This is a genomic window from Bradyrhizobium algeriense, from assembly GCF_036924595.1.
GTDB classification, from domain to species: domain Bacteria; phylum Pseudomonadota; class Alphaproteobacteria; order Rhizobiales; family Xanthobacteraceae; genus Bradyrhizobium; species Bradyrhizobium algeriense.
This window is the reverse complement of sequence record NZ_JAZHRV010000001.1, coordinates 3,514,309-3,569,984: the sequence shown is the minus strand read 5'-3', so window position 1 is coordinate 3,569,984 and position 55,676 is coordinate 3,514,309. Positions and strand designations below refer to the sequence as shown.

Here is a 55,676-nt window from a genome sequence, read left to right as displayed (position 1 = left end):
CGATCGCATCCAGCGAGGGTCCAACAGGTAGCAAACGCGCGCAGCAGTCCATGGAGAAAGAAATGACGCGGCATAGCTATGTTGGCATGTGGGTGACCGACGGCGGCCACATTCGCCATGAGCTTCTTCCGAACGGTCGTTACGATGAAGCCCGCGGCACGCGCGAGAGCGCCTATCAAGGGCGATATGAGATCAAGGGCAATCACATCGACTATTGGGACGACACCGGCTTTACCGCTGACGGCAAATTCGTCGATGAGAATACCCTCCATCACGGCGGCATGATCTTCCGGCGCCAGACGGTGTTCTGACGCTTTCGCCAACCCGTTCAGCGACCTCGCAAAAAAGTGAGCTGGCGGCGGCTCGGCCTGTCTGTTCCAGCCCATCCTGTTCGTCTTCCACCTAGAGAGAGTTACGGGTGGAGATCAGGAATGGAAAATTCTCGCTATCGCTGGGTCATTGTCGCGGCCGGGGGCTTGCTCGGCTGCGTCGCAATTGGCGGCATGTTTTCGTTGCCGGTGTTTTTGCAGCCGATTGCGCGGGATACCGGCTGGTCGGTGACCGGCATATCCAGCGCCATGACCATCGGCTTTCTCGCCATGGCCTTCTCCAGCATGATCTGGGGCACCTTGTCCGACCGATTTGGGCCGCTGCCGGTGGTGTTGACCGGATCGGTCGTGCTGGCGGTCAGTCTCGGGCTGGCCAGCCTTGCGACATCGCTGGTTGTATTTCAATTCGTCTTCGGGCTGTTGGTCGGCTGCGCCATTGCTGCGATCTTCGCGCCGATGATGGCGTGCGTCACCGGCTGGTTCGATACCCATCGCAGCCTCGCGGTGTCGCTGGTCTCGGCCGGCATGGGCATGGCGCCGATGACGATGTCGCCGCTGGCGGCATGGCTGGTCTCGAACCACGACTGGCGGACCTCGATGCAGATCGTGGCCCTCGTCGTCGCCGCGATTATGATCCCGGTCTCGCTGCTGGTGCGCCGCGCGCCCGCGCTCGAGAGCGGGGCGTCCGCGCCATCCAGCGATCCGTCGCAACCGGACATGACGCTCGCGCAGGCGCTGCGCTCGCCGCAGTTCATCATCCTGCTGCTGACAAACTTCTTCTGCTGCGCCACGCATTCGGGCCCGATCATCCATACCGTGAGCTACGCGATCAGTTGCGGCATCCCGATGATCGCAGCCGTCACCATCTACAGCGTGGAAGGCCTCGCCGGGATGGGCGGCCGCATAGCCTTCGGCCTGCTCGGCGATCGCTTCGGCGCCAAGCGCATACTCGTGTTCGGCTTGCTGGCGCAGGCGTTCGGCGCGCTCGGTTATGTCTTCGTGCGCGAGCTCGCCGCGTTCTATACCGTCGCGGCGCTGTTCGGTTTCATCTATGCCGGCACCATGCCGCTCTACGCGGTTCTGGTGCGCGAAAACTTTCCGCTGCGGATGTTGGGCACCGTGATCGGCGGCACCGCGATGGCCGGCAGCCTTGGCATGGCGACGGGCCCGCTCGCCGGCGGTCTGATCTACGATACGTTTGCCAGCTACGCCTGGCTCTATATCGGCTCGTGGATCATGGGGCTCGGCGCGTTCCTGATTATCCTGACGTTCCGGCCGATGCCGGTGGCACGGGCCGCTGCGCCGGCGCCGGCGCCGGCGTGAGGGCGTCACACGATGCCACAGCCGTCATTGCCTGCGACAAACGCGAAGCGTTTGCGCAAGGGAGCGCAGCGACGAAGCAATCCATCTATCCCCGCGTTGAGGTATGGATTGCTTCGCTGCGCTCGCAATGACAGGTTCGGCTTCGGCCCATCCAACAAAAGCCCGAGGAAACCCTGATGCTCACGCTTCATCACCTCAACGACTCCCGCTCGCAGCGAATTCTGTGGCTGCTGGAAGAACTGGGCACGCCTCACGAGATCAAGCGCTATCAGCGCAACGCCGAGACGCGGCTGGCGCCACCCGAACTTGCAAAGATCCATCCGCTCGGCAAGTCGCCCGTCATCACCGACGGCGACACGACGATCGCCGAATCCGGCGCCATCGTCGATTACATCATCCGCCGCTACGGTAAGGGCGCGATGATGCCGGCGCCGGGAAGCGCCGACTACGAAGCCTATAACGAGTGGCTGCATTACTCCGAGGGTTCGGCGATGCTGCCGCTGATGCTGAACCTCTACGTGTCCCGGCTGAAGGAAGCTGGCGCGCCGCTGCATCCGCGCATCGACAGCGAACTTGCCAACCATCTCGGCTATGTCGACGGCGCGCTGAAGGGGCGGGAGTTCTTTGTCGGCCCGTCGCTGACCGGCGCCGACATCCAGATGAGCTTTGTCGGCGAGATGGCAAAAGTGTTCGGGAAATTGGAGCCATACCCGAACCTGGCGGCCTGGCTGGGACGGATGCACGCCCGGCCAGCGTTCCAGCGGAGCATCGAAAAGGGCGGCCCGTACCGGTTTGCGTGAGGGGGCAGTCATTCCGGGGCGCGAAGCGAACCCGGAATCTCGAGATTCTCAGGTGCGCAATTGCGCACCATAGTTCGATGCTTCGCATCGCCCCGGAATGACAGCGGATTGGGAGCAACCCCGGCGCAAGGGAGACGACGGGCTGGGTAGGGGCGGGACGACCAAGGGCCGGGAACAGGCCCCCTTCCTCCCCACCATATCTGGCATAAATATCGGCTCTGTACCGCAAGTGCTTGGCCAATTCCGGCCGATGTGGTATCTCGCAGGCACTTCTTTCGACCGCCACACATAGCCGACCGCCTTGCCCCTAAGGGCCTGCGGCGGTGGAGATATTTCGCCCAATGACCTCCTCATCCTCCAGCTCCAAAACCGCCTCCGCGCCCGACTCGTTCTTCACGGCCACGCTCGCCGAGGCCGATCCGGAAATCGCTGCCGCGATCAAGGGCGAACTCGGCCGCCAGCGGCACGAGATCGAGCTGATTGCGTCGGAAAACATCGTCAGCCGGGCGGTGCTGGAAGCGCAGGGTTCGGTGATGACGAACAAGTACGCGGAAGGGTATCCGGGTGCGCGTTACTATGGCGGCTGCGAATGGGTCGACGTCGCCGAGACGCTGGCGATCGAGCGCGCCAAGAAACTGTTCGGCGCGCAGTTTGCCAATGTGCAGCCGAACTCCGGCAGCCAGATGAACCAGGCGACGTTTCTGGCGCTGCTGCAGCCCGGCGACACTTTCATGGGCCTCGACCTCGCCGCCGGCGGCCATCTCACGCACGGCTCGCCCGTCAACATGTCCGGCAAGTGGTTCAAGGCCGCGCATTACACGGTACGGCGCGAGGACCAGATCATCGACATGGATGAGGTGGCAAAGCAGGCCGAGCAGGTGAAGCCGAAGCTGATCATCGCCGGCGGTTCGGCCTATTCGCGGGCCTGGGACTTCAAGCGCTTCCGCGAGATCGCGGACAGCGTCGGCGCCTATCTCCTGGTCGACATGGCGCATTTCGCCGGCCTCGTCGCGGGCGGCGTCCATGCCTCGCCGGTGCCGCATGCCCACGTCACCACCACCACCACGCATAAGTCGCTGCGCGGCCCGCGCGGCGGCCTGATCCTCTGCAACGACGAGGCGATCGCCAAGAAGCTCAATTCGGCGATCTTCCCGGGCCTGCAGGGCGGCCCGCTGATGCATGTGATTGCCGCCAAGGCGGTGGCGTTCGCCGAGGCACTGCGCCCGGACTTCAAGGTCTATGCCAAGAACGTGGTCGAAAATGCCAAGGCGCTGGCGGAAACGCTGCGCGGCCACGGTTTCGATATCGTCTCCGGCGGCACCGACAACCATCTGATGCTGGTCGACCTCCGGCCGAAGGGCCTGAAGGGCAACGTGTCCGAGAAGGCCTTGGTGCGCGCCGCGATCACCTGCAACAAGAACGGTATCCCCTTCGATCCCGAAAAGCCTTTCGTCACCTCCGGCCTGCGTCTCGGCACGCCGGCGGCGACCACGCGCGGCTTCGGCGTTGCCGAATTCCAGCAGGTCGGCGGCATGATCGCCGAAGTGCTCAACGCGCTGGCGCAGTCGGAGGACGGCAAGGCGCCGCTGGTCGAAGCCGCGATCAAGGAACGCGTCAAGGCGCTCACCGACCGCTTCCCGATTTATCAGTAAAGGCCTCGTTGGATGCGCTGTCCCAGCTGCAACAGTCTCGATACGCAGGTAAAGGACTCGCGTCCGACTGAGGATTCGGCCGTGATCCGGCGGCGGCGGGTGTGCATCGCCTGCAATTTCCGCTTCACGACCTTCGAGCGGGTGCAGTTGCGCGAACTCACCGTGATCAAGCGCAACGGCCGCCGGGTGCCGTTCGACCGCGACAAGCTGGTCCGCTCGCTGCAGATCTCCTTGCGCAAGCGGCCGGTCGATCCTGAGCGGGTCGAGAAGATGGTTTCCGCGATCGTGCGCGAGCTCGAAAGCGGCGGCGAGGCGGAAGTATCCTCGGAGGCTATCGGCGAGATCGTGATGGAGCATCTGCGCCAGCTCGACGACGTCGCCTATGTGCGCTTTGCCTCCGTCTATCGCAATTTCCGCGAAGCCAAGGATTTTGAGGCCGTGCTCGGCGAACTCTCCGCGGAAGACGACGCGCGGGTTGCCACGTTACGCAAATGATCTTCCGCATTCTGGAAGACCAATACGCGCAGAAATCCAGAGAGGCCAAGGCGGCGGACCAGCGCTTCATGCAGCTCGCGCTTTCGCTTGGCCGGCGGGGGCTGGGACGCACCTGGCCGAACCCGGCCGTCGGCGCAGTCGTGGTGAAAGACGGCGTCATCGTCGGCCGTGGCTGGACCCAACCCGGCGGCCGTCCCCATGCCGAGCCCGAGTCGCTGAGACGTGCCGGCGAGGCGGCGCGCGGCGCCACGCTCTATGTGACGCTGGAGCCCTGTTCGCATTTCGGCAAATCGCCGCCCTGCGTCGATGCGGTGATCGCGTCAGGCATTGCGCGCGTGGTGTCGGCGATCGAAGACCCCAACCCCGAAGTGGCCGGGCAGGGGCATGCCAAACTTCGCGCGGCCGGGATCACCGTTGATGTTGGCCTCGGCGCTGCGGAAGCTGAGCGCGATCACGCCGGCCATTTCCGCCGTATCCGCGAAAAACGCCCCCATGTGATCCTGAAGCTCGCCGTTTCCGCTGACGACAAGATCGGCGCCGCCGGCCACAAGCCGGTCGCGATCACGGGCGAGGCGGCGAAGACACGCGTGCATCTGTTGCGCGCGCAATGCGACGCCATCCTGATCGGCATCGGCACCGTGCTGGCGGACGATCCGGTTCTGACCTGCCGCCTGCCGGGAATGCAGGCGCGTTCGCCGGTGCGGGTGGTGCTGGATCGCGCGCTGCGGTTATCCGGCACCAGCAGACTGGTCCATTCCGCGCGGCAGACGCCGCTCTGGGTCATGACCTCGGATTTTGCCGAAGCCCCTGCGGCCATGAAACTCGGCGCGGCCGGCGCGCACGTGACGCGCGTTGCGGCGACCACGCAGCCGCCCGGGCTGGATCTGCCGGCGGTGCTGCGCGCGCTTTCCGACAAGGGCATCACGAGGCTGATGGTGGAAGGCGGCTCGCGGGTCGCCTCGTCCTTTGTCTCCAGCGGCCTGGTCGACGAAGTCTGGCTGCTGCACGGGCCCGAAACCATCGGGACTGGCGGCATTCCCGCGCTGGACGCATTGCCGCTGTCGGCTCTCACCGGGTCGCCTGCCTTCAAGACACGTGCTAGCGAAAGCCTCGGCAAAGACACCCTTACCGTTTACGAGCGCGCCTAATGTTTACCGGAATTGTCACCGACATCGGCGAGATCGCAGCCTTGACGCCAACGGCGCAGGGCCAGTTGCACCGCATGCGCATTGCCTGCCGTTACGACCAGACGACGATTGCTGATGGCGCATCGATCGCCTGCAATGGCATCTGCCTGACCGTGGTCGCGTCCGGCATCGAAGGCGGCAAGACCTGGTTCGACGTCGACGCCGCCGCCGAAACGCTCGGCATGACGACCGCCAGGCACTGGGTCGAAGGTACAAAACTCAACCTCGAGCGCGCGTTGAAGATCGGCGACGAACTCGGCGGCCATATTGTTGCGGGGCATGCCGACGGCATTGCGACCATCGTCAAGCGTGACGATCTGCCTGACATGGCACGGTTCGAATTGCGCACCACGCGGGAACTGGCGCGCTTCATCGCCACCAAGGGCTCGGTGACGCTGGATGGCGTGTCGCTGACGGTGAATACGGTCGAGGATGTCACGTTTTCGGTGCTGATCATTCCCCATACGCTCAACGTCACCACGCTGAGCGGCTGGCGCGCAGGCAGCGAGGTCAATATCGAGGTCGATCTGATGGCCCGCTATGCGGCGCGGCTGTCGGAAATGAAGTGACAGGCAGACATACGGCGCTTAAAACGCCGGCCAGCGAGTAAGACGGAAGGTAGTTGATGGCAGACGCGCGGCGCGCCCCTTTAAAAGACCAGACCGACATCACAGGCGCGCGTGCGCTGATCGTCGAGGCGCGATTCTATGACGACATCCAGGATGCGCTGCTGGAAGGCGCCGTCGCCGAACTCAAGGCGGCCGGGGTGACGCATGACGTCATCACGGTGCCCGGCGCGCTGGAGATTCCGGCGGCGATTGCGATCGCGCTCGATGCTGCCGAGAAAAACGGCAAGCCTTATGATGCGGCAATTGCGCTCGGCTGCGTGGTGCGTGGCGATACCATCCATTTCGAAATCGTCTCGATCGAATCTTCTCGCGCGCTGATGGATCTGGCGGTGGCGCGCAAGGTTCCGCTCGGCAACGGCATCATAACGGTCAATACCGACGCGCAGGCCTGGGCGAGGGCGCGCGCCAGCGAGTTGAACAAGGGCGGCGACGCCGCGCGTGCGGCACTCGCGATGCTGCGCATCAAGCGCCGGCTGACAAAGGTCTGACGATGGCAGACAGCAAGAAGCCAGCGAAAAGTCCCGACAAGAAGGCCAACCGCCGTGGCGCGGCGCGGCTCGCCGCCGTGCAGGCGCTCTACCAGATGGATATCGCCGGCGCCGGCATCAACGACATTTTTGCTGAGTTCGAAAGCCACTGGCTCGGCAACGAGGTTGAAGGCGACAAATATCTTCCGGCGGAAGCCGCGTTCTTCAAGGATGTGGTGGCCGGCGTGGTGCGCGACCAGGCCAAGCTCGATCCCTTGATCGACGATGCGCTCCAGAAAGGCTGGCCGTTGAAGCGGATCGACGCGATTTTGCGCGCGGTGCTGCGCGCAGGCTCCTACGAGCTGGAGCACCGCAAGGACGTGCCGGGCCGCGTCGTCGTGTCCGAATATGTCGACGTCGCGCACGCGTTCGTCGAGAAGGACGAGACCGGCATGGTCAACGCCGTGCTCGACCAGATCGCGCGCCAGTTCCGCGCAGACGAGTTCGCGCGTGGCTAGCGGGAAACCCGCGTCCGGTGAGGACTCGCTGATCGCGCGCTATTTCCGGCCGCTTGCGACCGACCCGGGCGCCCTCGGTCTCGACGACGACGCTGCGGCGTTGCAGCCTGACGGCTCGGACATCGTGGTGACGACGGACGCCATCATCGAGGGGGTCCATTTCCTGCCCGACGATCCCCCCGATACGGTCGCGCGCAAGGCGCTGCGGGTGAATCTTTCCGATCTCGCGGCGAAGGGCGCTGTGCCGGCCGGCTTCGTGCTGACGTTGGCGCTGCGCGGCGCCGACGAGGCCTGGCTAAAGCCGTTCGCGGCGGCGCTGGGCGAGGATGCCGCGCAGTTCGCCTGTCCGCTGCTGGGCGGGGACACCGTGTCGACGCCCGGACCGCTGATGGTTTCGGTCACCGCATTCGGCCGCGTGCCGCCGGGCAAGATGGTTCATCGCAGCGGGGCAAAGGCTGGCGAGCGCGTGATGGTGACGGGCACGATCGGCGACGCCGCGCTGGGGCTTGCCGTTCTCAAGGGCGGCAAGGTCCACGCTGCCGCAACCGATGTCGCTGCGCGCGACGCACTGGTCGGGCGCTATCGCGTGCCGCAGCCGCGGGTGGCCTTGGCGGAAATCGTTCGCGACTTTGCCAGCGCTTCGATGGATGTGTCCGATGGCCTTGCGGGCGATCTCACCAAGCTATGCGGTGTGTCCGGCGTATCCGCAGTGATCGACTTGCCGTCGATTCCGTTGTCGAGCGCCGCGCGCGATCTGGTCTTTCGGGGGGTTGTCGGACTGGAAGCGCTGATCGCCGGTGGCGACGATTACGAGATACTGTGCTCGATCGCCGAGGACCGCGTCGAAGCCTTCTCGCAGGCCGCGGAGCGCACCGGTGTCGCGGTGAGTTCCATCGGAACGGTGGTCGCGGGAAGCGCGTTTCCGAAGTTCATCGATGCAGAGGGCAGGGAAATCGCGCTGGAACGGCTGTCTTACAGCCATTTTTGAAGGTGGGGTCGTTAACGCCGTCGGCCTTTATTTCCCGCCAGCCATTGCTATTTCGACGGAAAACCTATACGTGTATTGCCATTCGATTACCGTCGTGCCTTTTCGAACGCGCTCCCTAAGGAGCTTCTTCCAGAGACATCGTCGTGAGATTGGATTTGAATCCGCGCGATCGCCGCGCGGAATGAAAGCCTATGTGCTTTGGAGAAGAGAAAATGGCTACGGGAACAGTGAAGTGGTTCAACGGTCAAAAGGGTTTCGGTTTCATTGAGCCGAGCGATGGCAGCAAGGATGTGTTCGTGCACATCTCGGCCGTCGAGCGCGCCGGCCTCGGCGGACTGGCCGAAGGTCAGAAGGTTCAGTTCGAACTCAAGACCGACAAGATGCGGGGCAAGGTGAGCGCGGAAAACCTGTCGCTCGTCTAAGGCCTCGAAACGGTCGTTTCACGGATGTACTGGAATGGCTAGTGAGCCCGCTCGATCCCGATGGGATTGGGCGGGCTCTTGTATTTTCGGGCCGAGGCAAGCCTCTGCCACCTCCCGGGTGATATTTCGCCCGGCGCGATTAGCGGTGATTCCTTTCAAAATTCGACCGTTTCTGGCCTCCGCGGCGTTGCGCCAGGGGGGCGATTTTGGCAAGGTCCCGCCGATTTGAGAGGCCGCCCTTCTGGGCAGGGAAGGCCTCCTTTTTATGCGTCCGCCGCGACCGCGGTGACGCGCGGGGTGGAACAAAAAATCTGAGGCAAATTCAATGACAGCATTATGGGTGATTGTGCTCTGCGGAGCGCTTTCGATCGTCTACGCCATCTGGGCGACGTCTTCCGTTCTCAAATCGGACGCGGGCAACCCGCGCATGCAGGAAATCGCGGCCGCCGTCGCCGAGGGCGCGCAGGCCTATCTCAAGCGCCAGTACATGACGATCGGCATGGTCGGCGTCGTGATTTTCGCCCTTCTGGCCTACTTCCTTGGCATGCTGGTTGCGATCGGCTTTCTCGTCGGCGCGATCTTGTCGGGCGCCGCGGGCTTTATCGGCATGAACGTCTCGGTTCGCGCCAACGTGCGCACCGCGCAGGCCGCGACCACCTCGCTGGCGGGCGGCCTCGAACTCGCCTTCAAGGCGGGTGCGATCACCGGTCTTCTCGTTGCCGGTCTCGCGCTGCTCGGCGTCACCATCTATTTCGCCGTTCTCACCCACGGCATGGGGCTGAAAGCCAACGACCGCGTCGTCGTCGATGCTCTGGTAGCGCTCGGCTTCGGCGCCTCGCTGATCTCGATCTTCGCCCGTCTCGGCGGCGGCATCTTCACCAAAGGCGCTGACGTCGGCGGCGACCTCGTCGGCAAGGTCGAAGCCGGCATTCCCGAGGACGATCCGCGCAACCCCGCGACCATCGCCGACAATGTCGGCGACAACGTTGGTGACTGCGCCGGCATGGCGGCCGACCTGTTCGAGACCTATGCGGTGACCGCGGTCGCCACCATGGTGCTCGCCGCGATCTTCTTCGCGACTTCGCCGCTGCTGGTGCCGATGATGACCCTGCCGCTCGCCATCGGCGGCGTCTGCATCATCACCTCGATCATCGGCACCTTCTTCGTCAAGCTCGGTGCCAGCCAGTCCATCATGGGCGCGCTGTACAAGGGCCTGATCGCGACGGGCGTGCTATCGCTGCTCGGCGTTGCCGGCGTCATCAATTGGCTGATCGGCTTCGGCCCGCTGGCGGGCGTGAAGTACACCGGCCTGGCGCTGTTCGAATGCGGCGTCGTCGGCCTCGTCGTCACCGGCCTGATCATCTGGATCACCGAATACTACACCGGTACTGAATATCGCCCGGTGAAGTCGATCGCCTCGTCCTCGGTCACCGGCCACGGCACCAACGTGATCCAGGGTCTGGCGATCTCGATGGAATCGACCGCCGGCCCGGCGATCGTGATCATTGCGGGAATCCTCGTCACCTACAGCCTTGCCGGCCTGTTCGGCATCGCGATTGCGACCACGACGATGCTGGCGCTGGCCGGCATGATCGTAGCCCTCGACGCCTTCGGTCCGGTCACCGACAACGCCGGCGGCATTGCCGAAATGGCCGGCCTGCCGAAGGAAGTCCGCAAGGCCACCGACGCGCTCGACGCGGTCGGCAACACTACCAAGGCGGTCACCAAGGGCTACGCGATCGGCTCCGCCGGTCTCGGCGCGCTGGTGCTGTTCGCGGCCTACAATGAAGACCTCAAGTTCTTCATCGCCAACTCTGCCAAGCATCCGTACTTCCAGGGCGTGCTGCCCGACTTCTCGCTCAACAACCCCTACGTGGTGGTCGGCCTGCTGTTCGGCGGTCTGCTGCCGTATCTGTTCGGCGCGATGGGCATGACGGCGGTCGGCCGCGCAGCCGGCGCGATCGTCGAGGAAGTGCGGCGCCAGTTCCGCGAAAAGCCCGGCATCATGCAGGGCACCGACAAGCCGGACTACGGCAAGGCCGTCGACCTGCTGACCAAGGCGGCGATCAAGGAAATGATCATCCCGTCGCTGCTGCCGGTGCTGTCGCCGATCTTCGTCTATTTCGTGATCTACGCGATTGCGGGCGGCGGCGCGGCCGGCAAGTCGGCGGCGTTCTCCGCCGTCGGCGCCATGCTGCTCGGCGTGATCGTAACCGGTCTGTTCGTCGCGATCTCGATGACCTCGGGCGGCGGCGCCTGGGACAACGCCAAGAAGTACATCGAGGACGGCCATTTCGGCGGCAAGGGCTCCGACGCCCACAAGGCTGCCGTGACCGGCGACACCGTCGGCGATCCCTACAAGGATACGGCGGGTCCGGCGGTGAACCCGATGATCAAGATCACCAACATCGTGGCGCTGTTGCTGCTGGCGATCCTGGCACACTGAGCGCGTAAGGTCGATCAATACGAAAACCCCGCGGTGCGAGCCGCGGGGTTTTGCTTTGGAGGTTTGCCGCGCCTCACCCCGTCATTGCGAGGAGCGTTAGCGACGAAGCAATCCACACCTGGGTTGTGGCGATATGGATTGCTTCGCTTCGCTCGCAATGACGCAAGAGATCAATTCACGTCCATCTGCAGGCCTTCGCGCTTGATGATCTCGGCGAATTTCGTCGTCTCCGCCTGCACGAAATCGGAGAATTGCTGCGGCGTGCCCCAGTCGGCCGTTGCGCCCATCTTGCCGATGGTGGTCTTGATGTCCTCGCGCGCCAGCATCGCCTTGATCTCCTTGTTGAGGGCCTCGACGGCGGGAGCGGGCGTGGCTTTCGGCAGGAAGATGCCGAACCAGGAGGAGACGTCGAAGTTCGAAAGTTCGGGCACGCCCTCGCGCATGGTCGGGATGTTCGGCGCCGCCGGGCTGCGCTCGGGCGTGGTGACGCAGAGCGCGTTGAGCTTGCCGTCCTGGGTCTGCGGCAGCGACGGGTAGAGGTTGTCGAACAGGATCTGGATGTCGCCGGCCAGTGCTGCCTGCAGCGCGGGACCCGCGCCGCGGAACGGCACATGGACCATCTTCAGGCCGGTGAGCTGCAGGAACCAGGCGCCGGTGAGGTGAGGGCTCTGTCCGACGCCTGACGAGGCGTAGGTCAGCTTGTCCGGATTGGCCTTGATGTAGGCGATCAATTCGGGGATCGACTTGATGCCGGTCGAGGGATGCGCCGACACGATGTTCGGAATCCGGATCATGTTGCTGACCGGCTGCAACTGGTCGGCCTTGTAGGTCATGTTGCGGAAGATGCTGTAGGCGATCGCGTTCGGGCCGGGATTGCCGACCAGAATGACATGGCCGTCCGCCTTGCCGCGCACGACTTCGGCGGTGCCGATGGTGCCGCCGCCGCCGGAACGGTTTTCGACGACCGCTGACTGGCCCCAGGCGGTCTGCAGATGCGCGGCCAGCAACCGCCCCATCACGTCGGTACTGCCGCCGGCCGCGGCCGGCACGATGAGACGCACGGTCTCGGTCGGCCGCCAGTCGGAACCGTAGCTCGCACGCGGCAAGATTGCCGCGGCCGAAACGGCTGCAGCTCCGGTCAAAACGCGGCGTCGAGAAATAGCTTTAATCGTCACAAGTTCGCTCCCTGCTGAATCATTATTTGCAGGGAGCGTAGGCACCACGCGCGCGGAGAGCAAGCGGGCGACTTGGCGCAGGATTTCCGCGTCGCGGAACAGCGTGAATCAGAACTTGACCGGGCCTAGTTAAAGCTGAGCAGCTTGAACAGCGGCGTCAGGTAGCTGAGCTCCTGGCCGGACGTCGGCGTGGTGCGGCTGATGAAGTCGAAGATCTTGCCGTCCTGCAATCCGTAATTGGCGAGCCGCTGCACCTGGCGATTCTTGTCGAAATAGATCGCGATCACGCGCTGGTCGACGACCTGCTGATTCATGAAGGCGACTTTGCGCTCGGAGCGCTGCGAGATGTAATAGAACACCTCGCCGTTCAGGGTCGCAACCGTGGAGGGCGTTCCCATCACGATCAGCACCTGATCCTGGCTGGCGCCGATCGGAATCTGCTCCAGCGCGTTGGGCGGCAGGATATAGCCCTTCTGGAACTGCTCGCCGGTGCACCCGGCGAGCGCCGCGCAGACCAATGCCACGGCCGCGGCCGCGCGGAAGCCGCGCCGGCGTGCGGTCAGGCGGCGCGGCGAGGGCACGCAGGTGCTCAGGTGGCTCATCTCGGTCATCTCAGGAATTAGTCCGTCCTCTTGCATCGCGCGGTGCGTTGACGTACCGGGCAGCACGCTTGATTGCAACACGCGTGGCCCGGGAGGGCTCGCTTGCGGAACCCACCATGCTTTGGCCGTTCAATCACTTCAGGAAACCCCGGACGCCGTTGCGCGGCACCATCGAGGCCATCTATGGCATGATCGTGACGCAGGCGCGAGAACCGTTGTTTTATCGGGACTTTGGGGTTCCGGACACGGTTAACGGCCGTTTTGACCTGCTTCTGCTGCATTTGTGGCTGGTCTTGCGGCGCCTGAAATCGGTGGAGGGCGGCACAGCCCTGTCACAGGGGCTGTTCGACCATTTTTGCAACGATATGGACGATAATCTGCGCGAGATGGCGGTTAGTGACCTCAAGGTGCCGAAGCGCATGCAGGCCTTCGGCGAAGCCTTCTATGGCCGGACAGCGGCCTATGATTTTGCTCTGACGGAGGGCCGCGAGGCACTAGCGCAGGCGCTGTGCAAGAATATCCTGAACGGCGAGAACATCGAAAAGGCCCGGCTGCTTGCCGCCTATGCCGAGGCGGCGATGGCCGCCCTCGACAGCCTCGACGAGGCGACGCTGGTGAGCGGTTCGGCCAAATTTCCATTGCCGGAGAATGGCGCGCAGCAATGAGCAAGACTGGTACGACCAAGACTGGCACGACAGAAAAGCCCGACCCGTGGCGCGTCCCCGTCGCGGTGGCGCAGATACCGGAAACGGGCCTGCACCGCGACATCGAGGCCGATCAGGCCATCCGCAACGCGGTGGCCGATGTCGGAGGCTTGCGTGAGGTACTTTCGGTGCAGGCCTCGTTCGACGTCACGCCGAAGAGCGGCGGCAGCTTCCAAGTGGCCGGCTACGTGCGGGCGCGGATCGGACAGACCTGCGTGGTGACGCTGGAGGAGATCGAGACCGATATCGACGAGCCGATCGATCTGATCTTCGCGCCGCCCGAGCAGATCCCGCAGATGGCCGCGCTGGTCGATGAGGCCGAGCAAGGCGACGAGGAGACGCCCGATCCGCCCGAGCCGATTGAGAACGGCATGATCGATCTCGGCCGGGTCGCCACCGACGCATTGTATCTTGCGGTCGATCCATATCCGCGCAAACCCGGCGCCGTATTTGAGCCGGTGGTTGAAGCCGCCGATCCCGAGGATCACCCGTTCGCGGCACTGAAGGCGTTGAAGGCAGAACCGAAAAAGTCCGGCACCAGGAAGCCCAAGGGCAAGTAGCCGGCAGTTAAAGTGGCCGGCGAAGCTGCCATCGGTTAGAGGTGGCCGTGATATCCTGCCAAGAATGTCCCATAAGATATTGAATTATATCGGGATATTTTGTATTCTGGATTTCGGGCCACAGCGCTTGCCTTTCGCCAAAAGACCGTGGTCAAGAGGTTGTGTCGGGACGGGGACACGCTATTGTCCCGGCCCGGCGGAGGCGCGGGGATGCGCTTTGCCGAGCACCGCTTTGGCGGTGCCTTTCCAGTGCGCGGCCATGCTCTATGAGGGCCGCAAGAGATCAGGTTTCCGGGACGTTCATGCCGCAAAAGGTTCGAATCGCGCTTGACGCCATGGGTGGCGATGTCGGCGCATCGGTCGTCGTTCCCGGCGCCGCCATCTCTTTGAAACGGCATCCCGACAGCGAATTCCTGCTCTTTGGCGACAGCAAACAGATCGATGAGCAGCTTGCGAAATATCCGGCGCTGAAAAAGGCCTCGCGCGTGGTCCATACCGACGTGACCATCAGCATGCACGACAAGCCGAGCCAGGCGCTGCGCCGCGGCCGCAAGAACTCGTCGATGTGGCTTGCGATCGACGCCGTGAAAAAGGGCGAGGCCGATGTGGCGGTTTCCGCCGGCAATACCGGCGCGCTGATGGCGATGGCGCGCTTCCATCTGCACACCATGCCCGGCATCGACCGGCCGGCCATTGCCGGCGTATGGCCGACGGCGCGCGGCGATTCCGTCGTACTCGATCTCGGCGCCAGCATCGGCGGCGATGCGCATCATCTGGTGTCGCTCGCGGTCATGGGCAGCGCGATGGCGAGCGTGCTGTTCGGCCTGAAGCGTCCGACCGTCGGCCTGCTCAATATCGGGGTTGAGGAGGTCAAGGGCGGCGAGGAGATTCGTAAAGCCTCGGAACAGCTCCGCGCGATGAACCTTCCAGAGCTCGACTATATCGGCTTCGTCGAGGGCGACGGGATCGGCGCGGGCGCGGCTGACGTGATCGTTTCGGAGGGTTTCAGCGGCAATATCGCATTGAAGTCCGCGGAAGGCACCGCACGCCAGATGGCGGATTTTCTGCGCAATGCGATGGCGAGCAGCTGGCAATCCAAGATTGGCTATTTGTTCGCCCGTAGCGCCTTCAAGGCGCTGCGAGAAAAGCTCGACCCGAATAAATCCAATGGTGGTATGCTGCTTGGATTGAAAGGTTTGGTTGTCAAAAGCCACGGCGGAATCAACGCCGAAGGCTTTGCCTACGCAGTTGATGTTGGCTATGAGATGGTCCGCTGCGATCTCCTCACCAAGATCAGTGCGCTGGTACAGGCGCAGATCGCGCAGGAGGTTGTCTCGTGACTGCGAAACGTTCGGTCGTGCTGGGCTGCGGCTCCTATCTGCCGCAGAAGGTACTGACCAATGCGGAACTCGCCGCCCGTATCGATACTTCGGACGAGTGGATCGTGCAGCGCACCGGCATCCGGCAGCGCCATATCGCGGCCGAAGGCGAGTTCACTTCACATCTGGCGATCAACGCGGCGCGCGCGGCGCTGGAACACGCCGGCATCGATGCCCAGGCGATTGATCTGATCGTGCTGGCGACGTCGACGCCAGACCATACCTTTCCGGCAACTGCAGTCGCCGTGCAGAACGAGCTCGGTATCCATCACGGCGCCGCCTTCGATCTGCAGGCGGTGTGCTCCGGCTTCGTCTTCGCGCTCGCGACCGCCGACAATTTCCTGCGCTCCGGCGCCTACAAGCGCGCGCTGGTGATCGGCGCCGAGACGTTCTCGCGCATTCTCGACTGGAACGATCGCGGCACCTGCGTACTGTTCGGCGACGGTGCCGGCGCGATCGTGCTCGAGGCGCAGGACCAACCGGGCGCGCCTTCCGATCGCGGCGTGCTCACCACGCATCTGCGCTCGGACGGCCGGCACAAGGCGAAGCTCTTTGTCGACGGTGGTCCTTCCACCACCCAGACCGTCGGTCATCTCCGGATGGAAGGCCGTGAAGTGTTCAAGCACGCGGTCGGCATGATCACGGACGTGATCGTGGATGCCTTCAATGCGACCGGCGCGACGGCCGAGCACATCGACTGGTTCATCCCGCATCAGGCCAACAAGCGAATCATCGACGCTTCGGCGCACAAGCTTCATATTGCACCGCAGAAAGTGGTGCTGACCGTCGATCTGCACGGCAACACGTCGGCAGCTTCGATTCCGCTGGCGCTTGCGGTGGCCGTCAAGGACGGGCGCGTGAAGAAAGGCGATCTGGTGCTGTTCGAAGCCATGGGCGGCGGCTTCACCTGGGGTTCCGCGCTCGTGCGCTGGTGAGCGCTGCGTAAGATACTGATCAAATTTGTTGCGTTGTTCCATGCGTATGCATGATGGTCGCTGTTGACCATTGCGTGCTAACCTCCTAATTTCAGGGAATAAATTGTTCGCCGAGAGTGCGGGGCAGGCGATGACAGGGACCGGGAAAACAGTCACACGTGTCGATTTGTGCGAGGCAGTCTACCAAAAAGTGGGCTTGTCGCGGACGGAATCATCCGCGTTTGTCGAACTCGTTTTGAAAGAAATCACCGATTGCCTGGAGAAGGGCGAGACGGTGAAGCTGTCGTCGTTCGGTTCGTTCATGGTGCGCAAGAAGGGTCAGCGGATCGGACGTAACCCGAAGACCGGTACCGAAGTGCCGATCTCGCCGCGTCGCGTGATGGTGTTCAAGCCGTCGGCCATTCTGAAGCAGCGGATCAACGGCCACGTGGTCGGCAACGGCGAAGGCAAGACCGATTAGTGAGCAAGGCCGATTAGCGAGACCGAGTGATACGGCCGCGTAGCAAGGCGAGTACCGCGTCTTCACCAACAAGATGAGTTGAGAGGAGCTGGCATTTGGACAAGGCGCCGGATGCGTTCCGCACCATCAGCGAAGTCGCTGAAGAACTCGATATTCCCCAGCACGTGCTGCGGTTCTGGGAGACGCGGTTCGCCCAGATCAAGCCGATGAAGCGAAGCGGCGGGCGGCGTTACTACCGCCCCGACGACGTCGACCTGCTCAAGGGCATCCGCCGGCTGCTCTACGGCGAGGGCTACACCATCCGCGGCGTGCAGCGGATACTCAAAGAGCACGGCATCAAATCGGTGCAGGGCCTTGCCGACCAGACTTCCGCCGTCACTTTCGGCGCCGTCGAGGAGGCGATTGGTCTCAGCCTGCAGGAGCCCGAGGAGGGCGAGACGCCGACCGTCGATGCCGACGACGAGGATTACGAGACCGAAGAGAAAGAAATCGACTACCGCTTTGCCGATACCGACGATGACGGCATTTTGCTGCCGTTCGCCAAAGGTAAGCCCGGGCCCTCGGACGCCAACCGCGAGCGCCTCGAACGGGTGCTGCAGGACCTGGTCGCCTGCCGGCAATTGCTGGACAACGCCCTCAAGGACGGCTGAGGGGGCGGGGAACTGGCCGCCTGTCACCTCAATGAGGCCGCTCGCGCGCCTTGCGCCGGGCGCTGATCGCAGCTAATGGAACGGCATCGGAGCGTGGCGCAGCCCGGTTAGCGCACTAGTCTGGGAGACTAGGGGTCGGAGGTTCAAATCCTCTCGCTCCGACCAATTTACCCAACATTTTGGGCGGCCTCTTTCGTACGAAGACGTGCCAGACTTAGCGGCCTTATCGCGATAGTTCTCGAGCTTCTGGATCGCGTTCGCCGCCAGCACGCCGCGCCGGGCAAGGTACAGGTCAATGACCTTTTGGGCCTCGGCGAGTAAGGTTGCCGCCCACAGGTTCAGCACCTGCCGGCGTAAATCGGCGATCGGCCTCACGCGCGCTTCTTTGTTGCCGATCAAACGTTGGCGCGCCTCGGCATTTGCTAACTGCAGCTCTGTATCTTCGTGGTAATCGCGGAAGATATCGCCGCGAGAGTAATGCGTAAGAGCCGTCGCTGTATCAACCCAGCGGCGGCTTTTTCGCGAGGGTTCACCTTGGCGGGCCCTTTCTTTCGCCGGATTTCTGTCACCATCTTTCGTCTATTCGAATCTATGGGGAGTCATGGACGTGGCAACAGGTACGGTGAAGTGGTTCAACGCGACAAAGGGCTATGGATTTATCCAGCCCGAGACTGGTGGCAAGGACGTGTTCGTCCATATCTCGGCCGTCGAGAGAGCGGGTCTGAGCAGTCTGAATGAGGGTGCGAAGGTAAGTTACGAAGTTGTGGCCAACCGTGGGAAAGAATCCGCCGAAAACCTCAGGGTAGGTTGATCCGGCACTTACGTTCCGGTCTTGACCGTCGCTAGATGCCGAGCACCCAGACGGCCACGATGGCCCCGAGCACAGCTACTCCGCTGACGGTCCAGCCGGTCAGGTAGGCCGCGCCGTCCGTTTCCGGTCGATCAACCATGCTGTCGCGCCACTGGCTCACGGCGGTCTCCTCTGGATTGATACTGCCTCGTCAGTAGGTCGTTGGCGGAGGCCAAAGGTTCAACGAGCGCGGAGGGCGCGCCCCGTGGCCTCATTCCCGGGCTGAGCTGTCTTGCGCCCGCGGCGCTGGAAGTAAGTCCGCCCGAGCGGAACCGGCGGATCGGACTACGCAGCGCGAAAGTGACCCGCGACATCTGCAAGGTCGGTGCGCGACGATCTAGCCTAGGTACCTGAACGCCGATGCGCGCGGCCGCCCCGGTAAGTTTGCCTTAACCCCACCCCACGCACCGATCCGCGATTAACGTTCCCGGCATATTCTGGGTGTTATAGATGCCCCGATACAACCGTTCCAGGGCGTTAAGCCATGAATTTCTTGATGCGTGCGGCTTTTGTTTTGGGTGGCATTTTTCTGGGCATAAACCTGATCAACTACTTCGTCCTCGGCAACACCGCGGATTACCTCCCGGGCGGACAACGTATGGGCGAATGGAAAGAGGCCAAGATACGCGAAGCCTGTTATCCCGCGCTTGAAAGTCCCGAGCGCGATGAGCTGCTGCCAAAGCTCACGAGCAACGAACATCGTGTCGACTGGCGAGACCTCACCCGCGCGAAAGAGATAACGGCGGCGCTGAACTGCTATCTCGTCACCCATCCGAACGCAGTCTGCGAGCGGAACAATCGCGCCTACATCGTCGATTACATCAATCGCTATTTCGCGAAGTTCGATGAAATGATGAATACCGCCAAGCGATATGGCGAATCCGAGATGTCCACGGTCAGGAATCTCTGGGACAGCCCTCGCAACCGGGCGATCAACGCGGCCTTGATACTGGACACCAGCAATGGCCGCCTGATCAAAGCTGATTTCGGCTGGACCGTCCCAGCGGCAATGAAGCCGATGCTCGATCAGTACAAGGGCACGACCGACAACTGCCCCAGGGCTTAGCAGCGGGAGCTTGAAAATTGATCCGTCAGGTTCTCACCCTCATCCTGGCTTTCGTCGGAGGCTTCCTCGCGGTCGGCGCGTGGATCTGGGCCCCGAATATATCGAGTGCGATGTCAAGTTTCGTCTCGGTCGGGCCCAGTGTTTCGTTGTTCGCCGACGCCAATCGCCTCGGCCGGCCGGAGGTCGCGCCGGTCGTGCGGAGCTGCATTTTCCGCGTTGTGGACGTCGGTCCGGACGCCGAGAAGATGCAGCCAAGTGCCGCATACTTCATCCTGAAGGCCGGCAGCATGCAGGCGAGCGTTGCCGCCCTGGCCGGCAAGCCAGATTCGAGATCCGAATTCCGGACGGTTCTTTCGGCTGTCAAATGGGGAGAGTTGGCGGGCTGCATTTATGCGCAGGACGATCGGGAACTCTGCGACCCCGATAACCGCGCGGCGATGGTCGAGGCCACCACGAAGTTCTTTGCTTTCGCAAAGCAGGCGGAAGCGTCCAAGCCGCCGATCCCAGCTGGCGACGCAAGCGTCATCGAAAACTTCAGCGATAAATTGTTGAACGCACTCAAGAACCACCGGCGCTATGGCACGCTTGTTGCTGCTGATTTCAGCAGCTTCGCCGCGCCCGAGATAATGCGGATCATGCGTGAGGAGAAAGCGACCAGCGACATCTGCAAGCGTTGACGCCGGGCGATGAAATATTGCGAGCTGCGAGCGCCGGGCCCGCTTTGATCGAAAGCCGGTTCACGCGGCGTTTTCCGATACCCTGCCGTGCCAATTCCGTAACTGGAAAGCTGTCTCGACATCCCATAGGCTTGCCGCAACTGGCGGATATCGCCGGCAAAGCGGGGACACACCCGCTATCAGCGGATGGAAAAGCGAGGGCAGGCCCATGAAAGCACGTCCCACCGGCGTGATACCGCCGATGACCACGCCGTTCCGGAAAGACGGCGAGATCGATTTCGAGCTGGTTGCTCCTCAGGTCGACTGGCTGATCGGCGCCGGCAGCCATGGCATGGCGGCGGGCGGCTCGACCGGCGAGGGGCATACGCTCGATCACGAGGAGTATCGCGACCTGGTGGCGGCGACGGTGGAAGCCGCCAAGGGGCGCGCGCCTGTGATCGCCGGCATCATCGTGGATTCCACCCGCGATGCGATCCGGCGCGGCAAGCTTGTGCGCGACATGAACGTCGCAGCACTCCAGGTGACGCCGGTGCATTATCTGTTCAAGCCGGACGAGCAGGCGATGGTCGATCACTTCCGCCGCATGGCTGATGAAACCGGCATGCCCATCATCATCTACAACGTGGTGCCGTGGTCCTATCTCTCGCCGGCGCTTTTGACCCGCATCATGAACGAGGTGCCGTTGGTCGTCGGTGTCAAGCAGAGCGCGGGCGATTTGAAACTGTTTGCCGATCTCATGATGATGGCGCCGGACAAACTGATCTACAGCGCCGTCGATGCGCTGATGTATCCGTCCTACGCGCTCGGTGCGCATGGATCGATTGCGGCGATCCTGAGCGCCGCGCCGCACGCTTCCGTCGAACTCTGGAACGCGGTCAAGGCGGGCGACCACGTTCGCGCGCTGGAGCTGCACCAAAAGCTGCTGACGTTGTGGAACGCGATCGTCTCGGACAATCTGCCGGCGTGCACGCGCTATGCGCAGTCGCTGCAGGGGCTGCCCGCGACATTCTCTCGCGCACCGATGCCGGAAGCATCGCCCGCACAACAGGCCGCCATCAGGAAGGCGTTGGAGGGATTGGGCGGGTCGGTTGGTCATCGCGTCGAGGCGGCGGAGTAATATCCGCCTTGCAGGCGGTTTTACCGGCAGTCGCGAGCTGTTACTGTCCTGCTCGCATGGGCTCCATTGCCATGAGGGCTCAAACTTTAAAAACTCAAAACCGAGGTAACGATCTCAATGAAGGACTTTGCCGGAAAGTTTGCCGTGATCACCGGAGGCGGCACGGGCATGGGTCGCGAACTCGCGCGCCAGCTCGTGGCCGAAGGCTGCAACGTCGCGATGTGCGACGTTTCCCTGGAGGCGATGGCCGAGACCAAGCGCATGTGCGAGGCGGAAAAGCTGCCGCAGGGGCTGCGCGTCACCACGCACGTCGCCGATGTCTCGATCGAGAACCATCTCCAGCGTTTTCGCGACGAACTGATCGAGCAGCAGGCAACCGACAAGATCCATCTGCTGTTCAACAATGCCGGCATCGGCGGCGGCGGCAGCCTGTTCACCAACACGCGCGAGCAGTGGGAGCGCACCTTCAACATCTGCTGGGGCGGCGTCTATCTCGGCGTCCGCACCTTCCTGCCGCTGATGATGAAGGCGGACGAGGCCCACATCGTCAACACATCGAGCGTCAACGGTTTCTGGGCGTCCGTGGGATTGGGCGCGTCGCACACCGCCTACAGCGCCGCCAAGTTTGCGGTGAAAGGGTTTACCGAAGCGCTGATGACGGACTTGCGGCTCAACGCCCCGCACATCAAATGCTCCGTCGTGATGCCCGGGCATATCGGCACCTCGATCGTCTCCAATTCGCGCAAGATCCAGAGCGGGACGGAATCCGAAGAACTGAGCCCGAATGAAATCCTGGCGACGCGGCAGCGCCTGAAGGGCATGGGCATCGACACCGCGCCGATGTCGGACGACGACATCCAGAAGATCGCGCTCGACCGCGCGCGCACTTTCCGCGAGGAGGCGCCGACCACGGCGGCGGCCGCGGCAAAGATCATCCTCGATGGCGTCAAGACCGAGCGTTGGCGCATTCTCGTCGGTGACGACGCTCACAAGCTCGACGAGCGGGTGCGGCAGGCCCCGGAAAAGGCCTACACGCCGGAGTTCTACAAGAGCTTTACGGAAGAGGTCGGCTGGCGGCTGGGTTAAAGTCTCGCGGTTCTGATTTTGAATCAGAACCGCAGTTCCTCTTTGTTGACGCGTTTTTCTCAACTCACCCCGGATCACGTGCGAGGGCCCGCCTCGTCTGAAAACGCGATTTGCCTTATCCGCGCACGACGCGCTGGCGCGAGCCCGGACGATAGGCGAGGCGGTGGTGGCCCGAACAATAGGGCATGCCTTCAATCGGCGTGTTGCCGCAAAAGCAGAAATCCTCGGCGCCGGGCGTGCTGATCGGCCAACGGCACCGTTCGTTGCTGAGTTCGAACAGCGAGCAGCGGCGTTCGCTGGCGATCGGCTCCTCCTGGAGCGGCTGCGCGTTTTCGTAGACGGCCTGCAGGATTTGATACTGCAGCCTGGGGATGGATTTCCTGGAGCGCTCCCGGGCGGCCTTGGTCGGGCGCGGTTCGGCACGGGCCGGGCCGCGCGTCAACTGGAGGCGGGCAAGTTTGCCGATCACCGCGTTGCGGCTGACGCCGATGCTGGCTGCGATCTCGCGGCAGGTGAGGCCGGCTTCAAAATGACTCTTCAGCAACTCGACGCGATCGGTCGTCCAGGTCGGTAGATGCGTAAGCATGTTTTTCGGTTCCACATTCTGTGTGAACCGCCGCGTTCCCAAAATTCCCGTCAGGACGCCTTGCCGTTGTCGCGGATTGCAAGCAGCCCGTCCTTGATGGCGAGCCGAATGCCTTCCTCGATCAAAGTCCTTGCGACGCCGGGAACGCTGGTGCCGTGGGTGCCCTGTCTCACCAGTCTTTCGAGATAGTTGATGGTCGAGAGCGCCAACGTAACGGGAACGCGGTCGGTTTCGGCTTTTTCTGTAGCCATGGGGAACGCTAACTTTTAAACGATGTACTGAAAAGTTACTATTTCGACTCTATTTAGTTTTGCACACATGAGTCAAACGACTTGTGGATAGCTTCCTATCCGTTTGAAAAAGCGGTTAAAAATCCGGGGGTGGGTCAGTGGACTGGCTGCGCGCCGGTTGAACGGAGCTCCCGCCGGGGGCTCGGCAGCGCTCGCGGGCGCGGCGAAACGATCCTGCCGCGCGTCCATTTCTTGATTGCCTCGCGCTATCGGGAATGCCGATGATGTCCGCAGACGACTGCAAGGGGCGCAATGACGGTAACGAACGGTCTCTACACCATCCAGATCGAGATGACGGACGGCGGGCATGGCCGCGCCAACGGCGTGATCGTACTGCATGATGGCAAGATCGCCGGCGGCGACTCATATTTCTATTACACAGGCTCCTATCGCGCCGATCGCGGCAAATGGCGCGGCGAATTGATCACCAACGAGCACACGAAGTCGGTCGGCAGCCTGCCGCTGTTCGGCGGGCGTGAAGTCACCTGCGGCTTTACCGGCGGCTATTCCGCCGACGCGGCGGAAGTGAACGGTACGGCGCTGGTCGGTAAAACCAGCGTGGTGTTTCACGCCAGGCTGCAGCTGCGTTCGGAGTTTTGAAGGCGGGTTAGATCATGATGCGATAGACGCATCATGATCTCATCCCTTTAGTTTGAGCATGATCTCCGCGCAAACGCGTTCCGCGTTTGTCGCGAGGGAAAACCGGTCTCCACTTTTCCGGATCATGCTCTAGCCGTGCACGATCGCCTTCGCAATCATGCAGTGAATGCCCTTGGAGCCGTTGACGGTCTGCGTCACCCGCAAATCGGCGGCGAGGCTGCACAGCGTGTAGGCGTCCTCGCGCGACAGATTGCGCTTCTCGCCGAGCAAGACAATCATGTCGCGCAGCGCGCGCACCACGCATTGATCGAGATCGGGGTCCATCGCCATCGTCATGTAGTGATCAGGCGTTTCCGCGCGCGGATAATCAAGCCGTAGATCCTTGCGCAAGGTCAGGCGGAAGCGGCCCTGCAGCGCTGTCTCGATTGCGGTGACGCAGACTTCGCCATCGCCCTGCACGCCGTGGCCGTCGCCGCAGGAAAACAGCGCGCCCGGCACGAACACCGGCAGATACAGTTTGGCGCCCGGGCCCAGTTCCTTGTTGTCGAGGTTGCCGCCCATCGCGCGCGGGATCAGCGAGGTGATGCGGCCCCAGGCGGGCGGCGGCGCCACGCCCATCACGCCAAAGAATGGCTTAAGCGGCAGGTCGAGGCCCCATGGCATCCGGCCCACCATCCGTTCGCGATCGAGCGGAATGTTCAGGATCCGCGTCTCGTGGAAATCGTCGGGCAGGGTGCCCGCCAGCGGACGGATCAGATTGTAGCCCCAGTCCTGCCGGAGCTGGACGTCGAGGATATCGACCTCCAGCACGTCGCCGGGTTCGGCACCGGCCACCGCAACCGGCCCGGTGAGAATGTGGCCTGGCACCATGCGCTCGCTCTGCGCGTGGATGTCGGCAAGCTCGGGAGGGACGTGAAACTTGGCTCGGTCAGGCACCACGTCCGCGCCGCCGCTCACGGTGTCGATGGTGACTTCATCACCGCTGGCAATGGTCAGGACGGGCTTCAATTTGGCTTCGAAGAAGCCCCAGTGGCAGGTTTCGGGGCTGGAATGCAGGTGATGATGGGGCATGAGGAGGGCTTTTGGTTGCTGCAATGGCGTCGTATGACGCTGTAGCAGACATTGTCAGAGGCTTCCCTTGTTTTTTGTCCTGTCCAAAACGCTCGGCTACCTGCTGTTGCCGACGAATTTTCTGATCGCCATCGGGTTCGTCGGCGCCTTTCTGATGGCGACGCGCTTTGCATCGCTCGGCCGCAAGCTCGTGATATCAGCCGTGTTGCTCCTCGTGATTTGCGGGCTGTCGCCACTCGGAAAAGCTCTGCTCTATCCCCTCGAGCAGCGCTTCCCGTCATGGGACGCCGCGCGCGGCGCGCCTGATGGCATCATCGTGCTGGGGGCATCGATCGAAGCCGATCTCTCCGTGGCGCATGGAACGCCGGTGGTGCGCGGCGCGCCGGACCGGATCATCGCTGCCGCCGCGCTGGCGAGGCGATATCCCAATGCGCGCGTGGTTTTTTCCGGCGGCAGCGCGAACCTCGTCTCGAACGATGCCAGGGAAGCTGATTTCGCCGGCGCCATCTTCGAAAGCCTCGGCGTCGACAAATCGCGGCTGATCATGGAACGGGGATCGCGCAACACCCAGGAGAACGCCGAATTCTCCAAGGCGCTGGTCAAGCCGAAGGACGGCGAACGATGGGTGCTGGTGACCTCGGCCTTTCACATGCCGCGATCGGTCGGCTTGTTCCGAAAAGCGGGATTTGCGGTAGAGCCCTATCCCGTCGATTGGCGGGTCGGCGGACGCGATGACCTGATGGCGCTTTCAAACGTCGCCGTCGAGGGGTTCGGACGGACCGACCTTGCGGTGCGCGAATGGATGGGCCTCATCGCATATCGGCTCACCGGCAAGATCGACGAGTTGGTGCCGGGCCCGGCGCCGAAGTAAGAGGTCGCAACCCCCATCGAGCCGGGCTACAATCAGGCAAGGCGCTGTTCAGCGCGCCGATGACGGGAGATGACGCCATGCAACAGCAGACGCCGGAAGCGCTCGATTTGGCCGGCATGGTGGCTGATCTCAACAGCCTGCTTCGCCTGAAGACGACCGTGATCGGCATCAAGATGTTTGCCCGCGTCGAGGAGATGACCGCGATCCCGAAAATCCGCCGCCCCTCGGCGGTGCATACCACCGACCAGATCGTTAGCATGGCCTCGCGGCTCGGCTGGACCGTCGGCATCACTGGTGACGATCTCGTCGGCGCGCAGTGCCGGGCCGTGATCGGGCTGGCGCCGCAGGACGAAAAGTTTCTCGCCGGCGACAATTATGTCGGCGTCTGGCATGGCACGGCCGAGGATGCGCGCAAGCGCCAGGAAGCGCTCGACGTCGTGCCTTTCGGCCGGTACCAGGCGATGGCGGTGAGCCCGCTCACCAGCGGCCGGCTCAACCCGCCCGACATCTGCCTGGTCTATGCGACGCCCGGCCAGATGATTATTCTCATCAACGGCCTGCAATATACCGGCTACAAGAAATTCGAATGGGGCGTTGTCGGCGAGACCGCGTGCGCGGATTCCTGGGGCAGGGCGCTCAAGACCGGCGAGCCGTCGCTCTCGCTGCCATGCTTTGCCGAGCGGCGTTACGGCGGCGTGCCCGACGAAGAAATGCTGATGGCGCTCAAGCCTGAGCATCTTGCCAAGGCCATCGTGGGCATGAAGCAACTGGCGAAGAACGGCCTGCGCTATCCGATCGCGCCCTATGGTATCCAGGCCGACGTGCGCGCCGGCATGGGCGTGTCCTACGCGAAGAAATAGGCTTGCGAAAGCGACAGGAAACCGTCATTGCGAGCGAAGCGAAGCAATCCATGCCGCAGCAAGAGGAGCGATGGATTGCTTCGCTTCGCTCGCAATGACGAGAAATACTAAAGGGAATTCAGGTATGTCTTCGTCGAAATTCGACATCGTCGTCTATGGCGCCACCGGCTTCACCGGGCAGCTCGTCGCCGAATATCTCGCCGCGCAATACAAGGGCGACGCCAATCTGAAATGGGCGATGGCCGGGCGCAGCAAAGACAAGCTCGCCTCTGTCCGCGACGCGATCGGCGCGCCATCAGATACCGCGCTGATCGTGGCGGATGCGAGCGATTCCACCTCGCTGAAAACGATGGTCACCCAGACCAAGTCGGTGATCACCACCGTCGGACCGTATCAGCTCTACGGCAACGAATTGATCGCGACCTGTGCGGAGGCCGGCACCGATTATCTCGATCTCTGCGGCGAGCCGGTCTGGATGCGGCAGATGATCGAGAAGCATGAAGTCGCCGCGAAGGCGAGCGGCGCCCGAATCCTGTTCTCATGCGGGTTCGACTCGATTCCTTTCGAACTCGGTACGTACTTCGTGCAGGAGGAGGCCAAGCGTGTATTCGGTGCGCCAGCCTCTCGCGTCAAAGGTCGTGTGCGCGACATGCGCGGCACGCTCTCCGGCGGGACCGCAGCAAGTGCGCGGGCCCAGTTCGAAGCCGTGGCTCGCGATCTCAGCCTCGTTGCGATCCTGAACAACCCGTTCGCATTGACCCCGGGGTTCGAGGGCGCCAAGCAGCCGCGCGGGAACAGGCCGGTTTATGAGGAAGACCTGCAATCCTGGGCAGCGCCGTTCATGATGGCGCTCATCAACACCCGTAACATCCATCGCTCGAACATGCTGATGGACTTTCCGTATGGGAAGGAGTTCGTCTACGACGAAATGGTACTGACGGGTGCCGGCGAGAGGGGCGAAGCCAACGCCAAGCTGGTGATGGCCGCAAACACCGAAAAGACCGGTCCGAACGCGCCGAAGCCGGGCGAAGGGCCGTCGAAGGAAGAGCGCGAGAATGGGCTCTACGACCTGCTCTACGTCGCGATTGCTCCCGATGGCCGTCAGGTCCGCGCAGCGGTCAAGGGCGATCGCGATCCCGGCTATGGCTCGACGTCAAAGATGATCTCGGAATGCGCGATCTGCCTGCTGCGCGATACGCCGGATGTGCCAGCGGGAATTTGGACGCCGGGGGCGGCGATGCAGCACAAGCTGATCAAGCGGCTTGTTGATCATGCTGGGTTGACGTTCACGGTGGAGAAATAGCGTCGAATTGTACGGTGGGTTATGTCGGTGCCATAATCGCGGAATTGCTGTTCGCTTTCCAGCGCTCAGCGGCGACAAACATGCCCCACATCGTGCCCAGCATCATCCAAAAATGCCGCCAATGGTCGGTATCGATGATAAAACTCTCGCCGACTGTGCCGAGGAAAGCTGCGAAGATGGCCAGATAGGTCGGCTGCCAGGGGACGCGGACGAACACATAGCGGAAGCTCGTCAGCACCGTGACGAAAATTAGCGCCGGATAGCAGACGCCGGAGAGCCAGCCGCCCGACATGAACGCGTTCAGGTAGGAATTGTGGGTGTCTTCGGGAAAGAAGCGATTGAACTGCAGCGGCCCGATGCCGAAGGGTAAGCCCAGCGCCATCTCGGCGCCGAGGATATGCCGGCCGAAGCGGCCGAAACGGCCTTCATCATAGCTCTGGTCGAAACTGGCGCGCTGCTTGAACAGCTGCGAGATGGAATCGAACGACAGCAATACCGCGACCAGCGCGGCCGCCAGCACCACCACGACCAGCGCCATGACGATGATGCGCGAGCGCTGCGACTGCGAGCGGCTGGTCAGCACCATCAGCGCCAGCATGACGGCGGAGGTGATGACGAGCATGCCCCACGCCGCGCGTGAGAACGCCAGCAGGATCGCCAGCGACATGATGCCGAACGCGATCGCGTTGCGGAGCGATTTGCCGAACTTGTCCGAAACGACGCTTTGCAGCGCGAACAGCGCAGGCAGGATAAGGAACGCACCGTATACGTTCGGGTCCTTGAAGGTGCCGCGGGCACGGTCGTACAGCGTCAGCAGGTCGCGCCCGCCGGGAACGAGATTGAAATAACCCGCGATGCCGGCGAGCGAAGCAATCACGGCGCCGAGGACAAGGCCGCGCCGGAGCATGTCGAGCCGCGCCGTGGTGTCCTCGGAGATGACCATCGCGAAGAAGATGACCGTGACCGCCATGTACCAGGAGGTTGCGATCCAGTTCGGCACATTGGGCCGGTCCATCACGGCGACCGCGCTGATGCTGTAGCCGATATTGATCAGGAACAGGAGCAACAGCAGCGGCATGAACACCAGGCGCATCCGCAACCCCGTTGCGAAGAAGATCAGCGAGGCGGCCAGCGTCGCCAGCTCATAGGGCGAGGGTTCGATAAAGACGATGGCGCCGCATGCACCGACCAGCCACACCATCGCGCGCTGCAAGGCAAGCACGCCGGGCGCGGCCGTCATCGATGGGAGCGATCCCCCGGCTGTCGCCGCATACGCCATCACACACTCACGCAACGCAACAAAACTACGACACCGCTATCCGCGTCATTGCCCGCGACAAACGCGAAGCGTTTGCGCAAGGGAGCGGAGCGACGAAGCAATCAATCTTTCCCAGCGTGACGCTATGGATTGCTTCGCTCGCAATGACAGCGAGGTCTCCTCAACTCAATACGCGTTCTCGCTCTTGGTCATCAGCGCCAGCGGCGTCTTGAGCAGAATGTAGAGATCGAACAGCACCGACCAGTTCTCGATGTAATAGAGATCGAACTCGACGCGCTTCTGTATCTTCTCGTCGGTATCGACTTCGCCGCGCCAGCCGTTGATCTGCGCCCAGCCGGTGATCCCCGGCTTGACGCGGTGGCGCGCGAAATAGCCGTCGACGGCCTCGTCGAACAACCGGCTCTGCAGCTTGCCCTGCACGGCGTGGGGACGCGGGCCGACCAGCGAAAGGTTGCTCTTGAACACGACGTTGAAGAGCTGCGGCAGTTCGTCGAGGCTGGTCTTGCGGATGAAGCGCCCGACGCGCGTGACGCGGGGATCGTTTTTGGTTACGACCTTGGAGGCGGTCGGATCGGCCTGATGGTGGTACATCGAGCGAAACTTGAAGACGTCGATGCGCTCGTTGTTGAAGCCGAATCTTTTCTGGCGGAACAGCACCGGCCCCGGGCTGTCGAGCCTGACCGCAAGCGCGACCAATCCCATCACCGGCAGCGCCAGCACCAGGATCATGAAGCCGACGACGTGGTCGAACAGCCACTTCATCACCAGGTCCCAGTCGGTGATCGGCGCCTCGAACACGTCGAGGGTGGGCACCTCGCCGAGATAGGAATAGGAGCGGGGGCGGAAGCGCAGCTTGTTGGTATGGGCTGAGAGGCGGATGTCGACCGGCAGCACCCACAGCTTCTTCAGCATCTCCAGAATGCGCGTCTCGGCCGAGATCGGCAGCGCGAACAGCACGAGGTCGATGCGGGTGCGGCGCGCGAATTCGACGATGTCGTCGACCTTGCCGAGCTTGGGGCTGCCTGCACAGGTATCCAGCGCGCGGTCGTCGTTGCGGTCGTCGAACACCCCGAGCACCTGGATGTCGGAATCATCCTGGGTCTTGAGCGCCTGGACGAGCTGCTCGCCGTTCTCGTCCGCGCCCACGATGATGGTGCGACGATCGAGCCGGCCCTGACGGGCCCAACTGCGTACCAGCGAGCGCAGGAACACCCGCCCGGTCACCAGCGCCGCAATACCGCCAAGGAAAAACGCCGTAAGCCAGAGCCGCGAAATTTCGCTGCCGAGCTTGACGATGAAGGATGCGCCGATGAACAGCAGGAACACGAACGCCCAGGATGAAATCATCCGGGTCATCTGGCGAAGATGGTCGCGGAATAGCTGCACCTGGTAGATGTCGGCGGCCTGGAAGCAGATCACGGCCGTTGCGGCCACGCCGAAGATCGCCGCGAGAAATTCCCAGTAGAAGCCGGAGAGGGGGACGACATATCCGAAATAAAGCGCGACGCCGATCGCGCTGAGCATCGCAAAATCCATGACGCGAACTGCGCCTGCGATCACGATCGGCGAATAAGCGCGGCCGACTTTCTGGTTGCTGACGGCAATAGCGGCCGGGGTAAGCCTGCGGCGCCGTTCGATCGGTGGGTGATCAGCGGTGACGGCCATCGCGGCCGTTGCCGCGGCATCGAGCATCGAGCGTGCGTTAATCGGTTCCACTGGTCCACGTCCGTTCTGGAGCATGCACATAGGAGCGTGCGTGCCGGTGCGGAATTCCCCACACCCACGGCTTACGGGACAAATCGGAAGAAACGGTTACGTTGGTAAAGAACGGTTAACGATTGGCAAACGCGTCGCGGTAGCCGGCGAAGACGCCCTCGACCATCGCCTTCTGCGAAAAATGCATGAAGATTCGTTCGCGCAGCGATTTCGCCTGTGCGGTCGCCGCGGCCGGATCCTTCAGCGCGGCTTCGATCGCTTCCGCCATCGCGGCCGCGTTGCTGGGAGCAAACAAGGCATCGCCATGCGGACCGAAAATCTCGGGGATGCCGCCGATGTTGGCGGCGACCATTGGAATTCCTGCAGCCGCCGCCTCGATCACGACATAGGGCATCGAGTCGCCGCGGGAGGGAACCACCAGCAGCGAGCCCTTTGAGAAGCCGAAGCGCGCCTTGACGTGGCCGATGAACCGCACGGCGTCGCCGAGGCCGAGTTGTTCCACCTGGCCTTTGAGGCTTGCGCTTTCCTCGCCGTCGCCGGCGAGCGTGAGCGTCACCGGACGGCCGCCGGCGCGCAGCCGTGCCACCGCGTCGATCAGGAGGTCGGCGCCCTTGATGTGCCGGAACTCGCCGACATAGATCAGGTCGGTGGCGTCATCGGCCTTCACGACCGCGTCGAATTCAGTGGCGGTGACGCCGTTGAATACGCAGCGCACGAGTCCCTTCGGCGTGCCGATGGTGCGCTGATAGGTGTCGCGCGCAAACGCGCTTTCGAACAGGAACAGGTCGGTATCGTTCATCAGCGCGCGTTCGACGCGGGCATAGATGTTGCCCTTCAGCGTCGCCAGCGGATAGTGCAGCGAGCCGCCATGCGGGGTGTATACCCGGATCCTGTCGCGGGAAGCGGTCCGCAAACGCATGTAGGCGCCGGCCTTGGCGCCGTGACCGTGCAGCACGTCCGGCTTCAGTTCGCGGATCATGCGCTGGAACCGGGCCCACACCAGTAGATCGGTCGGAAGCGGCTCGCGGCGAATGGCCGTGCGGTGAACGCCGAGCTTGAGGCGTGGAGCGATTTCCGCCAGCGCCTGCTCGGCGCGTTCGCCGCCGGTGAGGCTGTCGGCGATGATGCCGACATGGTGGCCGCGATCGGCCTGGCCGTTGGCGAGATCGAGGATATGGCGGAAGATGCCGCCGACAGGCGCGCGCGTGGCGTGCAGGATGCGAAGCGGCTGACCGTCAACGACAGGCATGATCAGAACCAGCGCTCGCCGACGAGCACGAGCGCAGCAACCAGACATGAGATTCGAGCGGGTACGCCTCGCATTACTAGAGTCCTGAAAAAAATTGTCGCCCGATTAAGGCCTTTGATGGTTAACAAAAAATGACCGCGTGCCCAATAGCCCGTGTTTGCGGGGCGCGAAATGGGGCAAATTAACCCAGCGGCAACCATAATGAAGTGTACTCGGGCCAGGTTCGAGTGGACCAGCAGTGGCGTCCGCGGGAGTGTGCGATGCGTTTGGCGTTCTGGCGTGCAGGCAAAGACAAGCCGGTGGTGCAGCGGGCGATGGCAAGGCCTGCGCCTTCGGCCCCGAAGCCCGTCGCCGCATCCGAATCCGGCGATCTCGATCTGCATGCGCTCGGCCAGACGCTGATGCACAAGCGAAGTTTGATCATCGTCCCGACGGTTCTGGTGCTGGTGGCATCGCTGGCCGCGGTCAATATGATCACCCCTCGGTTCAAGTCGGAAGCGCGCATCCTGGTGGATGGGCGCGAAAACGTGTTCCTGCGGCCGACCGGCGAGCGCAACGAGGAGCGCAGCGCGCTCGACGCAGAAGCCGTGACCAGTCAGGTGCAACTCGTGCAGTCGCGCGACCTGGCCCGCGAGATCATCAAGAAGAACAAGCTTGCCGAGCGTCCCGAATTCGATCCGGTGCTGCAAGGGTTCTCGCCGCTGAAGTCATTGCTGGCCCTGATCGGTATCGGACGCGACCCGCTCTCGCTGACACCTGAGGAACGTGTCCTGGAAGCCTATTACGATCGCTTCACGGCCTACGCCGTCGACAAGTCCCGCGTCATCGTCATCGAATTCCAGTCGCGCGATCCCGAACTTGCCGCGCGCGTCGCCAACTCGATCGCGGAAGGCTATCTGGTGCTGCAGCAGGATGCGCGGCAGCAGCAGGCGAAATCGGCAGGCCAGTGGCTGTCGGGTGAAATCGAAAGCCTGCGCAAGAAGGTGGCAGAAGCCGAATCCCGCGCTGAGGATTTCCGCTCCAAGTCTAGCCTGTTTGTCGGCACCAACAACACCACGCTGTCCAACCAGCAGATGGGTGAGATCAACACGCAGCTGAACAACGCCCGGGCCTTGAAGTCTGATGCGGAGTCCAAGGCACGGTTGATCAAGGAAATGCTGCAGGGCGGCAGGCCGATCGAGGCTTCGGAAGTGCTCAATTCCGAACTGATCCGCCGGCTCTCCGAACAGCGGGTGACGCTGCGCGCCCAGCTCGCCGAGCAATCGTCGACGTTGCTCGGTGGCCATCCCCGCATCAAGGAATTGAAGGCGCAACTCGCCGATCTCGATCGGCAGTTGCGCGAGGAGGCGGACAAGGTGTCCCGCTCGCTGGAGAGCGATGCCCGCATCGCCAGCGGCCGGGTCGATGGCTTGATGAACAGCCTCGATCAGTTGAAGAAGCTGGCGTCCTCGAACAACGGCCAGGACGTGCAGCTCCGCGCGCTCGAGCGCGAAGCCAAGGCCCAGCGCGATCTGCTGGAATCCTATCTCGCCAAATACCGCGAGGCCAGCGCCCGCGAGAACATCGAGGCGGCGCCGGCCGATGGCCGCATCATCTCGCGCGCCACCGTCTCCAATACCCCGGCCTATCCGAAGAAACTGCCGATCGTGCTCATCGCGACGCTGGCGACCTTGTTGCTCACCTCGGGTGCGATTGTGACCGGCGAGCTGTTGCGCATGACCGCGCCGCGGAGACCCGGTGCGGCATGGCCGGAAGTTGTGCGCGAAATTGCGCCCGAAATCGCGCCCAAAATTATCTTGGCTGCTCCGCCGGAACCGGTGCGTGCGCCGGCGATCGCGCCCGAGCTTCCCGTGGCGGACCTCGCTGACGCGGATCACATCTCAGAGCCGGTGTTGAATGAGCCACGCGTGGACAGCCCTCGCATGGACACCGCGGCGGAAATCGGTGAAATCGGGCAGGTAGCGGATGTCCTGGTTGGCGCAGGCGTCGCGGCGCGCAAGGTTACCGTGCTTGGCACGGCATCGAGCGAGAGCATCACGCTGACCGCGTTGACGCTGGCGCGGCTGATGGCGCAGCAGGCGAAAGTCGTAGTCGTCGATCTCGTGGCATCCTCACCGATGATTCCCGCCGCGTCGGTCGATCCAGTGGCACCTGGACTTGCCGAACTGATGCAGGGCGAGGCGTCGTTTGCGCAGATCATCACCAAAGACCGGCTGTCGCGCGTTCATCTCGTCAGCGCCGGACGCCCGGGTTTCGACCGCGCGCAGCTCCAGTCGCCGCGGCTGGTGCTTGCGATCGACGCGCTGCTGCGGGTCTATGACCATGTGCTTATGGACGCCGGCACGGCCTCTGATCTGCCGGCCGAATTGCTGACGTCACAGGCGCAGGCAGTCGTGGTGCCCGAAGCATCGATGACGCAGGATGCGCGCGCGCTGATGTGCGACCAGCTCAGGGCGGTCGGCTTCTCCGAGGTGACGATGCTGAGCAAGCCGTGTCAGGATTCCGATGAGGTCGAGCCCGGACCGCGCGTGGTGGCGGCTTGAGAGAATTCGTAGGGTGGGCAAAGCGAAGCGTGCCCACCATTCAACGACTTGAAATCGGATAGATAGTGGGCACGGCGCTATCGCGCCTTTGTCCACCCTACGGCATTTTGTTCAGCTGAACGCGCTGCGCAGCTTTTGCGCCATCTCCAGCAGCGCCGGATTGTGCTTCACCAGCCGCTTGGTGCGGTTGAGGCCTGACATGACGCCGGCGGCGAGCTTGCCGCGCTGGCTGAGCGGGATGAAGCTATCGAAGATCGGCTCCTCGCTCTTGCAGAACAGCCGCTTGTAATCGTCCGATCCGATCCCCAGGTCGAGCGCGCCATAACCCTGTCCGGCATAGTGATCGATGATGTCGCGCATCAAAATCAGGCCGGGGCTGTATTTCGAATTCGCCGACATCGTGTAGGTATTGAACATCATCGAGAAGCGATGGCCGTCGGCGACGCCGGCGAAGATCGCGATCACTTCCTCGTCGCATTCCAGCGAGTGGATATCGATGGCGTGCTTGCCGCCGCCGAGCGGCGCGGCGCAGGCGCCGCGGACGAAATCCTCGATGCCGGGATCGGCGAACACATTGGGCAGCTTCTGTTCGGCCATCCGCAGCGGCTTGACGCGGAAGAACCAGTCGAGCAGTCGGGTGATGTCGGCCTCCGATGACGCGACGCGGCTGCGATAGCCGGGCAGGGACTGCAGCTTGCGTTCCTTGCCCTTGAGGCGGCGCCGGAACGAATTGCTGACCAGCGCCGCGGGCGCGGCGCCGGGCTCCATCACCAAGAGCGGGCAATCATTGGCGGAGGGCTGATGCGGCAGCAAGGCAAGCGGATTAGGCAGATCGCGCCAGCGAACCGGTTGCTGGTGCAGTGTGAGGACGTCGGCTTCGGATCGCTGCGCTATCGCCGATATCAGGCCCTCGAGATCGGCTTGCGTTGCGCTTGCGGCGAAATCGCGGTCGAACAGCGCCATGTTGAAGGTGGAATGCTTGCCGCCCATGAAACTGGCGCAACGCGCGCCGTAGGCGTGCCTGAGCGCGAGCGGGAGCAGCAATAGCGGACGGCGTTCCGCGTCGTAGGCGACCACGATAAAGGGAACGAGGCCGTCGCGCTGGCCGACCGCCCGCTGCCAGGGACTGAGGAAGTCGAACCGCTGATACGGCGTGAAGAAGGTTTGCGCGCCTTCCAGACGGCGCCAGATGCCTTCCGCTGCGGCGAGGTCGTGGACGATGTCGATGCCGGCGATGCGGCTCGCCTTCGACCACCCATTTGCATCCGCCGTTCGGTCATCAATCGCGGCAGCCATGGTCATCGCAGAGCCCGTGCTATATGAAATTGTTTACAATTTTCGGCTTTGGCCGACCTTCGCAGGGAAATGTCAACAAAGGGTAATAACAATCCGGCCGCGGCGGGGCAGGCGCGGTCGGAAGTGGGGACGGAGCTTGGCGTCGGATATCGGAATTTTGCGGCGGGCCGGGATGGAGCTCGCCTATTTCAGCGGCTACTTCAGGCTGAAGCAGCGGGAGACCGGCGGCGCCGGCGTCATTTTGCGGTTCGAGCGCGTGCGTCCGCGCGAATTCCGGCCGTTTCAGCCGAACCGATGGCGCGAAATCACGCCGCAATTTCTCGACCGGACGATCCGTGCGCTGAAGCGCTGGAACTTCGATCTGATCACGATGGACGAAGTGTGCCGGCGGGCGGTCACGCTGCCGAGGGCCAATCGATTTGCCTGCCTGACCTTCGACGGCGGCTGCAAGGATGTCATCACGCAGGCCTATCCGGTGCTGTCGAAGCACGGCGTGCCCTTCACCGTGTACCTGCCGACCGCGTTTCCGGACGGGCTCGGCGAAGCCTGGTGGCTCGCGCTGGAAGACATGATCGCGCGCGAGGATCGCATCAGCCTGGTGATCGACCGCAAGGAGCGGCGTTTCGCAACAGGCAGCACGCTGGAGAAGTATGACACTTTCGAATTTCTGACCAGCTGGATGCGGACGCTGCCGCCGCCGGATCTTTCGTTCGCAATCCACGACCTCTGCACGCGCTACTCCGTCGATCTCGCGACGCTGTCGCGCGCTGCGTCGATGGATTGGGACGATCTGGCGAAGCTCGCGGCTGATCCGCTAGTGACGATCGGTAGCGCAACGGTGAACTATCCCGCGCTGTCCAACCTGAAAGAGGCCGACGCGCAACGCGAAATGACCATGGGCAAGGCGGTCGCGGAGACCGCCTTGCATCGCGCCGTCAGGCATTTCGCCTATCCGTTCGGCGATCGGCAATCCTGGCGCCGCGAGCATGTCGTCATGGGGCAGGAGGCAGGTTTCGCCAGCGCGGTATCGACGATCGCGGGGGTCGTCGAGGCCAAGGGATATACAAATCTGCACGCGCTGCCGCGGATCGCCTGGGACGGCAGGCAGCGTTCGCTGCGCATGATGCGCGTGATGCTGTCGGGGTGCATGTTTCCGCAGGTCAGGCCGAGCCGGGATAATTGGATTTAGGGCGTGAGTTCATAAATCCGGAATGCATATGGGCTTGGCGATGTCCGAATTACCCTCGATAGTGTTGCAAAAGTCGAAAATTGGACGACGCCGAAAATCTCGCAAAAGTCGATTTTTAGCCGACTCCACCACTGCAATACTGCGTAGCGCCCATACGAAGCTCCGTGGTCGTTTTTGTGTGAGATGATGTGGTCCCTCATATCGCTGCGTGCGAAAGGCATCAGCGGTCCTGAAAAATTTTGGTCGTCACCCCAAAAAGACTTTTTCAACACTATCCCCTCGGAAGCGGCCATCCCGAACTGCCTTCAGCACGTCTCTTTTGTGGTCAATAGGCGACATCGCCCTTCCACGATCTCAGGAATAGGAATAGGCTATTCGCGCCCGTTCGCATCGGATTACCGCCGCGGAGGGACTGCAATGAAACTTCCCCACCGAAGGCAGTTTCTGCATTTGGCTGCGGCCACTGCCGCGCTACCGGCGCTCTCGACCATCGCGCGAGCGCAAGCCTATCCGACGCGGCCGGTGCGCATCATCGTCGGCTTTCCCGCTGGCGGCTCGGGGGACTTTCACGCTCGTCTGATGGGTCAGTGGTTATCGGAGCGGCTCGGCCAGCAATTCGTCGTCGACAACCGGCCGGGTGCCGGCGGCAATATTGGCACGGAGGCAGTCGTCCGTGCACCGGCCGACGGCTATACGCTCCTGCTGGCCTTAACACCGAACGCAATCAACGCAACGCTCTACGACAGGCTTAACTTCAACTTCATCCGGGACATTGCACCGGTTGCCGGGATCGTGCATGGGCCCCAAGTCATGGTGATGCATCCTGCTCATCCCACCAGAACCGTTCCGGACTTCATCGCCTACGCCAAGGCCAATCCCGGCAAGATCAACATGGCGTCGGGCGGCGTCGGGACGCCGGGCCATCTGGCCGGCGAGCTGTTCAAGATCATGACTGGCGTCAACTTAATTCACGTGCCCTATCGCGGCGAAGGACCTGCCCTTACCGACGCGATTAGTGGGCAGTTCGAGCTAATGTTCGTCAGCGGGAGCCCATCGCTTGAGTTCATCCGGGCTGGTAAACTGCGAGCCCTTGCGGTGACCACCGCAACGCGGTCGCCGGCGCTGCCGGACGTGCCGACCATTGCCGAAACGGTCCCCGGATATGAGGTGACCGTGTGGGCGGGGATGGGTGCGCCGAAGGGCACACCGTCCGAGATCATTCACAAGCTCAACGATCATATCAATGCCGGACTAGCAAGCCCCGGTATCAAGGCGCGATACGCCGATCTGGGCCTTACGCCTCTTGTTTTCTCGCCATCTGACTTCGGAAAATTCGTCGCCGACGACACGCAAAGGTGGGCGAAGGTGATCCGCGCGGCCAACATCAAGCTGGAGTAATTTCGATCCACCGATATTTCATAGCGGCCAACAACGGAAGTCGCGCTTATTCGATCATCTTGTCCCAACGGGCGAGCATCTTTCTGCGATGGTCATTCGGGCAGCCCGGCTTGCCGCAATCCTTCTTCATATCGCGCGACATCGTCGGCCGGCCAAGGGCCCAGCACGGCTTTAAGAGTGGAAACACGTAGCGCAGGATTCAGTTGCCGCAGCCGAGCCATTGCCTGATGTGCTTGCTCCGGCCGCCCGGCCATTGCATTGCTTGCGGCGGCGACCCGCAATCCAGGTTGATGGTCCGGATTGTCCTGCAATACCATTGCCGCCCACGATGCCGCTTCGTCATAGCGGCCCAGGAGGAAATGGGCAAACGCGGTCCCGGCCCGCATTCCGCTCACCCGCGGATCAAGTGGGCTCAGGCGCATGGCACGTGCGAAGCGCCCGATCGCCGGTTCCTGCTCGCCAAGAAAGGTTTTTACCCAGCCGCCGCAAAACCATGCCTCGGCCGAATTGGAATTGAGCACAAGCGCGCGATCGATTAAGCCGGCCCCTGCCTCGAGATCGCGAACAACAAACGCCAACGCCCATCCGCTCGCGGCGAGCGCGATCGCGTCATCCTTGCCCAACTCAACCGCCCGCTGGGCGAGCCTCTTCACTTCGGCAATCTCGTTCGCTGTGTCTGAAAACCAGCCATTGGTCTTGGCTATGACGTAGCAAAGGGCGGCACGACCGTAGGCCGACGCAAAATCCGGATCGAGCTCGATCGCGCGGTTGAACAGGCGCAATGCCTCGTCGTTCGCTTGCCGGTTGGCAGACTGATAAAACCTGGCCAAACCGCGCAAATAGAGCGTATAGGCGTCGAGGCTCTCGGTCGGCTTGCGCTTGGCACGCTCGATCTCGGCTTTTTCCACCGCGGGCGCGATCGCCCCGACAACGCTCTCGGTCACCTGGTCCTGCAGATCGAAGACGTCGCCGAGCCCACCATCAAACCGTTCTGCCCAAAGATGTGCCCCGGTGGCGGTATCGACAAGCTGTCCCGTGATGCGGACTCGGTTTGCCGCTTTGCGGACGCTCCCTTCCAACACGTAGCGCACCCCAAGCTCGCGCCCGACCTGCTTCACGTCGACGGCGCGCCCCTTGTAGGTGAAGCTCGAGTTGCGGGCGATGACGAACAGCGCCTTGAAATGCGACAGCGCTGTGATGATGTCATCTACCATCCCGTCCGCGAAATATTCCTGTTCCGGATCGGAGTTCAGGTTGGTGAAGGGGAGAACTGCGATCGAGGGTTTATTGGGCAGAGCAAGGGTCTCATCAACAGGCCAGCGGTTCGGCACGGCTGGCACGGCGCGACCGTATGGGACGCGCCAGACCCGCATCGGTTCGGCGATATTCTTCAAGGATTGCGAACCCAAATCCTCAAACGTTACATCTACCTTGCCACGAATTTGCCGACGGGCGTCGTCCGAGATGCTGATACCGCCCGGCTCTGCAATCCCTTCGAGACGCACTGCAATATTGACCCCGTCACCAAAGATATCGTTCTCTTCGATAATGATATCACCGACGTGAATGCCGATGCGGAGCTCGATCCGCTTGTCCTGCGGCACGTCGATATTTTGTTCGGCCATGCCGCGTTGAATTTCGTCGGCACATCGGACTGCGTCGACCACGCTGGCGAACTCGGCGATAGCGCCGTCCCCGGTATTCTTGACGACACGACCGTGATGCTGCGCGATTTTGGGATCGAAAAGCGTCCTTCTAAGCGCTTTCAGTCGCGCCAGCGTGCCTTCTTCGTCGATCCCTATCAAGCGGCAAGAGCCCGCGACATCCGCCGCCAGAATAGCCGCCAGTCGCCGCTCTACGTGCTCGCTGCTCAAGATGGTCCCCCGTACTGGGGAAATCGAATGGTTATATAGCACGATTGTGGGTCGATGTCCGGCTACGCCCAAGGTCCGAAATGGGTCACATGAGGCGAAATTCCCGAGTGACAAGCGCATGTCTGCTTTAGCCTTCCTTCAAAAGCGGACATCTCTCGTTCTATGAGCACACGCCCTAAGCGGCCCGGTCCGGCCGCGACATCCAGCTGATGATCGGCATCGCCGGCAGCACCCATCCAAGCCCCGCCACGACATAGAAGATCGCCTGCAGCAGGCCTGAATTGGCCAGCCATGGCGTCTGGGCGATGGTCATTCCCAAGAGCGACCACACCACGACCAGCACCAGAAGTGCGATGGTTCCGAAGAATTTGCGGGTGCGTATGGTCATGGCGGATATGTCAGGCTCGTGGCGGGTTGCGCGCGGGAAGGGGCGGACTATAAGGGGCGCGCCACTTCAATCAAGCGCGCCTTTAAGGCGGGCCAAGACTGATTTCAAGACGGGTTTTATGACCGGTAGTTCCGCACAGCAGGCTCCGCATCCAGGCGCCGTCAGATGGTGGCTGATCGTGGTCGCCGCGCTGATCGCGGTCATGGTGCTGGTCGGCGGCGCCACGCGGCTGACGGAATCCGGATTGTCGATCGTCGAGTGGAAGCCGGTGACCGGCACGCTGCCGCCGCTCAACGAGGCGCAGTGGGTGCAGGCGTTCGAGGGCTACAAGGCCATCCCGCAATACCGCGAACTCAATGCCGGCATGAGCCTTGCGGAGTTCAAGACCATCTTCTGGTGGGAATGGAGCCACCGCCTGCTCGGGCGCGTGATCGGCGCGGTCTATCTGCTGCCGTTCCTGTACTTCCTGTGGCGTGGCGCGCTGGGCGCGGAGCTGAAACGGCGGCTGTGGGTGATCTTTGCCCTCGGCGCGCTGCAGGGTGGGGTCGGCTGGTGGATGGTCGCGTCGGGCCTCACGCAACGGACCGAGGTCTCCCAGTATCGGCTGGCGACGCATCTGGTGCTGGCCTTGATCATTTTTGCCTCAATCGTCTGGACGCTGCGGCGGATGACCGCGCGTCCGCATCCCGTTGTCCCGTTGTGGCTGAAGGTATCCGGGGTGGCTTTGCTCGCCCTGACTTTCGTCCAGCTTTATTTCGGCGCGCTGGTCGCGGGGCTGCGGGCGGGCAGGGTGTACAACACCTGGCCCGAGATCGACGGTGCCTTCATTCCGTCGGCGGCGCGGCTGTGGTTCGAGGAGCCATGGTGGCGCAATCTGTTCGACAACACGCTCACCGTGCAGTTCGAGCACCGCATGACCGCCTATGCGCTACTGATCCTGGCGGTGCTTCACGCCATCGACGCCATGCGGTCGCGAGCCGGTGCTGCCGTTATCGGCGGCGCGTGGTCGCTGGTGGCCGCGATCACGCTGCAGGCCGCGCTCGGCATCCTCACGCTGCTGCACCAGGTGCCGATCGATCTGGCGCTGGCGCATCAGGCTGTCGCGATCGTGGTGCTGACGCTTGCGGTCTTGCAGACCGAACGCCTGGTTGCACGCCGCGTCGGACACGACCGGCAGAAACTGGTTCTGCCGCTCGGCCAACCCGGCTGAAATTGAGCAATTCTAATCTGCCGGCATTCCGGGAAGTGCCCGATTTGCAGGGGGTTCTTGCTGTGCGACGGCCTTGACGCGTTTGTGTGAGGCCGCACCGCTTTACTTGGATGGTTTGGACGATAAAACGAAACAAAAACAGGTCTCGTCTCATGTCCTCAGCATTCATCCAGGCCGCCGTCATCCTGCTCCGCGAGGGGCTCGAAGCCATGCTCGTGATCGCAGCGCTTGCGGGCTATCTGACCAAGGCTGGCGCCGGTCATCGCATTCAGGCGCTGTATGCCGGCGCGCTCGTCGCCGTTGCGGCCAGCTTCGTTGCGGCCTGGTTGTTTGCGGTGCTGAACTCGGGCGATCACAGCGACATCCTGGAAGGCATTATCATTCTGCTTGCCGCCGCCCTGATGCTCTACGTCAGCGGCTGGTTGATGGTGAAGCAGGATCCGCGCGGCTGGCAGGAATATCTCGCGCACAAGGCCGATCAGGCCCTGTCGCAGGATACGATATGGGCGGTCGGCGCGCTGGCGTTCTTTGCGGTCTTTCGCGAGGGCGCGGAGACCGTTCTGTTCATCAATGCGCTCGCCAAGACCGAAGGCGGCTGGAGCGCGGGGCTGTTTGCCGGACTTGCCGCGGCGACGCTCGGGCTGGCCGTGCTGTTTTATTTCATCAACCTGATTGCGCGAAAGCTGCCGCTGCGGCCGCTGTTCATCATCACCTCGGCGTTCCTGTTCGTGATGGCGATCAAGTTCATCGGCGAGGCGGTGCAGGAGTTCCAGGAACAGGCGATCATCACCGTCACCGAGGTCAAGGGCTCGGCCTTCCTGAGCGCGATCGGCCTCAATCCATCGATGGAAGCGCTCTCGATCCAGGGCCTGGTGATCCTGTTTGCGCTGGCGACCTATTCGGTGGTCCAGCGCAACAACCGCCTGATGCGCGAGGACAAGGCCGCAAACAAGGCCACCATGCGCGCGGCTGAGTAGCTCGTCGCGCTACGCTACCTGCCGATTAAGTCCGAGATAATCGAGCCCGATATCGAGCGCGGCGGAGCTGTGGGTCAGCCAGCCGGCTGAAATCAGGTCGACGCCGGTCGCGGCGATCGCTTTGGCGGTCTCGGCCGTGATGCGGCCGGAAGCTTCCGTGATTGCCCGGTCGCCGGTCATCGCCACCGCCTGCCGCAGTTGCTCGAGCGTCATGTTGTCAAGCAGGACGGCATCCACGCCGATCGCGAGAACCTGTTCAAGCTGGGCCAGCGTGTCGACCTCGATCTCGATCTTGACGAGATGGCCGGCATGCGCTTTTGCGCGCTCGATCGCGGTTCTGACATCGCCTGATAGCGCGATGTGGTTGTCCTTGATCAGAATGGCGTCGTCGAGGCCAAAACGGTGATTGCTGCCGCCGCCGGCACGGACCGCGTATTTTTCCAGCGTGCGCAATCCGGGCGTGGTCTTGCGGGTGCAGACGATGCGCGCCTTGGTGCCTTGTGCTGCCGACACCAGCGAGGCCGTCGCGGTGGCCACGCCGCTGAGATGGCAGAGGAAGTTCAGTGCGGTCCGTTCGCCGGTCAACAACCCGCGCGCCGGCCCTTCGATGGTCGCGATCACATCTCCCGGCGTGACGACGCTGCTATCGGGCCGCTCGGCGATGAGCCGGATGGCAGGATTGACGAGCTGAAATGCACAGCGCGCGATGTCGAGCCCGGCGACGACACCGGGCTGGCGCGCGCGCAGCACCAGCGAGGCGTTCCTGTCGGCCGGGACGATCGCATCCGCCGTGATGTCGCCGGCGCGTCCGAGGTCTTCGAGCAGGGCGGTTCGAACCAGCGGCTCGTACATGAGGGGCAGAAGCGGCGTAAGCGTCACGGCTGGGCACTCCCAACAGACAGAGATCCGGTTTCAACGACGTCGCGGGCGGTGCCGACTGCGTCTGCAAGCGAGATGGATGAAGGCACGGCCGCCGGCAGGGCGTCGGGGAAGTCGCTTCGATAGTGCCCGCCGCGGCTTTCCTCGCGCCGCCAGGCGGCGACGGCGATCATCAGTCCCACCAGCGCGGGATCGGTTGCCGCGCCGTGGCCGCGGGCGAGCGGATAGAGGCCGCGGATCGCGCGTTCGATGCCGTGCCGGTCGCGGAGCACGCCGAGGCCTTGCGACAGGATCGCCCGCACGGCCGAAGGGTCGGATGCGGGCGCAAGCGCATTGCCCGCGCGCGTTTTCAGCGGACCGCGGCTCGCGCCCTGGACGCTCCGCGCGACCCATTGCGCACAGACGATCGCTTCCATCAGCGAATTGCTGGCGAGCCGGTTGGCGCCATGCAGCCCGGTGCGGCTGACCTCGCCGCACGCCCAAAGCCCGTTCACGCTGCTGCGGCCTTCGATATCCACCGATATCCCGCCCATGTGGTAGTGCACCGCCGGCCGGACCGGTATCGGATCGGTCGCGGGATCGATCCCGGCCATTTTGCAGAAGGCGGAAATGACGGGATAGCGTTTTGCAAATTCCGCTCCCGGATGTTTCCGCGCATCGAGGAACACGCGATGGCCTTCGGCGCGGCGGCGCCAGACCGCACGCGCGACGATATCGCGGGGCGCAAGTTCGGCGCCGGGCTGGTCCGCCATGAAACGTTGCCCGGTGTCGTCGATCAGGATTGCGCCATCGCCACGCACGGCTTCGGTGACCAGCGGCATCGGGCGCGACGGCCCGTCGAAGGCGGTCGGGTGAAACTGGATGAACTCGATATCGGAGAGTTTTGCGCCCGCGCGTGCCGCCAGCGCCAGCCCCTGGCCAAAGCAACCGGCGGGATTGGTGCTGTCCAAAAACAGCCCGCCAATGCCGCCTGTCGCGATCACCACGCGGCCGGTATCGATCACGAGCGGACCCTGCGCGTTCACGGCGAGAACGCCCTTGACGGCATTGTCCTCGACGATCAGGCTCCGCGCTTCGACACCTTCCAGCAGAGTAATCGATGGACAGCGGCGCACCGCTGCGATCAGCGCGCGCATGATCTCGCGGCCCGTGCCGTCGCCGGTGGCGTGCACGATCCGGTTGCGGCTGTGTGCGGCCTCCAAGCCGAGCCGCCAGCCGCCATCGGGCCGCCGGTCGAAGGCGACGCCAAGCCTCGCGAGATGGTCGACCGCCGCAGGCGCCGCGTGAACGATTCGGCGAGCGACGGCTTCGTCGCACAGGCCTGCGCCTGCAGCCAGCGTATCGGCCAGATGCAGGGCAGGGTCGTCATCCCCGCCCATCGCGGCGGCAAGCCCGCCCTGCGCCCACAGGCTCGACGCCTCCGCGCCGAGCGGCGCCTTCGACAGCAGCAACACCGGTTCCGGCGCCATCTGCAGCGCCGTCATCAATCCGGCGGCGCCGCCGCCGATGATGACGGGACGGTCGTTGAGCGCTGAAATCTCCGGGCTCATATCGCCAGCATCCTTTCGACAGCACGCCGGGCTGATACAGCGATGGCGGGATCGATCGTCACCTCGTGCCGGCCGGTCTCCAGCGCATGGCGAATGTTCTTCAGCGTGATCCGCTTCATGTGCGGGCACAGATTGCAGGGCCGGATGAACTCCACGTCGGGGTGGAGCACCGAAACGTTGTCGCTCATCGAGCATTCCGTCAGCAGCACCACCCTGGGCGGGCGCTGCTTGCCGACAAAATCGGACATCGCGGCCGTCGAGCCAGAGAAATCGGCTTCCGCGACCACTTCGGGCGGGCACTCCGGATGCGCCAGGATGGTTACGTCAGGATGATTTTCGCGCAATTGCTGAACGTCGGATGCCGTGAACAGCTCGTGCACCTCGCAATGGCCTTTCCATGCGATGATCTTGACGTTCGTCTGCGTGGCGATGTTCTGCGCCAGATATTCATCCGGCAGCATGATCACGCGCTCGACGCCGAGCGACTCCACGACCTTGAGCGCATTGCCCGAGGTGCAGCAGATATCGGACTCCGCCTTCACCGCCGACGAGGTGTTGACATAGGTGACGACGGGGACGCCGGGATAGCGCTGCCGCATCAGCCGCACGTCCTGCGCCGTGATGGAGTCGGCCAGCGAACAACCCGCCGCGAGGTCGGGGATCAGCACGGTCTTTTCCGGGTTCAGCAGCTTGGCCGTCTCAGCCATGAAGTGCACGCCTGCCAGCACGATGATGTCGGCATCGACCTTGGTGGCTTCGCGCGCCAGCAACAGGCTGTCGCCCACGATGTCGGCGACGCCGTGGAAGATTTCAGGCGTCTGGTAATTATGCGCGAGGACGACCGCGTTGCGGCTTCGCTTCAGTTCGAGGATGGCGTCGACGTCCTCGGCGAAAACCGCCCATTCAGGCGGCGGGATGACCCGTTTGACCCGGTCGTAAAGCTTTGCGGAACGGGCGAGTGCAGTGGAGCTGAGGCTGGCCATTTATACTCTCCTTGAGTATATCTTGGCTTATACTTATCCTGAGCATAACCGATGTCAAGTGCGCGATAGCGGGAGCTTGGTTCCGACGATCGCCCGTTCCGCCAGCACGCCGTGGCGGAACCGGAACAGCTTGGCCGGGCGGCCGACGGTATCGGCGGCGATTGCGCCAGTTTCCTCAACGAGTTGCTGCTGCTCGATCAGGCGGCGAAAATTCTGCTTGTGCACCAGCCGGCCTGCAAGCGCCTCAACGCTGCGTTGCAGTTGCAGCAGGGTGAATTCCGCCGGCATCAACTCGAACACCACGGGACGGTATTTGATCTTGGCGCGCAACCGCGCGATCCCGGTGGCGAGAATGCGGCGGTGATCTCCGGTCATTGGTTTGCCCGGAATGACGGTCGTCGCCGGTGCCCCGTCACGCACGGCTTCCGGGACTAGGCCAGCTTCATAGAGCAGCTCGTAGCGCTGCAGCACCAGCTCCTCGTTCCATTCGCGATCGTCGAGGCCAAACGTGATGGCGACGCGCTGCCAGCGTTCGCGCTGCAGGCTCGTCGTCGCCGCGGACTTTGCCCATGCCCGCAGCCGCGACGCCAATGTCTTCGCCAGCGAAGCAGGGAGACCGGCCCGCTGATCCTCCCATGGGAAATATTCGTACCAGCCGGACCAATGCGCCTCAAAACCCGCGCCGACCTTGTCTTCGCGGGTCAGGCCCAAATAGCTGATCGAGATCGAATGCGGCGACTTGGCGTCGCCGGCCCGCCCGCGATCGGCGAACGTATAGAGCTGCTCGACATAGCCGAGCGGATGGCCGGTCTGCGCCTCGACCCATGCCCGCAATCCCGTCTGCAGCGAACGGTGCGCAAATTCGAACGGGCCGCTCGGCAGCGCGCCGTCGTTGGCAATGGTCATGATCTTGGGCTCGCCGTCGGTGACGGCGACGAGGACGGCGACGAGGTCCGCCGTGGTCGCATTGGCAGCGCCCGTCTTGCTGGTTCTCCGCGGTGCCCCTGCCACGTTGGTCGTCCGTCTCCGTTATTGTCTAATGCGCGTTTAGCAATATCCGTACACGCCGCAAGCGTACGGCAGACGGTTCCAATAGGGGCCATAGGACGGGCCGCCGTAATAGGGGCCGTCATAGCTGTAGGAATGGTTGGTACCGTAATAGCCGGGCAGCGTGGAAGAGCCCGGCAGCAGCGGCGTGCCGTAGACGCGCGGCGCATAAGGCACCACGCCCACCGGCGTGAACAGCACGTCAGGATCCTCTTCCTCGACCACCAGCGTGCGGCCGCGGCGCACATAAAGGGGGGCAGCGGCGGGCGCAACGGTGGTCCGGTAATTGTAATGGGCGCGGGGCAGGCCGGGCGGCAGTTTGCTGGCAGCGCGAACCGTGGCGTTTTTGGGGGCGGCACGCTTGGGGGCGGGGGTGCCCTCGGCGCTCCTGGGGGCGGGGCTGTCCGCGCTCTTGGGAGCGGGGATTTCGTCGGCGGCGGCGGTTCCGATCGCGAAGATCGCGATCAGGAATGGCGTCATCCAGCGCAGCATCGTTGGCTCCGAATCATCGAGGGCGGCTCAGCGCCACTTTATGCCGGAATGAGCGTTAACGAGAGACTTGTGATTGGGGGATGAGAGTTGTTTGGGGGCAGGCCGCGGCCGGTCGCTGGCATTGCAGACAGGAGTTTCCGTCATTGCGAGCGAAGCGAAGCAATCCATCCTTCTGCACGAAGAAAGAATGGATTGCTTCGTCGCTTCGCTCCCTTGCGCAAACGCTTCGCGTTTGTCGCGGGCAATGACGGCCGAGGGGCCGTTACGCGCTCAGCGCCTGCTCCAGATCCGCGATCAGGTCTTCCTTGTCCTCGATGCCGATCGACAGGCGTACGACATCGGGCGCGGCGCCGGATCTCACCTTGGCGGCGTCGTCGAGCTGGCTGTGCGTGGTCGATGCCGGGTGAATCACCAGCGAGCGGGTGTCGCCGACATTGGCCAGATGCGAGAACAGTTTCAGGTTCGACACCAGGTTGACGCCGGCGTCGTAGCCGCCCCGCAGGCTGAAGGTGAACACCGCACCGGCGCCCTTCGGCGCGTATTTGCGCGCGAGCTTGTTGTACTTGTCGCTGGCGAGGCCGGCATAGTTCACCGACGCCACCGCGGAATGGCCGGCAAGGAATTCCGCGACCGCCTTGGCGTTTTCGCAATGCTTCTGCATGCGCAGCGGCAGCGTCTCGATGCCGGTCAGGATCATGAAGGCGTTGAACGGTGAGATCGCCGGGCCGAGGTCGCGCAAGCCCAGCACGCGGCAGGCAATCGCGAAGGCGAAATTGCCAAACGTCTCCTGGATCCTGATGCCGTGATATTCGGGCCGCGGCTCGTTGAGCATCGGATATTTGTTGTCCTTTGACCAGTCGAAGGTGCCGCCGTCGACGATGACGCCGCCGAGCGAATTGCCGTGGCCGCCGAGAAATTTCGTCAGCGAGTGCACGACGATATCGGCCCCATGATCGATCGGGCGGATCAAGTAGGGCGTCGCCAGCGTGTTGTCGACGATCAACGGCACACCGGCCTTGCGGGCCACTTCCGCAATCGCCTCGATGTCGGTGATGCTGCCGGCGGGATTGGCGATCGATTCGATGAAGATCGCCTTGGTGCGCGGCGTCACCGCGCGCTCGAAGCTGCCGATATCATCAGGGTCGGCCCACGCCACGTTCCAGCCAAAACTCTTGAACGCATGCGTGAACTGGTTGATCGAGCCGCCATAGAGTTTTCGCGCGGCGATGAACTCGTCGCCGGGCATCAACAGTTGCTGCAGCACGACGACCTGCGCCGCGTGTCCCGAGGCGACCGCGAGCGCCGCGGTGCCGCCTTCCAGCGCCGCAATGCGCTCTTCCAGCACGGCGGTGGTCGGGTTGCCGATGCGGGTATAGATGTTGCCGAACGCCTGCAGCCCGAACAGGGAGGCGGCATGGTCGGCATCGTTGAACACGAAGGACGTGGTTTGATAGATCGGCGTCACCCGTGCGCCGGTGGTGGGATCGGGCTGCGCGCCGGCATGCACGGCAAGGGTCGAAAATCCCGGGAGACGGTCGGTCATCTGTGCGTCCTGTTCTTGAGCTTGTTCTTGAGCTTGTTTGAAAATGCGCTGAAGATGCTGATCGCCGCCGCGTCCGGCGTCAAGGCGAGGGGATCACATATCGTGAATTAGAAATGCGTCTGCTTCTTCTTGCGGCGTGTTCGAAACGATCGTTTCGTATTGCGTCACGTCGGCTCGCTTTTGTTCTTTGCGGCGCGATCCGATGCTGCGGTCGCGCCGCCGCCGACGCTCATCCGGTTGAGCGACAGCCGCATCCCCTGGGTCGGGATCGGCGCGCGCTTCGAGCTCAGCGTGCGCGAATTGACGCCCATCCATGAAATTTCCGACGACAGCCGTCCATACTCGATCTTGGGACAACGATTCATCACCACCTTGAGGCCGGCGGCTTCGGCCTTCTCGGCAGCCGCGTCGTCGCGCGCGCCGAGCTGCATCCAGATCACTTTCGGCGGCGGCGACAATGTCAGGGCTTCGTCGACGACGGGCATGATGTGGCTGGAATTGCGGAAGATGTCGATCATGTCGATTGGACGGCCGATATCCGACAGCGAGGCGACGAAGGGTTTGTCGAGCAGGCTGTTGCCGACGTGACCCGGATTGACCGGAATCATGTCGTAGCCGCGCTGTGCCAGATATTTGAACGCAAAATAGCTCGGCCGCACATTGACCGGCGAGGCGCCGACCATCGCGATCGACTTCACGGAGTTGAGGATGCCGCGGATGTAGTTATCGTCGTAATTGTCGTGGTTCATCTTGGTCCTGCATGGTCATTCCGGGGCTCGCGAAGCGAGAACCCGGAATCTCGAGATTCTCCGATGCGCAATCGCGCATCGTAGTTCTCGCTTCGTGAGCCCCGGAATGACGACGCTCTGCGTCGTCACTTATCCTGCCATTTCGGTTCGCGCTTCTCGATAAAGGCGCCGATGCCTTCCTCGGCGTCGCGCGCCATCATGTTCTCGGTCATCACTTCCGCCGCATAGCGGTAGGCGTCGGCAAGGCTCATTTCGGCCTGGCGATAGAACGCCTCCTTGCCGAGCTTGACGGTATAGGCGGATTTGAGCGCAACCTTCTGTGCCAGCGCGATCGCCGCATCGCGTTCGGTGCCGGCGGCGACGACGCGGTTGACGAGGCCGATGTTCTTCGCCGTTGCCGCCGAAATCGGCTCGCCCGTGAGCAGCATCTCCATCGCCTGCTTGCGCGGGATGTTGCGCGACAGCGCCACCATGGGCGTCGAGCAGAACAGGCCGATATCGACGCCGGGGGTGGCGAAGCCCGCGGCCTCGGAGGCGACCGCGAGATCGCAGCTTGCCACGAGCTGGCAGCCGGCGGCGGTCGCGATGCCCTGCACGGCAGCGACCACGGGCTTCGGCAGATGCACGACCGCCTGCATCATCGCGCTGCAGGCGTTCATGATCTGCCCGAAATAGGCGCGTCCGCGATCGGCATCGCTGCGGCGCGCGGTCAGCTCCTTCATGTCGTGGCCCGCGGAGAAGGCCGGACCGTTGGCCGCGATGACGACGGCGCGGACGCTGTTGTCGTCGTGGATTTGCTTCAGCGCGCCGTGCAGCTCGGCGATCAGGCCCTCCGAGAGGCTGTTGCGCGCTGCCGGTCGGTTGAGGGTGAGCAGGCGGATGCTGCCGACATTTTCCTGCAGCAGGATCGGAGGTTGTGGCGTGGGCGCGCGAGCAGTCTGGGCGGGCATTTCTGAGGTTTCCACTCCGAGATTTTTATTTGGGCTTTGATGACAACCTAATGTAACAGGCACCCTGATGCGAGGGCAGGGGCGGCATGGCGGCAGCGAAAATGAGCGTGGCTGAGCTGGAGAAGTTCCTCCGCGAGGAATTTCCGCAGGCCTTCAGCGACGGCGATATCACCATCGAGAGCGCCGACGGCGAAACCTGCCTGCTGCGGCGGCGCTATGACGAGCGCATGCTGCGTCCGGGCGGCACGGTGTCGGGGCCGACGCTGATGGCGATGGCTGATTTCGCGATGTATGTGGTGCTGCTCTCGGCGATCGGCCCGGTGGGACTGGCGGTAACTACCAACCTCAACATCAATTTCCTGCGTAAGGGCCTGCCAGGCCAGGACGTGCTGGCCGCGGCGAAGCTGTTGAAGCTCGGCAAGCGCCTGGCGGTCGGCGAGGTCAACCTGCTGTCGGGATCGTCGCCCGATCCGATCGCCCATGTGACGGCGACCTACTCCATTCCAAATACGTAGGGTTTTTAGCGGTACTATTGCACCATATTTATAAGTGACTGTTCTTGCAGAGATAATTTATGCGCGCCGGCGTTGACGGACAACGCGCCGTTCTCTAGAAACCGCCCAGTTCGGCGCATCTGGCGCCGATTTCCATTTTCACGGATTTCCTCACATGAAAACCTATTCGGCAAAGCCCGCCGAGGTGACGAAGAAGTGGGTGCTGATCGACGCCAAGGGTCTGGTGGTCGGCCGTCTCGCCACGCTCGTCGCCATGCGCCTGCGCGGCAAGCACCTCCCGACCTACACGCCTCACGTCGATTGCGGCGACAACGTCGTCATCATCAATGCGGCGCATGTCGTGCTGACCGGCCGCAAGCGCGACAACAAGGTCTACTACAAGCACACCGGCTTCATCGGCGGCATCAAGGAACGCACCGCGAAGTCGATCCTCGAGGGTCGTTTCCCCGAGCGCGTGGTCGAGAAGGCCATCGAGCGCATGATCCCGCGCGGTCCGCTCGGCCGTGTACAGATGGGCAATCTGCGCGTTTATCCCGGCGCCGAACATCCGCATGAAGCCCAGCAGCCCGAGAAGGTTGATATCGCTTCGATGAACCGCAAGAACATGAGGGCCGCATAAGATGTCGGATACCATGCAGTCTCTCGACCAGTTGGCGTCGCTGAAGACGGCCGCTCCCGAAGCGCCGAAATACGTCAAGAAGGTCGACAAATACGGCCGCGCCTATGCCACCGGCAAGCGCAAGGACGCGGTTGCCCGCGTCTGGATCAAGCCGGGCGCCGGCAAGATCGTGGTCAACACCCGCGAAGTCGAAGTCTATTTCGCCCGCCCGGTTCTGCGCATGCTGATCCAGCAGCCACTGGTCGCCGCCGCGCGCGCCGGCCAGTACGACGTCATCTGCACGGTCGCCGGCGGCGGTCTGTCGGGCCAGGCGGGTGCCGTGCGTCACGGCATCTCGAAGGCGCTGACGAACTTCGAACCGGATCTGCGCGGCGTCCTGAAGAAGGGCGGCTTCCTGACCCGCGACTCCCGCACCGTGGAGCGCAAGAAGTACGGCCGGGCGAAAGCGCGCAAGTCGTTCCAGTTCTCGAAGCGCTAATTGCTTCGCTAAAATTTGCAGTGCTTGCTGCATTCGCGAAAGAAAAAGGGCGCCCGATCGGGCGCCCTTTTTGCTTACTATTTAGTGATGGGTTACCACGGATTTTCGTGAAAACTTGCTTACCCGCACAAACGAAAATGGAACACGGCGCTCCTAGTGTCCCCAATGCGATGGCGCGAAATTGCATTTCAGTGTGCGCCGAACAAGTTGCATCACACGCGTTCGGGTGAGCCCATGTCGTTCGATACTTCCACGCTATATCTGTTTGCCACGATGGTTGCAGGCATGCTCGGGGCCATGCTGCTGCTGTTCGGCAAGCAGGAAAACATTCCAGCCTTGAAGTGGTGGGGGACGGCCTATCTGCTTGGCGCATCGTCGGTGGCGATCTGGACCATCGGCGGCGCCAGACTCGGCGAGCCGCTGTTGCTGGCGCTGCATGCGCTCGGCTTCGTGGCCTGCGGCATGGTCTGGAATGCCTCGCGCGTCTTCCACGGCCGCAAGCCCAATCTGCCAGGGCTGTTGTTCGGCGCGATCGTCTGGATCAGCATGGTGCTGGCTGTGCCATCATTGAATCCCGCCATGCGGCTGATCGTCGGGGCGGCGATCGTCGCGATCTATGCGGGACTGACGGCTTCCGAATTGTGGAGCGAACGCCGGCGGACGATGCACAATCGCTGGCCGACGATTGCCGTGCCCGTGATGCATGGTTGCGTGCTGGCGCTGCCGATCCTGCTCGGCAGCCTCCTGCGCCCGCATGACGAAACTTTCACCAGCAGCATCTGGGTGACGGCGTTTTCGATCGAACTGGTGCTGTACGCGATCGGCACCGTGTTCGTCATCTTCATGCTGGTGTCGGACCGCGCCGTGACGGTGCACAAGACCGCGGCTTCGGTCGATCCCTTGAGCGGAATGCTGAACCGCCGCGGTTTCACGGAGGCCAGCAACCGGGTGATCGAACGCGAGGCTGCCGCGGGGCGGCCGGTGACGGTGATGATTTTCGACATCGACCATTTCAAGAGCATCAATGACCGCTTCGGCCATCCGGCAGGCGACGAGATCCTCAAACTGTTCTCCACCGTCGTGGTCAGCAGTTTGCGCATCAGCGACCTGTCGGGGCGGATCGGCGGCGAGGAATTCGCGGCGTTGTTGGCGTGTTCGCTGGACGAGGGCGTGATCGTGGCCGAGCGCGTGCGCGAGGCGTTCGAGGCGTCCAACATCGCCTGCGAGGAAGGTCCGGTCGACACCACCGTCAGCATCGGCGTCGCGGGCGGTCCGGCGGGCACGGAGCTCGACGTGTTGCTGGCGGCGGCCGATACCGCGCTCTATCAGGCCAAGCGCGGCGGCCGTAACCGGGTCGAGGCCGCGGAAGAGCTGCCGCTGTCGCTGGAGAACTGGCGGCGCAAGACCGCCGGCCGCGCAGCCTCGCAACGCCATGTGCCGGCGGCGACCTGAACGCTTCGACCGAACAAGGCGATATCTGCGGAGTTCGATCTGTCACTTTCGGCGGGGATCGCGGCGGAAACGATGCGCGGTAACCTCGCGTTTACCATTCCATCCATATCCTCTGCACCATGGATTCACCTCGCAGACGAAACCCACAGGCTGCCCTGATGTCGCTCGAAGCGGCCGCAGCCTCGGCCCGCGGCGGTTTTGGCTGCATGTTCTCGACCTCGGAAGAATTCGAGATGGCGCTCATCACGGAGCGTCGTGCGCAGGGGCGTTATGATCAGCGCAGAATGCGCTGGCCGGCCATCATGTTCATCGGCTGTGCGCTGATGATCGCCGGCACGGTGCTGCTGTTCAACTAGGCGCTGATCCCTCATTTCGCCAACGGGTCGGGGCGCACCTGAATATGCACCGCCCGCGGCTTTGAGCCCTTGCCGCCCTCCATCAGCCAGGGTGTGCGATCGCCGCTCGAACTCCACAGCCCGCGGCCTTTCCAGCCCGCGCTCGGATCGTCAATGCGCCCGTCGAGGCCCTTGGCAAAAAAGCCGAGCGGATAGGGAATGCGCAGCATCACCATCTGCCCGTCCTTGAGGGCCACGAAACCGTCGTTGAGGTTGGCGGTGGAGATCGGGATGTTCTCGCCAAGGCCGACCGTGTTATGGTGATCGACCCAGGTGTAGTAGCTCGCCTCGGCGCTCGAGCTCTCGAACCCTTCAAAGCCGGGGCCCGGATATTTGAAGTAGGAAAAGCCCTCCGCGCAGTGGTTGCCGGTCGCGCTCGGACCATTGAGCGGGTTCTTGCATTTGCTGCGATCGAAGCGGATCAAGCTGCCGTTCGAGCCCGAGCCCCAGAGCACGCCGTTCTTGTCGATGTCGCCGCCGCGAACGCCGATGCCTTCCTTCGGAATGGCATAAAACTCCGACAGTTTGGTCTTGGGATCGAAGCGCATGAAGCCGGGCTGGCCGACGAACACATTGACGGTGTACCAGACCGAGCCGTCGGTCGGATGCGGCATCACGGCGTAGGGGCCTGAGCCGGCGACCCGCATGTCCTTGTCCGCCTCTGCCGGCTTGCCCGGCTCGGTGTATTCGTCGACCTTGCCGTTGCCGTTGGTGTCGAGAACGAACGGCGCCCACCCCTGCGCTTTGATGACATCGCCGGTCTCGTCCCATAACTTGGTATTGACCCAGCCGGCGACGGGGCCGGTC

Annotated in this window: 57 protein-coding genes and 1 tRNA gene (1 of these 58 running past the window's edge); 38 read left to right on the top strand and 20 right to left on the bottom strand. The window is 63.1% G+C overall.

The window, feature by feature from the left end:
* Positions 1-50: 50 nt before the first annotated feature.
* From V1286_RS17610 to V1286_RS17555, 12 genes are all read left to right on the top strand, one after another.
* Positions 51-311: an Atu4866 domain-containing protein gene (locus V1286_RS17610; RefSeq protein WP_417021262.1), complete on the top strand. Its 261-nt coding sequence runs from the start codon at positions 51-53 to the stop codon at positions 309-311.
* Between the two features lie 120 nt (positions 312-431).
* A complete protein-coding gene (locus V1286_RS17605; RefSeq protein ID WP_334481291.1) occupies positions 432-1,652 on the top strand; it encodes an MFS transporter in 1,221 nt (406 codons plus the stop codon).
* 176 nt (positions 1,653-1,828) lie between these two features.
* Positions 1,829-2,452 (top strand): glutathione S-transferase family protein, encoded by a 624-nt coding sequence (locus tag V1286_RS17600; protein ID WP_334481290.1) that lies wholly within the window; start codon positions 1,829-1,831, stop codon positions 2,450-2,452.
* 341 nt (positions 2,453-2,793) lie between these two features.
* Positions 2,794-4,104 carry a serine hydroxymethyltransferase gene (gene glyA / locus V1286_RS17595; protein ID WP_334481288.1) on the top strand — a complete coding sequence of 437 codons (1,311 nt, stop codon included), beginning with the start codon at positions 2,794-2,796 and terminating at the stop codon, positions 4,102-4,104.
* 12 nt (positions 4,105-4,116) lie between these two features.
* Entirely contained in the window at positions 4,117-4,599 is a 483-nt protein-coding gene (nrdR, locus tag V1286_RS17590) for a transcriptional regulator NrdR (protein WP_108513565.1), read from the top strand.
* Complete coding sequence (ribD, locus tag V1286_RS17585) at positions 4,596-5,747, top strand: bifunctional diaminohydroxyphosphoribosylaminopyrimidine deaminase/5-amino-6-(5-phosphoribosylamino)uracil reductase RibD (RefSeq protein ID WP_334481286.1); 1,152 nt, start codon at positions 4,596-4,598, stop codon at positions 5,745-5,747. The genes nrdR and ribD overlap by 4 nt, the downstream gene beginning before the upstream one ends.
* The gene (locus tag V1286_RS17580; protein WP_334481284.1) at positions 5,747-6,355 is read left to right on the top strand and encodes a riboflavin synthase; all 609 of its coding nucleotides are present in this window, start codon (positions 5,747-5,749) and stop codon (positions 6,353-6,355) included. The genes ribD and V1286_RS17580 overlap by 1 nt, the downstream gene beginning before the upstream one ends.
* A 56-nt stretch (positions 6,356-6,411) precedes the next feature.
* A complete protein-coding gene (gene ribH, locus V1286_RS17575) occupies positions 6,412-6,903 on the top strand; it encodes a 6,7-dimethyl-8-ribityllumazine synthase (RefSeq protein ID WP_334481282.1) in 492 nt (163 codons plus the stop codon).
* A gap of 2 nt (positions 6,904-6,905) precedes the next feature.
* Positions 6,906-7,400 carry a transcription antitermination factor NusB gene (gene nusB / locus V1286_RS17570; RefSeq protein ID WP_108513561.1) on the top strand — a complete coding sequence of 165 codons (495 nt, stop codon included), beginning with the start codon at positions 6,906-6,908 and terminating at the stop codon, positions 7,398-7,400.
* Positions 7,393-8,388: a thiamine-phosphate kinase gene (thiL, locus tag V1286_RS17565; RefSeq protein ID WP_334481280.1), complete on the top strand. Its 996-nt coding sequence runs from the start codon at positions 7,393-7,395 to the stop codon at positions 8,386-8,388. Before nusB ends, thiL begins: the two co-directional genes overlap by 8 nt.
* Before the next feature lie 212 nt (positions 8,389-8,600).
* Positions 8,601-8,810, top strand: a complete 210-nt coding sequence (locus V1286_RS17560) for a cold-shock protein (RefSeq protein WP_028345703.1) — start codon at positions 8,601-8,603, stop codon at positions 8,808-8,810.
* Positions 8,811-9,135: 325 nt separating this feature from the next.
* Positions 9,136-11,256, top strand: a complete 2,121-nt coding sequence (locus tag V1286_RS17555) for a sodium-translocating pyrophosphatase (protein ID WP_334481278.1) — start codon at positions 9,136-9,138, stop codon at positions 11,254-11,256.
* A gap of 170 nt (positions 11,257-11,426) precedes the next feature.
* On the opposite strand, the gene V1286_RS17550 is transcribed toward V1286_RS17555, so the two are convergent.
* Both V1286_RS17550 and V1286_RS17545 read right to left on the bottom strand, forming a co-directional pair.
* The gene (locus V1286_RS17550) at positions 11,427-12,431 is read right to left on the bottom strand and encodes a Bug family tripartite tricarboxylate transporter substrate binding protein (protein ID WP_334481275.1); all 1,005 of its coding nucleotides are present in this window, start codon (positions 12,429-12,431) and stop codon (positions 11,427-11,429) included.
* A 125-nt stretch (positions 12,432-12,556) separates the two neighbouring features.
* A complete protein-coding gene (locus V1286_RS17545) occupies positions 12,557-13,033 on the bottom strand; it encodes an outer membrane protein assembly factor BamE (protein WP_334481273.1) in 477 nt (158 codons plus the stop codon).
* 116 nt (positions 13,034-13,149) lie between these two features.
* Here V1286_RS17545 and V1286_RS17540 point away from each other — a divergent pair, with 116 nt between their 5' ends.
* From V1286_RS17540 to V1286_RS17485, 12 genes are all read left to right on the top strand, one after another.
* Positions 13,150-13,698, top strand: coding sequence for a ubiquinol-cytochrome C chaperone family protein (locus tag V1286_RS17540; protein ID WP_334481271.1), 549 nt, complete (start codon positions 13,150-13,152; stop codon positions 13,696-13,698).
* On the top strand, positions 13,695-14,297 hold the full coding sequence (locus V1286_RS17535) for a YceD family protein (RefSeq protein ID WP_334481268.1): 603 nt from the start codon (positions 13,695-13,697) through the stop codon (positions 14,295-14,297). The genes V1286_RS17540 and V1286_RS17535 overlap by 4 nt, the downstream gene beginning before the upstream one ends.
* A gap of 302 nt (positions 14,298-14,599) precedes the next feature.
* A complete protein-coding gene (plsX, locus tag V1286_RS17530) occupies positions 14,600-15,637 on the top strand; it encodes a phosphate acyltransferase PlsX (protein WP_334499403.1) in 1,038 nt (345 codons plus the stop codon).
* Positions 15,634-16,611 (top strand): beta-ketoacyl-ACP synthase III, encoded by a 978-nt coding sequence (locus V1286_RS17525; protein WP_334481263.1) that lies wholly within the window; start codon positions 15,634-15,636, stop codon positions 16,609-16,611. Before plsX ends, V1286_RS17525 begins: the two co-directional genes overlap by 4 nt.
* 130 nt (positions 16,612-16,741) lie before the next feature.
* The gene (locus tag V1286_RS17520; protein WP_334481261.1) at positions 16,742-17,071 is read left to right on the top strand and encodes an integration host factor subunit alpha; all 330 of its coding nucleotides are present in this window, start codon (positions 16,742-16,744) and stop codon (positions 17,069-17,071) included.
* A gap of 95 nt (positions 17,072-17,166) precedes the next feature.
* On the top strand, positions 17,167-17,721 hold the full coding sequence (locus V1286_RS17515; RefSeq protein WP_108513552.1) for a MerR family transcriptional regulator: 555 nt from the start codon (positions 17,167-17,169) through the stop codon (positions 17,719-17,721).
* An 87-nt stretch (positions 17,722-17,808) separates the two neighbouring features.
* Positions 17,809-17,886: transfer RNA gene (locus V1286_RS17510), tRNA-Pro, on the top strand.
* A 436-nt stretch (positions 17,887-18,322) separates the two neighbouring features.
* A complete protein-coding gene (locus V1286_RS17505; RefSeq protein WP_249805689.1) occupies positions 18,323-18,532 on the top strand; it encodes a cold-shock protein in 210 nt (69 codons plus the stop codon).
* A 523-nt stretch (positions 18,533-19,055) separates the two neighbouring features.
* Positions 19,056-19,637: a hypothetical protein gene (locus V1286_RS17500; RefSeq protein ID WP_334481256.1), complete on the top strand. Its 582-nt coding sequence runs from the start codon at positions 19,056-19,058 to the stop codon at positions 19,635-19,637.
* Positions 19,638-19,783: 146 nt separating this feature from the next.
* On the top strand, positions 19,784-20,314 hold the full coding sequence (locus V1286_RS17495) for a hypothetical protein (RefSeq protein ID WP_334481254.1): 531 nt from the start codon (positions 19,784-19,786) through the stop codon (positions 20,312-20,314).
* A 208-nt stretch (positions 20,315-20,522) separates the two neighbouring features.
* Positions 20,523-21,431, top strand: coding sequence for a dihydrodipicolinate synthase family protein (locus V1286_RS17490; RefSeq protein ID WP_334481253.1), 909 nt, complete (start codon positions 20,523-20,525; stop codon positions 21,429-21,431).
* Between the two features lie 117 nt (positions 21,432-21,548).
* Positions 21,549-22,517, top strand: coding sequence for an SDR family oxidoreductase (locus V1286_RS17485; RefSeq protein ID WP_334481252.1), 969 nt, complete (start codon positions 21,549-21,551; stop codon positions 22,515-22,517).
* Positions 22,518-22,632: 115 nt separating this feature from the next.
* Here V1286_RS17485 and V1286_RS17480 read toward each other — a convergent pair whose 3' ends face one another.
* Both V1286_RS17480 and V1286_RS17475 read right to left on the bottom strand, forming a co-directional pair.
* Complete coding sequence (locus V1286_RS17480; protein WP_108513547.1) at positions 22,633-23,103, bottom strand: GcrA family cell cycle regulator; 471 nt, start codon at positions 23,101-23,103, stop codon at positions 22,633-22,635.
* A gap of 50 nt (positions 23,104-23,153) precedes the next feature.
* Entirely contained in the window at positions 23,154-23,354 is a 201-nt protein-coding gene (locus V1286_RS17475; RefSeq protein ID WP_057839093.1) for a hypothetical protein, read from the bottom strand.
* 291 nt (positions 23,355-23,645) lie between these two features.
* Here V1286_RS17475 and V1286_RS17470 point away from each other — a divergent pair, with 291 nt between their 5' ends.
* Positions 23,646-23,993 carry a GrlR family regulatory protein gene (locus V1286_RS17470; RefSeq protein ID WP_334481250.1) on the top strand — a complete coding sequence of 116 codons (348 nt, stop codon included), beginning with the start codon at positions 23,646-23,648 and terminating at the stop codon, positions 23,991-23,993.
* 129 nt (positions 23,994-24,122) lie between these two features.
* On the opposite strand, the gene V1286_RS17465 is transcribed toward V1286_RS17470, so the two are convergent.
* Positions 24,123-25,064 (bottom strand): acetamidase/formamidase family protein, encoded by a 942-nt coding sequence (locus V1286_RS17465; RefSeq protein WP_334481249.1) that lies wholly within the window; start codon positions 25,062-25,064, stop codon positions 24,123-24,125.
* 67 nt (positions 25,065-25,131) lie between these two features.
* On the opposite strand from V1286_RS17465, the gene V1286_RS17460 reads away from it, so the two are divergent.
* The 3 genes from V1286_RS17460 to V1286_RS17450 all read left to right on the top strand — a co-directional run bounded on the left by V1286_RS17460 (position 25,132) and on the right by V1286_RS17450 (position 28,098).
* Positions 25,132-25,935 (top strand): YdcF family protein, encoded by an 804-nt coding sequence (locus tag V1286_RS17460; RefSeq protein ID WP_334481247.1) that lies wholly within the window; start codon positions 25,132-25,134, stop codon positions 25,933-25,935.
* Positions 25,936-26,012: 77 nt separating this feature from the next.
* A complete protein-coding gene (locus V1286_RS17455) occupies positions 26,013-26,795 on the top strand; it encodes a DUF169 domain-containing protein (protein ID WP_334481245.1) in 783 nt (260 codons plus the stop codon).
* Positions 26,796-26,919: 124 nt separating this feature from the next.
* Positions 26,920-28,098 (top strand): saccharopine dehydrogenase family protein, encoded by a 1,179-nt coding sequence (locus tag V1286_RS17450; RefSeq protein WP_334481244.1) that lies wholly within the window; start codon positions 26,920-26,922, stop codon positions 28,096-28,098.
* 19 nt (positions 28,099-28,117) lie between these two features.
* Here V1286_RS17450 and V1286_RS17445 read toward each other — a convergent pair whose 3' ends face one another.
* The 3 genes from V1286_RS17445 to V1286_RS17435 all read right to left on the bottom strand — a co-directional run bounded on the left by V1286_RS17445 (position 28,118) and on the right by V1286_RS17435 (position 32,342).
* Positions 28,118-29,377 (bottom strand): O-antigen ligase family protein, encoded by a 1,260-nt coding sequence (locus tag V1286_RS17445; RefSeq protein WP_334481243.1) that lies wholly within the window; start codon positions 29,375-29,377, stop codon positions 28,118-28,120.
* A gap of 165 nt (positions 29,378-29,542) precedes the next feature.
* Positions 29,543-31,069: an undecaprenyl-phosphate glucose phosphotransferase gene (locus V1286_RS17440; RefSeq protein WP_334489712.1), complete on the bottom strand. Its 1,527-nt coding sequence runs from the start codon at positions 31,067-31,069 to the stop codon at positions 29,543-29,545.
* Positions 31,070-31,208: 139 nt separating this feature from the next.
* Entirely contained in the window at positions 31,209-32,342 is a 1,134-nt protein-coding gene (locus V1286_RS17435) for a glycosyltransferase family 4 protein (RefSeq protein ID WP_334481241.1), read from the bottom strand.
* 260 nt (positions 32,343-32,602) lie between these two features.
* Here V1286_RS17435 and V1286_RS17430 point away from each other — a divergent pair, with 260 nt between their 5' ends.
* Entirely contained in the window at positions 32,603-34,885 is a 2,283-nt protein-coding gene (locus V1286_RS17430; protein WP_334481240.1) for a GumC family protein, read from the top strand.
* A 111-nt stretch (positions 34,886-34,996) separates the two neighbouring features.
* Here the strand turns inward: V1286_RS17430 and V1286_RS17425 are convergent, their stop codons facing one another.
* Entirely contained in the window at positions 34,997-36,187 is a 1,191-nt protein-coding gene (locus V1286_RS17425) for a GNAT family N-acetyltransferase (protein ID WP_334481239.1), read from the bottom strand.
* 130 nt (positions 36,188-36,317) lie between these two features.
* Between V1286_RS17425 and V1286_RS17420 the strand changes: the two genes are divergently transcribed.
* Complete coding sequence (locus tag V1286_RS17420; protein WP_334481238.1) at positions 36,318-37,370, top strand: polysaccharide deacetylase family protein; 1,053 nt, start codon at positions 36,318-36,320, stop codon at positions 37,368-37,370.
* A gap of 417 nt (positions 37,371-37,787) precedes the next feature.
* The gene (locus V1286_RS17415; RefSeq protein WP_417021153.1) at positions 37,788-38,768 is read left to right on the top strand and encodes a Bug family tripartite tricarboxylate transporter substrate binding protein; all 981 of its coding nucleotides are present in this window, start codon (positions 37,788-37,790) and stop codon (positions 38,766-38,768) included.
* Between the two features lie 92 nt (positions 38,769-38,860).
* Here V1286_RS17415 and V1286_RS17410 read toward each other — a convergent pair whose 3' ends face one another.
* Both V1286_RS17410 and V1286_RS17405 read right to left on the bottom strand, forming a co-directional pair.
* Positions 38,861-40,642, bottom strand: a complete 1,782-nt coding sequence (locus V1286_RS17410; RefSeq protein WP_334481235.1) for an adenylate/guanylate cyclase domain-containing protein — start codon at positions 40,640-40,642, stop codon at positions 38,861-38,863.
* A 175-nt stretch (positions 40,643-40,817) separates the two neighbouring features.
* Positions 40,818-41,030, bottom strand: a complete 213-nt coding sequence (locus V1286_RS17405; protein WP_334481234.1) for a DUF2842 domain-containing protein — start codon at positions 41,028-41,030, stop codon at positions 40,818-40,820.
* A gap of 118 nt (positions 41,031-41,148) precedes the next feature.
* Here V1286_RS17405 and V1286_RS17400 point away from each other — a divergent pair, with 118 nt between their 5' ends.
* Positions 41,149-42,240 (top strand): COX15/CtaA family protein, encoded by a 1,092-nt coding sequence (locus V1286_RS17400; protein WP_334481233.1) that lies wholly within the window; start codon positions 41,149-41,151, stop codon positions 42,238-42,240.
* A 152-nt stretch (positions 42,241-42,392) separates the two neighbouring features.
* On the top strand, positions 42,393-43,217 hold the full coding sequence (locus tag V1286_RS17395; RefSeq protein ID WP_334481231.1) for an FTR1 family iron permease: 825 nt from the start codon (positions 42,393-42,395) through the stop codon (positions 43,215-43,217).
* Positions 43,218-43,226: 9 nt separating this feature from the next.
* Here the strand turns inward: V1286_RS17395 and nadC are convergent, their stop codons facing one another.
* The 8 genes from nadC to V1286_RS17355 form a co-directional block, all read right to left on the bottom strand.
* The gene (gene nadC, locus V1286_RS17390) at positions 43,227-44,096 is read right to left on the bottom strand and encodes a carboxylating nicotinate-nucleotide diphosphorylase (RefSeq protein WP_334481229.1); all 870 of its coding nucleotides are present in this window, start codon (positions 44,094-44,096) and stop codon (positions 43,227-43,229) included.
* A complete protein-coding gene (locus tag V1286_RS17385) occupies positions 44,093-45,646 on the bottom strand; it encodes an L-aspartate oxidase (protein WP_334481227.1) in 1,554 nt (517 codons plus the stop codon). The genes nadC and V1286_RS17385 overlap by 4 nt, the downstream gene beginning before the upstream one ends.
* Positions 45,643-46,629: a quinolinate synthase NadA gene (gene nadA, locus V1286_RS17380; protein ID WP_334481226.1), complete on the bottom strand. Its 987-nt coding sequence runs from the start codon at positions 46,627-46,629 to the stop codon at positions 45,643-45,645. Before nadA ends, V1286_RS17385 begins: the two co-directional genes overlap by 4 nt.
* A 54-nt stretch (positions 46,630-46,683) precedes the next feature.
* Positions 46,684-47,640: an NUDIX hydrolase gene (locus V1286_RS17375; protein ID WP_334481224.1), complete on the bottom strand. Its 957-nt coding sequence runs from the start codon at positions 47,638-47,640 to the stop codon at positions 46,684-46,686.
* 36 nt (positions 47,641-47,676) lie between these two features.
* A complete protein-coding gene (locus V1286_RS17370; RefSeq protein WP_334481223.1) occupies positions 47,677-48,168 on the bottom strand; it encodes a hypothetical protein in 492 nt (163 codons plus the stop codon).
* A gap of 262 nt (positions 48,169-48,430) precedes the next feature.
* Positions 48,431-49,711 carry an O-acetylhomoserine aminocarboxypropyltransferase gene (locus V1286_RS17365; protein WP_334481222.1) on the bottom strand — a complete coding sequence of 427 codons (1,281 nt, stop codon included), beginning with the start codon at positions 49,709-49,711 and terminating at the stop codon, positions 48,431-48,433.
* Positions 49,712-49,875: 164 nt separating this feature from the next.
* On the bottom strand, positions 49,876-50,460 hold the full coding sequence (locus tag V1286_RS17360) for a CoA-binding protein (protein ID WP_334481220.1): 585 nt from the start codon (positions 50,458-50,460) through the stop codon (positions 49,876-49,878).
* A gap of 125 nt (positions 50,461-50,585) precedes the next feature.
* Entirely contained in the window at positions 50,586-51,410 is an 825-nt protein-coding gene (locus tag V1286_RS17355) for an enoyl-CoA hydratase (RefSeq protein ID WP_334481219.1), read from the bottom strand.
* Positions 51,411-51,496: 86 nt separating this feature from the next.
* Between V1286_RS17355 and V1286_RS17350 the strand changes: the two genes are divergently transcribed.
* The 5 genes from V1286_RS17350 to V1286_RS17330 all read left to right on the top strand — a co-directional run bounded on the left by V1286_RS17350 (position 51,497) and on the right by V1286_RS17330 (position 54,830).
* The gene (locus V1286_RS17350) at positions 51,497-51,925 is read left to right on the top strand and encodes a PaaI family thioesterase (RefSeq protein WP_108513525.1); all 429 of its coding nucleotides are present in this window, start codon (positions 51,497-51,499) and stop codon (positions 51,923-51,925) included.
* Positions 51,926-52,079: 154 nt separating this feature from the next.
* A complete protein-coding gene (gene rplM, locus V1286_RS17345; RefSeq protein ID WP_057858836.1) occupies positions 52,080-52,544 on the top strand; it encodes a 50S ribosomal protein L13 in 465 nt (154 codons plus the stop codon).
* 1 nt (position 52,545) lies between these two features.
* On the top strand, positions 52,546-53,022 hold the full coding sequence (rpsI, locus tag V1286_RS17340; RefSeq protein ID WP_108513524.1) for a 30S ribosomal protein S9: 477 nt from the start codon (positions 52,546-52,548) through the stop codon (positions 53,020-53,022).
* 234 nt (positions 53,023-53,256) lie between these two features.
* Entirely contained in the window at positions 53,257-54,474 is a 1,218-nt protein-coding gene (locus V1286_RS17335; protein ID WP_108514058.1) for a GGDEF domain-containing protein, read from the top strand.
* 119 nt (positions 54,475-54,593) lie between these two features.
* The gene (locus V1286_RS17330; RefSeq protein ID WP_334481216.1) at positions 54,594-54,830 is read left to right on the top strand and encodes a hypothetical protein; all 237 of its coding nucleotides are present in this window, start codon (positions 54,594-54,596) and stop codon (positions 54,828-54,830) included.
* An 11-nt stretch (positions 54,831-54,841) separates the two neighbouring features.
* On the opposite strand, the gene V1286_RS17325 is transcribed toward V1286_RS17330, so the two are convergent.
* Positions 54,842-55,676: the end of a carboxypeptidase regulatory-like domain-containing protein gene (locus V1286_RS17325; protein ID WP_334481213.1), read on the bottom strand. Its footprint extends 1,316 nt past the window's final position; only the last 835 of its 2,151 coding nucleotides appear in the window; its start codon lies beyond the right edge, outside the window; it ends in the stop codon at positions 54,842-54,844.

What these genes read in the sequence shown, in the direction of transcription:
- V1286_RS17610 (WP_417021262.1), top strand. Translation starts at nt 51, where the DNA reads ATGGAGAAAGAAATGACGCGGCATAGCTATGTTGGCATGTGGGTGACC.
- V1286_RS17605 (WP_334481291.1), top strand. Translation starts at nt 432, where the DNA reads ATGGAAAATTCTCGCTATCGCTGGGTCATTGTCGCGGCCGGGGGCTTG.
- V1286_RS17600 (WP_334481290.1), top strand. Translation starts at nt 1,829, where the DNA reads ATGCTCACGCTTCATCACCTCAACGACTCCCGCTCGCAGCGAATTCTG.
- glyA (WP_334481288.1), top strand. Translation starts at nt 2,794, where the DNA reads ATGACCTCCTCATCCTCCAGCTCCAAAACCGCCTCCGCGCCCGACTCG.
- nrdR (WP_108513565.1), top strand. Translation starts at nt 4,117, where the DNA reads ATGCGCTGTCCCAGCTGCAACAGTCTCGATACGCAGGTAAAGGACTCG.
- ribD (WP_334481286.1), top strand. Translation starts at nt 4,596, where the DNA reads ATGATCTTCCGCATTCTGGAAGACCAATACGCGCAGAAATCCAGAGAG.
- V1286_RS17580 (WP_334481284.1), top strand. Translation starts at nt 5,747, where the DNA reads ATGTTTACCGGAATTGTCACCGACATCGGCGAGATCGCAGCCTTGACG.
- ribH (WP_334481282.1), top strand. Translation starts at nt 6,412, where the DNA reads ATGGCAGACGCGCGGCGCGCCCCTTTAAAAGACCAGACCGACATCACA.
- nusB (WP_108513561.1), top strand. Translation starts at nt 6,906, where the DNA reads ATGGCAGACAGCAAGAAGCCAGCGAAAAGTCCCGACAAGAAGGCCAAC.
- V1286_RS17560 (WP_028345703.1), top strand. Translation starts at nt 8,601, where the DNA reads ATGGCTACGGGAACAGTGAAGTGGTTCAACGGTCAAAAGGGTTTCGGT.
- V1286_RS17555 (WP_334481278.1), top strand. Translation starts at nt 9,136, where the DNA reads ATGACAGCATTATGGGTGATTGTGCTCTGCGGAGCGCTTTCGATCGTC.
- V1286_RS17545 (WP_334481273.1), bottom strand. Translation starts at nt 13,033, where the DNA reads ATGAGCCACCTGAGCACCTGCGTGCCCTCGCCGCGCCGCCTGACCGCA.
- V1286_RS17540 (WP_334481271.1), top strand. Translation starts at nt 13,150, where the DNA reads ATGCTTTGGCCGTTCAATCACTTCAGGAAACCCCGGACGCCGTTGCGC.
- V1286_RS17535 (WP_334481268.1), top strand. Translation starts at nt 13,695, where the DNA reads ATGAGCAAGACTGGTACGACCAAGACTGGCACGACAGAAAAGCCCGAC.
- plsX (WP_334499403.1), top strand. Translation starts at nt 14,600, where the DNA reads ATGCCGCAAAAGGTTCGAATCGCGCTTGACGCCATGGGTGGCGATGTC.
- V1286_RS17520 (WP_334481261.1), top strand. Translation starts at nt 16,742, where the DNA reads ATGACAGGGACCGGGAAAACAGTCACACGTGTCGATTTGTGCGAGGCA.
- V1286_RS17505 (WP_249805689.1), top strand. Translation starts at nt 18,323, where the DNA reads ATGGACGTGGCAACAGGTACGGTGAAGTGGTTCAACGCGACAAAGGGC.
- V1286_RS17500 (WP_334481256.1), top strand. Translation starts at nt 19,056, where the DNA reads ATGAATTTCTTGATGCGTGCGGCTTTTGTTTTGGGTGGCATTTTTCTG.
- V1286_RS17490 (WP_334481253.1), top strand. Translation starts at nt 20,523, where the DNA reads ATGAAAGCACGTCCCACCGGCGTGATACCGCCGATGACCACGCCGTTC.
- V1286_RS17485 (WP_334481252.1), top strand. Translation starts at nt 21,549, where the DNA reads ATGAAGGACTTTGCCGGAAAGTTTGCCGTGATCACCGGAGGCGGCACG.
- V1286_RS17480 (WP_108513547.1), bottom strand. Translation starts at nt 23,103, where the DNA reads ATGCTTACGCATCTACCGACCTGGACGACCGATCGCGTCGAGTTGCTG.
- V1286_RS17475 (WP_057839093.1), bottom strand. Translation starts at nt 23,354, where the DNA reads ATGGCTACAGAAAAAGCCGAAACCGACCGCGTTCCCGTTACGTTGGCG.
- V1286_RS17470 (WP_334481250.1), top strand. Translation starts at nt 23,646, where the DNA reads ATGACGGTAACGAACGGTCTCTACACCATCCAGATCGAGATGACGGAC.
- V1286_RS17465 (WP_334481249.1), bottom strand. Translation starts at nt 25,064, where the DNA reads ATGCCCCATCATCACCTGCATTCCAGCCCCGAAACCTGCCACTGGGGC.
- V1286_RS17455 (WP_334481245.1), top strand. Translation starts at nt 26,013, where the DNA reads ATGCAACAGCAGACGCCGGAAGCGCTCGATTTGGCCGGCATGGTGGCT.
- V1286_RS17450 (WP_334481244.1), top strand. Translation starts at nt 26,920, where the DNA reads ATGTCTTCGTCGAAATTCGACATCGTCGTCTATGGCGCCACCGGCTTC.
- V1286_RS17445 (WP_334481243.1), bottom strand. Translation starts at nt 29,377, where the DNA reads ATGGCGTATGCGGCGACAGCCGGGGGATCGCTCCCATCGATGACGGCC.
- V1286_RS17440 (WP_334489712.1), bottom strand. Translation starts at nt 31,069, where the DNA reads ATGCTCGATGCCGCGGCAACGGCCGCGATGGCCGTCACCGCTGATCAC.
- V1286_RS17435 (WP_334481241.1), bottom strand. Translation starts at nt 32,342, where the DNA reads ATGCCTGTCGTTGACGGTCAGCCGCTTCGCATCCTGCACGCCACGCGC.
- V1286_RS17430 (WP_334481240.1), top strand. Translation starts at nt 32,603, where the DNA reads ATGCGTTTGGCGTTCTGGCGTGCAGGCAAAGACAAGCCGGTGGTGCAG.
- V1286_RS17425 (WP_334481239.1), bottom strand. Translation starts at nt 36,187, where the DNA reads ATGACCATGGCTGCCGCGATTGATGACCGAACGGCGGATGCAAATGGG.
- V1286_RS17415 (WP_417021153.1), top strand. Translation starts at nt 37,788, where the DNA reads ATGAAACTTCCCCACCGAAGGCAGTTTCTGCATTTGGCTGCGGCCACT.
- V1286_RS17405 (WP_334481234.1), bottom strand. Translation starts at nt 41,030, where the DNA reads ATGACCATACGCACCCGCAAATTCTTCGGAACCATCGCACTTCTGGTG.
- V1286_RS17400 (WP_334481233.1), top strand. Translation starts at nt 41,149, where the DNA reads ATGACCGGTAGTTCCGCACAGCAGGCTCCGCATCCAGGCGCCGTCAGA.
- V1286_RS17395 (WP_334481231.1), top strand. Translation starts at nt 42,393, where the DNA reads ATGTCCTCAGCATTCATCCAGGCCGCCGTCATCCTGCTCCGCGAGGGG.
- V1286_RS17385 (WP_334481227.1), bottom strand. Translation starts at nt 45,646, where the DNA reads ATGAGCCCGGAGATTTCAGCGCTCAACGACCGTCCCGTCATCATCGGC.
- nadA (WP_334481226.1), bottom strand. Translation starts at nt 46,629, where the DNA reads ATGGCCAGCCTCAGCTCCACTGCACTCGCCCGTTCCGCAAAGCTTTAC.
- V1286_RS17370 (WP_334481223.1), bottom strand. Translation starts at nt 48,168, where the DNA reads ATGCTGCGCTGGATGACGCCATTCCTGATCGCGATCTTCGCGATCGGA.
- V1286_RS17365 (WP_334481222.1), bottom strand. Translation starts at nt 49,711, where the DNA reads ATGACCGACCGTCTCCCGGGATTTTCGACCCTTGCCGTGCATGCCGGC.
- V1286_RS17360 (WP_334481220.1), bottom strand. Translation starts at nt 50,460, where the DNA reads ATGAACCACGACAATTACGACGATAACTACATCCGCGGCATCCTCAAC.
- V1286_RS17355 (WP_334481219.1), bottom strand. Translation starts at nt 51,410, where the DNA reads ATGCCCGCCCAGACTGCTCGCGCGCCCACGCCACAACCTCCGATCCTG.
- V1286_RS17350 (WP_108513525.1), top strand. Translation starts at nt 51,497, where the DNA reads ATGGCGGCAGCGAAAATGAGCGTGGCTGAGCTGGAGAAGTTCCTCCGC.
- rplM (WP_057858836.1), top strand. Translation starts at nt 52,080, where the DNA reads ATGAAAACCTATTCGGCAAAGCCCGCCGAGGTGACGAAGAAGTGGGTG.
- rpsI (WP_108513524.1), top strand. Translation starts at nt 52,546, where the DNA reads ATGTCGGATACCATGCAGTCTCTCGACCAGTTGGCGTCGCTGAAGACG.
- V1286_RS17335 (WP_108514058.1), top strand. Translation starts at nt 53,257, where the DNA reads ATGTCGTTCGATACTTCCACGCTATATCTGTTTGCCACGATGGTTGCA.
- V1286_RS17330 (WP_334481216.1), top strand. Translation starts at nt 54,594, where the DNA reads ATGGATTCACCTCGCAGACGAAACCCACAGGCTGCCCTGATGTCGCTC.